Source organism: Enterocloster aldenensis, assembly GCF_003434055.1.
Classification (GTDB): domain Bacteria; phylum Bacillota; class Clostridia; order Lachnospirales; family Lachnospiraceae; genus Enterocloster; species Enterocloster aldenensis.
Map to the genome: position 1 here is coordinate 1 of NZ_QVEX01000023.1, position 57,671 is coordinate 57,671.

A 57,671-nucleotide genomic window follows, 5' to 3' on the forward strand; every position below is an offset into this window, starting at 1 on the left:
TAGATTATAAAAGCACAATGTAACTATGTCAAGGTACTAGCGGTTGGGAAATCCTTACCGATTGATATATTCCTTTACAACTGCATTGGCTTTCTCTACAATCCTGTGCTCATCCACACAGGCCAGCCGTCCATCCCTGACCACGATCCTGCCGTCCACCACCGTATAATCCACGCTGCCCTTAAGGCCAACGGTTGAGAGCACGGACGCCGGGTCAAACTGGGCGCCAACCATCTCGATGCGTTCCATATCCACCAGGAAAAAGTCAGCTGCCATTCCCACTGCAATCTGCCCCAGTTCATCCCGACCAAGAATCCTGGCGCTTCCCCTGGTTGCCAGCTTAAGGATTTCATAGCCAGAAGGCGCCTTCTGGCTCCAGGTTAAGCGGTGCAAAAGATAAGCCACCCGCATCTCTTCCAGCAGGTTGGAACCGTCATTGCTGGCGGAACCGTCCACGGCCAGCCCCGTGGGAACCCCCAGTTCCAGCATCCTTGGAATGGATGCAACGCCGGATGACAGCTTCATGTTGGAAACAGGGCAATGGGCAACCCCGGTTCCCGTGCTGGCAAGGAACTTTAACTCCTCGTCATTAAAATGGATTCCATGGGCATACCATACATCCGGTCCAATCCAGCCAAGGCTCTCCATATAAGCCAATGGCCGCATCCCAAAATGGGACACTGTAAACTGCTCCTCATCCTTTGTCTCCGCCAGATGGGTGTGGAGCCGTACCTTAAGCTTCCTTGCCAGTACAGCGGACTCCCTGAGAAGTTCGCCAGTCACACTGAAGGGGGAACAGGGAGCAAGGGCCACCTGGCGCATGGAATACCGGCTGCTGTCATGGTACTTCCTCACCGCTTCTTCCGAATCCCTTAATATCTCATCCACGGTCTGGACCACGGTGTCCGGAGGAAGCCCGCCGTCCTTCACGCTCAGGTCCATGCTTCCCCTGGTGGCGTGAAAACGCATGCCCAGGGCATCAGCCGCCCCAAACTGGGCGTCCAAAAGAGACATTCCCGTGTCCTTTGGGAACACATAGTGATGGTCCAGACAGGTGGTACACCCGGTTTTTAACAGTTCACCCATTCCTGTAAGCGAACTGTAATAAACCACGTCCTCATCCACGTGTTTCCAAATCTCATATAAAGTTTTCAGCCATGGAAATAATTCCATGTTCTGTACCTGCGGTAAATTGCGGCTGAAGGTCTGATATAAATGATGGTGTGTATTGATAAGACCCGGATACATCACCATGTTAGATGCGTCAATCACATCCTCTGCTGTTTCTTCCACCGGGCCGATTGCCTCAATCACTCCGTCCCGGATGAATACATCCACTCCGTCAAGCAGTCTGTCATTTGCGTCACATGTCACAAGATGCTTAACGTTTTTTACTAACAGGGTTCCTTTCATACTTACCTCCTGATGTAAATTTCTAAACAATCTTTGCTTCATAGACTATATGACTGGTATACTGCCGGCGGCACGGGTGTCCACGATGCACCCTCATACACATGACGGTATATATGATACCGCCGGCGCAGCCCGGCAATCATACGCCTGACAGGCACCGTACTATGTCAATCAACGTAGTACTCGTATGCCGCGTGGTCCCAGCTATGTTTTAAACAGCTATATAGATATGATTTTTCAAAGAACAATAGATACTTTAACAATATAACAATGATTGCCCTGAAAATCAATGTTAATATTATCACATATTGATGCAAATTTCTTGTACAATACTAACAGTTTTTGTTCTGCGGATTATCTATTTCCCCTATCCTGGAAAATGCAGGGTTCCCCACACAGGGGGCGTGATGGTGGAAAGCACCTCCACATAATCCGCGGTATCATTGATGCATGTATGGGGTAAGTCTTCCTCAATGATGGTTGTATCACCTTGGTTGAGCACAATGGTCACATCACCTGCCACAACGGTCAGGGTTCCTTTCAGCACAAGGAGGGTCTCCTCGCTGTGATGGACAATGGGGATTTCCGTGTCCCTGGAACATGGCTCAAGGATGGCCTTAATCATCAGGGTTTTAGGCGAAAAATTCGGTGAAGGAAGCGGCGTCAGGAATTCATATTCCACGCTGCTTTTTTTAATGCGCACAGACAGCCTTTCTTCCCTGCGTATGGTCAGGTTATGTGCATTCTTATGGTCATCCATCAGCACATAGACAGGGACATCGAACTCCCTGGCAATCTTGCGCAGGGAAGACAGGGACGGCTCCGCCTCCTCCCGCTCCACCTGGGAAATGTATCCGATGGACAGTCCTGTGCGCTCTGACAGTTCCTTAATGGTAAGTTTCTTATTTTTACGGTATTCTCTGATATTCGTACCCAGCATATCCGGCTCCTTCTTTCTCATTATCCTCTATTTTAACGGATCTTCTGCACTTGCGCAAGAATATTCATGGCGGTTTTTGATTTTTCATGTATGTTTTGGCGTATTTCAACTGGAAACAGTTGACCCATTTTTCAACCTATAGTAAAATTATAAGAAAATATTTTAGTTTTTTATGATATAACCATAATTCAGGAGGATAAAGATGAAGATTACAGGTATGAAAATCGAGAAAGTGCAGATTCCCTTAAAAGAACCTGTGAAAGTAGCATTTGCAACGGTCAGCTATCTGGAAAGCGTGCTGGTCCAGGTAACTGTGGACGAAGGCCTGGTGGGATATGGCGAAGCCTCCCCATTTGCCCCGGTCACCGGTGAGACCGTGGACGGTGTCATTGCCGTGCTGGAGCTGTTCAGGCAAGGACTGATGGGAATGAATCCCATGGATATCGAAGCCGTACACGCAATGATGGATGGCCTGATTGTTGGAAATGGCGCTGCAAAATGTGCCGTGGACCTGGCCATGTACGATCTGATGGGAAAGGCCCTGGGACAGCCGGTATACAAACTCCTGGGCGGTTACAGCAATATGATACAGAACGACATAACCATCGGCATCAGCACGCCGGAAGCCATGGCGGCCGAGGCCCGCAGGCTGGTGACGGAGGAAGGCTGGCATATTCTGAAAATCAAGGCCGGCATTGACTATAAAGAGGATATCCGCACCATGAAGCTGATCCGGGAGGCAGTGGGCATGGATGTCCGCCTGCGGGTGGATGCCAATCAGGGTTACCGTGTATCCGATGCAATCTGCGCCCTTGAAGGATTCAAGGAATACGGAATAGAGGCAGTGGAACAGTGCCTGCCCCACTGGGATATGGAAGGGTCGGCATTCATCCGCAGGAAGATCAATGGAATCCAGATCATGCTGGATGAATCCATCCATGAGCCTGTGGACGCTGCCAGGGCCTGCCGCCTTCAGGCCGCCGACATACTCAACATCAAGCTGATGAAATGCGGAGGCCTGTATCCGGCTGCCAAGATCAATGCCATTGCCGAGGCAAACGGGGTCACCTGCATGGTGGGCTGCATGCTTGAGACAAAACTGGCCATAACTGCCGGGCTGAGCCTGGTGGCTGCCAAGAAAAACGTGACCGAAGCAGACTGCGACAGTTTCCTGTACTACAGTGCAAATCCGGTGGAAGGCGGCTTTGTCCGGGACAAAGATACTTTCACACTGCTTGATGAGCCTGGATTTGGCGTAACCCTTAACCTGTAGGATCCGGGAAATGAAATGCCGGTATAGCAAATAACGAAAGAGGTACAATTATGCAATTCCCCATGTTCCAGACAACTGATGAATTATTGACAGTAATCTTAGTAATAGTGGCATTTTCCCTGTGGGTACAGCGGTTCAGGGTATTCAAATATGTGGGTCCGGCCCTAACGGTCATCCTGATTGGCCTGACGCTGGTAAACCTGCGCATTGTACCAGGTTACCAGGATGTATACGGTGTTGTGATAACATACTGTGTCCCCATGTCCATTTCCATATATCTGCTGAATATCAACCTTAAGGAACTGGCAAAACTTTCAGGCAAAGCCCTGGTGGCACTGGTATGCGCCGTATTCAGCGTCTGCCTGGTGGCCACGGCCTTCGGCGTTGTATTTGGCAGCAGGATGTTTGAGGGCTGGAAAATCGCCGGCATGTTCGTGGGGACCTATACTGGCGGCAGTGCCAATCTCACCGCCATTGCAGTTGGCCTTAACGCTGCCAATGAAACCATTGCTGCTGCCAACGCAGCGGATTATGTCATCGGCATGCCCACCCTGTTCCTGATGTTCGCGGCCCCGGCCCTGTTCCAGAATGTAAAATTCCTGAAAAAGTTCTGGCCTTACCACCTGTCTGATGAGGAACGCATTGGCGATAATGAAGAACCCGTACTCATGGCCGAACAGAAATGGAGTATCCAGGATATTGCATGTCTTCTGGCAGTCTCGGTTACCGTTGTCACCATTTCCACCAAACTGGCATCCTTCCTGCCCCCGGACTTTGCCAGCGCGGGCAGAATCCTCCTGATATCCACCATCTCCATTGCAGCCGCACAGATACCGGCTGTGGGAAGGCTGAGAGGGAATTTGAACCTTGGCCTGTTCTTTGGCCTTATGTATCTGACCATTATAGGTTTCAGCGTGGACCTGGCTTCCTTCTTCGGTTCCACCATGACCATTACCCTTTTCTGCTTCTGTGTCATCGTGGGAAGCATCGGGCTCCACCTGTTCCTTTCCAGGATGTTCAAGGTCCCGTATGAGTATGTGATCCTTGGCATTACCGGAGCCATTGCAGACGGAACCACCGCATCCCTGGTGGCATCCAGCGCCAGATGGAACCGCCTGGTCAGCGTGGGATTGCTCATGGGGGTTCTTGGCGGTGTCTGCGGAAATTATGTAGGTATCATGGTTGCTTATCTGATCCGGTTCATCATCGGCGCGTAAGGAGTGTGCATATGGAGCAATGGAATTTTTATCTTTCCGGAATATTATATGGAGTATTGGAAAAAAGAAACAGCCGCGTCTATCACCGGCCCCTGGATGTCTATACCGGCCGGCTGGAGGACTGGCAGGAACTTAAAAGCGGGGATGGCTGGTACAGGGAGCTGGGTAAGATGGATGTCCTGGAAGCGCTTCTCGGCCTGGAGGACTATGAGTCCGGGGTGCGGGGATGCGCTGGCGGCACAGATGGCTGTAAGCGGTTCATGACCCCGCGGGGTGAACTATATGAAAAAAAAGATACGGATGCATATGTACAGCGTAATATAAAATTCCCAAAAGACTTGATACTTGAATCCGGAACCATCGCTGCTTTCGTAACCCCCTACCGCGACCAATGCGCGGTGCTGGTAAGGGACGGACTGGAGGACAGGACCATCCTTAAACAGTGGGCAGACATGAACCAATCACCCCTATATGCGGTAAAACCACCAATAACGGTCATGATTCCCATGCGGGACCAAGTCCGTCTGGCGGCAGACATCTATCTGCCTGCACCAGCCGCAACAGCAGGAAACAGTGGGAATCCGGCACCTGAGAAGATGCCCGAAAGAATCCCGGCAGTATTAATCCGCACCCCCTACGGAAAAAGCGCCGGGGCATCCTCTTATTTCCGTTTCGTGCAGCGCGGTTATGCCGTGATAATCCAGGATGTGAGGGGGCGGGAGGACAGTGAGGGCGAATGGCTTCCCATGTATTATGAAGTGGAGGACGGCGACGATACCCTGACCTGGATTGGAGCCCAGACCTGGAGCGACGGAAATGTGGGAATGACCGGAGGCTCTTATCTTGGATATGTCCAGTGGGCCGCGGCAGCCAGCGGGAACCCACATTTAAAGGCCATGCTCAGCAATGTCTGTGCCGGAAGCCCGTTCATCGATGTCCCACGAAGGGGAGGCTGCTTTAATTCAGGCATGCTGGCCTGGGCCTTCATGGTTTCGGGCCAGCGCGCCAATCCCCTGCTGATGGCCCGGGAGGACTGGGATGAGGTCCTCAATATCCGCCCCCTGGAGGAACTGGCGCCAAAAGCCCTGGGATACGATATACCGTTTCTGAAAAAATGGTTTCAGCACATGGACTATGATGAACTGTGGCAGCGCGGGAACTGGAAGGAGCGCACCAAATCCCACCGTGTACCGGCCCTGATCATGTCCGGATGGTTTGATGATAATGGGATGGGAACAACTGAGGCACTGGATTTGTACCATGATTACCATGAGAAAAAGGTAATCCTGGGCCCCTGGATGCACTCCGGCAATGCCAGCTACGATATCCACGGCTTCTCCCTCGGAAACAACGCGCTGCGCTATGATATGGACCTGATATGCCTGTCCTGGCTGGAACATTACCTGAGGGGTGTGGAAAATGGAATTAACCGCACACCAGCCGTGGAGTATTACACCATGGGCACCAACCAGTGGAAAACCGCAGAGAACTGGCCTGTTCCCGGTACACAGGAACTAAGCCTGTATCTGGACGGCAATCATGAAAATGCCGGTACAGAAAACAAAGGCCGCCTGTCCCCGGACGCGCCCTCTGCCTCTTCCCTGGATTCCTATGTCTACGACCCGAAAAACCCGGCAGTCCATCTGGTTGACATGTCAGAAAACGAACTGGAGGTGCCAGGCGATTATACGGCCGAAGAACAGCGCCCTGACATACTGTGCTATTCCACTGACCTATTATCCCAGGACCTGACCATAACAGGAGATGCCTGGGCTGAGCTTTACATTTCATCTGACTGCGTGGATACGGACCTTGTGGTGCGCATCACGGATGTGGATGAGGACGGCCGTTCCATGAAACTGGCCGATGGCGTCATCAGCGTACGCTACCGCAACCAGTTCCAATTTCCTGAGTTCATGGAACCCGGAACCATTTATCCGGTCCGTATCCAAACCACCAAACTATCACACACGTTTTTAAAAGGACACCGGCTCCGGGTTACCATAACCTCCAGCGCCAGCAATTTCATCTTTCCCAACCGGAATACGAAGGATGGGTTTAACAGCGTGGAAATGCGGGTTGCACACAACTGTATCCACAGGGGCGGGGAGCATGCATCACGGGTGGTTTTTATGCAGGAACAGGAATAGGATCTGTTTTTGCCCATTGCCTTTGACTCTTTGACTGGCAGGTGTAAACCCGGAAAGGATGGAGGGATTTAGCAATCCTCCATCCTTTCTGCTTTCCTGGGGAAAGGAATCCAATACACCTTGCATCTTTTCTTTGCTGATATCATGATACACCATGATTGGCATCAATTTAAGTCTGACCCTTGTTTTTACACCGGAAATGGTATTGTCCGTTTGACTATCTGACTATTTACTGTATCCAGGCCCCGTCGTCCCCCACATAATACCCATCCGGCGTTGTGGCATTATAATACATTGCTCCGTCCTCCCCACAATAATACCACCTGCCGTTCCATGGAATCCATCCAGTCACCATATATCCGGCCGCATTGAAGAAATACCATCTGTCATTGATATACTGCCAGTTATTAGTTGTATAGCTTTTATCCGCATTGCAGTACCACCAGCCAACATCATCCCTAAGCCATGCGCCGCTGTAGCCCTGGGCCGCTGAGCCGTAGGTCTTTCTGTCAGCGCTCAGTTCATCGGCTTCCTCGGAAGATACATACCAGGAATCAGATTCTTCCCAACTTCCCTTATCAGACGAATTATACACGGCGCGGACCTTGAACATATAATCCCCGCTTCTGGTTATGTATCCAGCAAAATCATAGCTTGTATCTGATGTGGTGATGACAGATGTTACAGAACTGTCATTGCGGTACAGACGCACCTCATATTTCCTGGCGTCCCCGCTGTCCTCCCACATTGCCATGCCATCTGATTCATCCCATTCCAGACCATATACATCCAGATTGCGGTCACTGCTGCCCTCATCCAGCGCATCCAATGTTATATTGACAATCAGTGTGCTGGATTTCCTTGTAACAGAAGTAACATTTCCATCTGCCCCGCTTAAATCCACATCGCTTTTTGAAAAGCCGGATGGAAAATAATAATCATCCTCTGCTTCCAGCGTAACCTTGAGTTTTGGTTTGTCATTCTCATCCCATTCATTCTTAGGCTCATTGGTCACTTCCACATCATCCACCGTGTATCTGCTGGAATCAGAGGTCACATCCACATCACTGGAACTGTCACCTGCCTCAATATCAGATTCCACCCACAGGGATACACTGTTAATCTCTGTACGTGAAGCCGCCGCCGCTGTACCGCACATGATTACTGCCAATCCAGTTGCCATCCATATGGCTGCCAATTGTCTCGTTCTTCCCATATTCCCCTCTCCTTTGGAACAATCTGCCTGCAGTTGCCGATTGTGATTACCTGTCCATCACAATACCTGACTCCTATAGATATAATTATAATGGAAAATTTGGGAAATGACAGCCCTTTTATTTTACTTCATGTTCTTTTATTTTAATATCTGTTTGTTACAATTGTTCTAAGCGAATACCAGCTTTCATCTATACTTATTCCGCCCCACTTCCCACATTCGCTGCCCTGATACCGGATTTTGCCTGCCGGGCATCCTGGTAGCGGGAATATTTCTAATACGCACAGCCCTTGCAGGCTGTGACCATTAGCCTAGCAGCGAATCGGAAGCCTTGTACATTTCAATCCACACAGCCCTCTCAGGCTGTGACTACCATCGGAATATCCGCCAATCCGGTTATCGAGATTTCAATCCACACAGCCCTCGCAGGCTGTGACGCCATCGTCAGGTGACCCTGCCTGCTTATCCTGGGGATTTCAATCCACACAGCCCTCGCAGGCTGTGACGGTGTGATGCCACAGGCTATGCCAATCGATGTAGTATTTCAATCCACACAGCCCTCGCAGGCTGTGACTTTATATTATGATCTCTCGGAATCTTGATTGATCATGCCAGAGAATCTGGCAACTGAACATTGAAAAGCAAATATTATCCATAATGGAATAAAATTCAGAAAAAAGTGTACGAGAAACAGACATGACTGTCGCTATGCCTTGAAAATAGTGTATAATAATCTAAGGATTATGCTGCTTGTAGAATCAACTTTCTCAGGGCGGATTCAAAAGGCATATCCCAGGCATCCAGATGTTGTAACATCAGGATGTGATAGAGGCGGCAGTACCACATCTTAGTTGAGCGGTGCCTGCCGTCTTCTAGTTTAAAGTCTAGTTTCTCACGTTTATTGGAGCGTTCCGCAGAAGTTCTTGCATTATACTCAAGTTTCCATGCATCACTGTCACGTGGCGGCAGGTTGAACAGCCGTGGATTATCTTTCATTGCCACATGTACGGTTCTCCCGTATTTAGAGCCGGAGCACGGGTGCTCGCAGGAGCAGCCATATTTCCTACTGGCAAGGGAGCATCTGTATTTTATGCGGTGTTTCGATGGTTCCGAACCGTCATGGTTCATGCGTCTGCCTTCCCTGCACACAGGTACCCCATCTTTGCCAATAATAAAGTCGTTCTTGTAGGGCAGTTTGATTCCTCGTTTTTCATTTAGGTCAATAAAAGGAGTGATATGTGCACGTCTGCAGTATTCGTAGTAGGGCATTGCGTCATGTGCAGAATCAAGGGTCAGAGCAGGTCAGGTATCCTATATCACAACGGTAGGGCATTGCGTCATGTGCAGAATCAAGGAGCAGCTTTGTGACGTGATAGTCAGAGAGAAAGCATTTCATCCGAAAAAAGCAATGCAGGAACCCGTGGGAGTCATGAGTGGAAGCCGGTGAGAGCAGCGGGAAAACAGGCAGGTCGCTCTCAGAATCGGAAGCGACGGGCATATATAGGTCATAGCCGTGATACCAGCAGTCTCTGGAAGAATCCCAGCCAATATCGCAGTCAGGCTGTGAGAAGTAGCGGTCACATTTGCAGTCCAAAATCCCTTTTGAAGCACAATCGCAGATGCGGTGCTTACGTTCCCTGTGTGAAGTGACAACCGGAGTTCCGTCCCCGGCCAATGCAAGGGAGTCAGGAGTAATGAGCCCTTTGGAGACGGACTGGTCGAGGAACTCGCTTTTATATAACTGAAAAAGGGAGCCATAGGGCTGATTTCCAATGCGGAAAATGGTGTTTTCAAGTCCCGGCAGAAGCTGTCCGACAGAGACCTTCTCCACAGGAGCAGCCTTGGAGCCTTTAGTTTTTGGCTTTTTGGCCTTGGCTTTAGACAGATGGATATGTGGGGAGAGATTGTCGGAATCAGAATCCCATAAGCGGTTAAGGAAGTCATAAAAAGTACCGACGCCAGGGGTATCCCCAAACGCAAAGCCACTGAGTATGGCATAAAGTGGATTGATCTTAAGCTGTGCAACCCAATCTGTGAGTGAGGAAACCTTGAAATCAATAGACAGCAGGAAGGAACGCTGCATACAGGAAGGGGTTCTTGGCTTAGGGCCGAAGACAGAGTATTTGTCCCGCATGAATTCATCCGTGAAGGAAAGGTCAAGATTCCAAAAACGATCAATGATATCCCAGGTAGAAGGAGAAATAGAGTCAGGTACAGGATAATATTTACGAAGATTATCAAGAAGAAAGTCTTGATAGGCGGTATGGCCGCCAGAGTTAACAGGTAACATAAAAATCGCCTCCAATCGAAAAATGTACGTTTGATGAAGGGTGCGAAGCACCGCATTTTTCGATGGATTTGTCAAGTGTTTTGGCAAAAAAAGTGGGGGATTTTAATAAAAAAGGAGTCTGAAAGCCTTGATTTTACTGGCTTAGAGATTCCGAGAGACTATTATTATATTAGGAGGTTGATACTATGGCAATTTCAATCCACACAGCCCTCGCAGGCTGTGACTATAACCCGGTGTTGGTTTTTCCGGCTCTACAGATTTCAATCCACACAGCCCTCGCAGGCTGTGACTTTTATTGACTTTCCCCTGGTCATGACTTAATATAATTTCAATCCACACAGCCCTCGCAGGCTGTGACTGCATCTTGCCTACTATTTGCCTACTACGGTTTTTATTTCAATCCACACAGCCCTCGCAGGCTGTGACCACCGCCTCCACCTCCGCCGCCTCCGCCGACACAATTTCAATCCACACAGCCCTCGCAGGCTGTGACGATTAATCTTAGGACTTAGGAATGCCGGGTGGGATATTTCAATCCACACAGCCCTCGCAGGCTGTGACTGGTGGAACTGATTGGGGAAGTCAAACACACAAATATTTCAATCCACACAGCCCTCGCAGGCTGTGACTATACATCGAAAAGTGTGAAGAAATAAATCAACTATTTCAATCCACACAGCCCTCGCAGGCTGTGACGCAGAGTGGACTTTGGGAACTGTTTGTTATGTGATTTCAATCCACACAGCCCTCGCAGGCTGTGACCAGGAGCAGATGATGGCGCTGACAGAGCAGTATAATTTCAATCCACACAGCCCTCGCAGGCTGTGACGGTGAGCCAGCATATATCCCATATGGATACCCAAAATTTCAATCCACACAGCCCTCGCAGGCTGTGACAACCTAACAGCGGGAAATACACCGATGTGAAGGGATTTCAATCCACACAGCCCTCGCAGGCTGTGACTTCGGTTAGGTACGGGGGTGTTGGGATGTACAGATTTCAATCCACACAGCCCTCGCAGGCTGTGACCATGGTGTGACAAGGAACATCATCAACATGTTGGTATTTCAATCCACACAGCCCTCGCAGGCTGTGACTTCAGAAATCGTTGCGGTTGCATTGTTTGAAGATATTTCAATCCACACAGCCCTCGCAGGCTGTGACTAAAAGTACACAACTGTTATCATTGTATGGAAAATTTCAATCCACACAGCCCTCGCAGGCTGTGACTACGACTGCATCCTGATTTTGTCAGCCAGATGCATATTTCAATCCACACAGCCCTCGCAGGCTGTGACAGCAATAATACCCAACAAAAACCACATTCTAACAGACATAATCATATACAATGCATATATATTTAATTAACAAACTCTAGTTCCAAGAAGGCTCCCCTGACTTCCACCCTGCTTTTTAGGTGCGAATCCCCTAGGAATTTTATGTGTGCTCATGATCCGCACCATCATTTGCCCCTAGGGTATGTTTGAAAATTCATTTCCGCCATCTGCACGCCCCAACTCTTCTATCCCCAATAAAACAATAACTCCATCCTGTATATTATTATATAAAACTTTTTCGCAAAATAAAAGCCAATCCAGCATCTTCCCGTCTATTTTATGCGTCTGCACTCCAGTATGATTTCCAAATCCATCTCTCTTTATGGAACCGTTACATCCTCCATGATACCCGCCAATTCACCCTCCTTTTTCACATGCACTGCATATCAGATATAACCCGCCCTATTTTCAAAATTTTATTCTCTGTATCAAAATGGATATACGCCTAATGTCCCTAAAGGCTGAAACCACTGATACCACTGATACCTCCGCAATTCCCAAGATTTCCATCCACCCTTTCCCCATTCAGATAATCTCATCCAACACACTTTTGAAATCCTGTATTCTTTTCATATACTTATAATCCAATTTACACCGTGAAAGACAGGAACACAATACATTCCTGACTAAAATATAGGCTCAGACCAGGGTTGTCACAAAAAACATCCTGTCACATAAAATGATATTGGGAATAAATATTGAAAGGAGTGTCTATCTATGGATTTATGCACTGATATAAGCAGAGAATGCTGCAATTGTGACCAGGGACAGGCTTCTGGCTGTCCTTGTGGCCAATCCGGCTGCCCCTCCTGCTGCCAATCCCATTGTACGGATATGATTCATTATCCGGTTGCAATGGCATTCGTGCCCTGGCAGCAGTGGCAGCCCACTTATGTCCCGGAACAGGGTCTGGTACAGGGAACCATTTTCCCTGAACTGGATCTTCCATTTCATTGCGGGAGGTGTGGCATATGATGAATTACGATTTTAACAATTTACGGGAAATGATGCTGAAGCAGGTAAATGAAACAGGATTTGCCGTTGTTGATTCCAACCTTTATCTTGATACCCATCCCTGTGATGCGGCTGCAATCAACTACCACAACCAGATGGCTGAGGCATACCGCCGGGCCTTAGCTGATTACGAAGCACAATTTGGCCCTCTAAGGGCTTCTGACAGCAGGGATACACAATATTGGACCTGGGTCAATGGTCCATGGCCATGGGAAGGGGGATGCTGATACATGTGGATATATGAAAAAAGACTGGAGTTTCCTGTTAATATCAAGGAACCAAACGCAAGGCTGGCCAAGTTCATCATGAGCCAATATGGAGGACCTGACGGTGAAATCAGCGCATCCATGCGTTATCTCTCCCAACGATATACAATGCCATATAAAGAATGCAAGGCCGCCTTAACGGATATCGGTACCGAAGAACTGGCACACATGGAAATCATTGCAGCCATCGTGCATCAGCTAACTAAGAACCTGACCGCCGACCAGCTGGTAGAGCAGGGATTCGGGCCTTATTATATTGACCACGGCACAGGTATCTGGCCGCAGGCAGCCGCAGGCATACCCTTTAATGCCTGTGAATTCCAATCCAAAGGAGATGTAATCACCGACCTTCACGAGGATCTGGCCGCAGAGCAGAAAGCCAGAAGCACTTATGACAACATCCTGAGGGTTGTTAAGGATTATGATGTATGTGAGCCAATTAAGTTCCTGAGGGAACGTGAAGTGGTCCATTACCAGCGTTTTGGCGAATGCCTGAGAATTACCCAGGAAAAACTGGACAGCCGGAATTTCTATGCGTTTAATCCGGAGTTTGATATGCAGCCAGGGCCGTACCAGCAGTGAGGATATGACAGGAAAATGTACGCCGCCGGGCGTATCCGGATAAGAATGGGGCGCTGCAGGCCATGGTATGCGGCGCCCTTTCCCCATATGCATGTGTTAGGGTGTGTTTGAAAATTGCTTTCCGTCAGCTGTGCGTCCCACTTTGTGGGAGATTTGGTCCCAATGAGGGAGGCGTAGCGGGCTACGTTGACCGAATTGGGACCAAATATGCCGCGAAGTAGGGCGTACAGATGGAATGATCCATCCAGTCCCTTTATTCCTGTTCCGATTCCAAATGCGGAACCAGCAAGTCTATCTCTGCAATTTCATTGTCAGTTGCAACCCGCAGGGGAGGCCCCCATGTTCCTGCGCCAGAGGTGACAATTACCTGGGGTGCTGTTGCATTGGCCCTGTAATACCCATAGTCCACATCGAAAACAGCATTTGTAATAAGGTTAAACGGGAACATCTGGCCCTGGTGGGTGTGACCGCATAGAATCAGGTCTGTTTCACTGCCATACTCATCCAGATTACCTGGTTGGTGGTCCAATACAATTACAGGAAGGGGTCCGGCATCAGGCAGTACTTCCAGCTTCCTGCGGTTATCACCGTGGGCACCGATGGGAGATGAATCCCTTCGCCCGGCCAGCACAAACCTCCGGTCAATCACCACCGCCTCATCCATCAGCACGCGGACGCCCGCCCCATCCAGAAAATCCAGCATCTGCTGGTAACCATCTCCCGCATCATGATTGCCAAGACATGCGTACACGCCGTATTCTGATTCCATTTTCCCGAACAATCCCATCAGTTTTCCAGGATTCGCCAATGAAGTGATATCGCCGTCAAAAATATCTCCGGCAATGCAGATAATATCTGGTTTAAGTGCATTGACAGCCGAAACTATCTTGGCAAGATGCTTTTCCTCAATCACATAGCCCAGATGTATATCACTGAGTAAGACAAGACGTATTGTCTCCATGCCAGCCTGTTCCTGCCCAAGCCGGACATGATACCGGCGTATCTGGATATTGGCAGCATGAACCGCACCAAAGACCGTAAGTCCTACTGCCAGCAGCATGGACAGTGCTGCGGACACAAGACGTACACTGCGGGATACCGGGAATTGAATCAGATGGGTAAGCCTTAGGGCAAATAGGAGAAGGCTTACTGCATTGGTAATGATTACCACATAGGCCAAAAAACCCAGTGCATAATGGTCAATCAGGAACAAGGTCCCATAGGCCCCCATGCCTGGTATCCGGCTGACAACAAACACCGCCAGAATTGTCAAGACCAGCAGACCAAAAACCATGCCGGATACGGGCCGGTTCAAACCTTGAAAAATCATCGCAAGCCATTTATAAATCTGTCTTTCCGCATTGATGAATAAACCAACCAGTATAATCAGCATGAAAACCATTGCCGCAATCCGCATCGTATCCCTTACCTCCATGTTATCACATTTGCTCTGATGAACAGCATTGATGACAGTCCGGCAAATTCCCTTCATATCATGCAGTCGTCCCAATAAGCCTCTTATAATGCGCTTTAAAACCGCCTGGATACTTTGAATTCAACTCTCCATTTTGCTTTCAGCGTCCTCCAATCTGGCGTTTTGTCATCATACATAATGCCGTCTCCTATTTTCCTAATGGAACTTCCATCACAAAGGGCTGGTTCCAGTAAAATGCCGCCCCATTGAATTTGAGGGTAACTGAGCTGTCCCCATCCTCGTAAAAGATGCGGAAACCGCTCAGGCTGCCATTTCCATCAAAGTCATACCGCTCATGCTCCCACCCGGACCATTTTAACTTCCTCTGGCAGATCAGCCCCCTTAATGCAAGCTCCTTATCTTCATGCACTGCTTCCACATCAATATATACTGCCGGCCGCTCCTTTACTGTTTCTTTCCCTTTCCCATCTGTTATTGACACTGGCTGCGGCTCCATCCTGGTAATGCCCAATATACGTACGGAGCCTTCTTTCCACGGGATATCAACGTTCAATGTTTCATGATCATCCGGGATATCCAGCGTAACATGAGGGGATTCTTCGCGGTTCAAAAATGTGATTCCAGGAATATTTATGCGATAAGACCCACTCGGTTCATTCCGGGGAACATCAAACAGGCATGAGTAACGCCGCCCATGCCGTTGTACATCCGACAGCCTGTACCGCCCTATATTATCCCAATAGGGATTGGCAGGTAATTGCTTTATTGGATATTCTCCCTCTTTATCGGAGATGGTTGGCAAATCTATCTCCTGGTATGGCGGCTTGTAAGTAATGCTTACCTGCCTTTCTTCTCTTTCACTGTACACATACCAGGATATCAAAATCCCTTCGTTAACCTTTTCACCTATGCTTATAATGGAAATACCGTCATGGGTATCCATACTTCCACGCTCCTCCGACACTAATTCTTCCAACGTCCCATATTCAGACGCACGCTTCATGGCAAATTCCAGCGGCTCTTCAAAATCGAGAATCCGGAGCGCATATCCGGCCAATGCATTTTCATGTCCTGAAACAGATGGAATCTCAAACCTGGCTTCAATGAAATAACGCATATGTCCATATGCATCTAAATAGTCGGGATAGGAAGCATACACCGATTCCTGGGGCTTTATTCCAGATTCCGGAATGCCAGGTCCTGTCAAAAACAAGCCATCCCCCGACACCCAAAGCTGGTTCTGATACCGCCCGGAAACAGCCATGTCCTCATCCCCCGGCGTTTGGTATACACTGTCCCCTGATACATCCCCGCCAGCCGCGTTTTTCCGGACCTGGGAATAATCATCCATGACAATATTTACTATCAGCTCCTGATTTTGACAGATAACAGATGTCAAAGCCAATGACTTTTCTTTCTGGGGTATCTTAGATTCAATGACAGATTCCAATTCATAGACCGGATGTTCCGATTGAATGATTCCATATGTCCTGACAAATTGATATGGAAGAGCGGAAATCCGTTTGTCCATTTCTGTTTCAACCTGCTTGCCTGCATTCGGATTCTCTGTTTCAGTCCGTGCCATTCCGGTATTTTCTTCCGCCTTGCCATCATTCTCTTCTTCGGTATGTTTTCCCTCCATACTGATGACCGGCTTTGATGTATCCTCCAAAACTCCTCCCCCAGCTTCCTCCTTCCCCTGGCAGCCGGACAATAGAACAGACAGCAGACCTGTTATCACAAAAGCAGATATTGATTTTTTCTTCATGGCAGCCCCTCCTCTTTTCAACGGAATTCCTATATGTTTATCTACATTTATCATAACAGGACTGTTCCTTTTGTTCTTTTCTTATTCCTTAAATCTTCCAGACGTAAAGATTAATTCCATGTAGTTAATCATGCCGGTATTTATATAAAATGCTGCACCTTCACTTTCCATCCCGCATAAACAGGAGTCACATATTCTGCCGAAATAAAAAGAACTACTAAACCCATATTTGATAGATAGCAGTTCTCCCTATTCACAATAAACCGGAATTTAATCCGATACCTGCTTATAACAGATTGGCTCATCATAGCCAAATGTCCTCTTTCCGTTTACTTCCATTGTTTCGGATACTTCCAGACATTCCTTTGAAAAACGTTCAAACAGCTGAAACCTCATCACGGGGGTAAACATACTGGTACTGCCTCCCTCCCAGACACCAGCCTTTTCCTGGAACAGCGCGGGCCTAAACTTCTCCGAAATCTTTAAGCATTGAAAATCCGCCGTCTTCATATTTTTATAAGAAAATGTGGTTTTCTCATTGCCGTCCGGAATCTCATAAGAAGTCAGCAAAATCCCTTCCGGTTCCTCTGTGAACAGGAACAGATGGGAGGAGCAATGCCGTTTTCCATTTACTTCGTAAATGCTCTCCTCAACCATGAACTTCCCTTGAAATTCTGGCGGCAGATTGCTGATTTTATCGTTACAAACCGTATTCATGTGCTCCGCATAGGGAAATTCCTTTCCCTCTTTCTGTAATGCATCATACTGTTCCCTGTTATTGAAACTCCCGGTCAGTAATGCCATAAATCCGTCTAGTTTTGCCATATATACTCCTCCTAATATATAAGTGTAGGGTTTTCTGGAAACCGATGGCTATCTTTAGATACCATCACATAATAATACTTCATATGCACATATTTTCTTCCATTCATTATACAGGAAAATCCAGTAAAAGAAAAGGCATGGCGAATCATACGCCATACCATTCCTATATACTGAATGTCAAATTAAACCTTTCATAAGCCTACTGCACACAGGCCCCGCTCCCGTCCACCTTAAACCCATCCGGCGTGGTGGTATCCGTAAGCATAGCCCCATCTGCCCCCAGATAAAACCACAGGCCGTTCTCCTCAACCTTTTCCCACTGATTCCTGGCCATGGCGCCATTGGAACGCAGGAAATACCATTTCCCGTCAATCTGACGCCATCCCTTTGCCATGTATGTATTGGAATCAAACCAGTAGGTTACGCCGTCCACGGTAATCCATTCATTGGATGCCTTTGCACCGTTATCTTTTACATAATACCAGCCATTGCTGTCCTGTATCCAGCCCTTTCCGGCCGTGGTCCCAGGACCTGCATTTCCCGAACCGGAAGGAGACGCCGTACCGCCTGTGCCGCTTCCTCCCAGCGCGCCGGCCTTAGCAAGTTCAAACCCGTAATCAAACATTGCTTTTGTATCTGTATAATGGGTGGATTTGCTCTTCATCACCACTGCGATGAGCCTTACGCCGTCCTTTTCCACAGCGGTCACCAGCGTATTCCCAGCCTTGGAGGTATAGCCTGTCTTACCGCCTATGACGCCCGGATAATATCTCGAATCACTGGGATTAAGCATCTTATGTCCCATGGTCACCGTCAGACCTGAAGGGTTCTTAATTGTTGGGGGCAGTGTATACGTCCTTGTGGAAGCCACGGTCTTAACAGTATCATTCTGGAATGCCGCCCTGGCAATCAGCGCCATATCATGGGGTGTCGTATAATGGTTGGTGTCATTCAGCCCGTGGGGATTGGTAAAATGGGTATTGGTGCATCCAAGTGCGGCTGCCTTGGCATTCATCATCTCCGCAAACTTGGCATTGCTGCCGGCCACATGCTCTGCCAGGGCATTGCCCACTTCATTGGCAGACTTTAACAGCAGGGCGTACAGACACTGCCGGACAGTCATCACATCCCCCTCAACCATGTTGATGGAGACAGCGCCTGATTCCAGATTGGTGGTGGCTGTGGCTGAAAATGTAACCTTGTCGTCCAGGCCGCAGTTTTCAGCTACCAGCAGGGCTGTCATCAGTTTGGTGATGCTGGCCGGGTAAAACTTTGTATCCCCATTCTTGGAAAACAGCACATTGCCTGTGGCTGCATCCATAAGGACTGCGCCTTCCGCCTCAACGGCCGGCTGCTGAATTGAGGCCGTGTCCACTGTCCCTTGATTGGTCCCTTGATTTACCCCTGTGCCGTTACCCGGGTTCACACCGGTACTGCTTCCTGCCCCCTCTGGTCCGGCAGCCGTCCCATCCGCTGTCTGGGATGGCCCTGAGGGGCTGCTTGGGTTATTTGTATTGTTTGTATTGTCAGCAGAAGGCCCGGTGGAGGATACCACCCCTGCGCTGTCCGCGCCACCCCCCACACTGCCTGTCCCACTGCTGCCGTAACTGCCGTCCGGCCCCTGTCCCTGTGCAGGACTGCCGGACTGGAAGGACGCCACCTGGCTTTCTTCCAATGGTGTGATGACAACCGGGTTGCCGTATGCGGCCGTGCTCATCATAAGGGCGCTGGCCATGAATATGCTTAAAAATGATTTCCATTTTTTCAATCTCATCCTGATACCTCTCCTGCATGTCTTATAAAAACAGTCCAGCATCAGTATATCATATTTCATGGTTACAAAAAACATCTAATTCTGACGATAAACTTACGATTTTTATAAGTTAATCCCCCTGCCCGGCGCCCAGATACTGCTTTAAAAGTTCCAGTTCATCCATGTACAGGCAATTGGGAAGCGTCCCCTGTCCCACTGCTTCCATACACGCGTCAAGTTCCATCCACATCACGCTTTCCACTTCCTCTTCCTGAAGCTTCAGTCCCTGTATGTCAACAGGTTCCCGGTACACATATACATGGCTGTACTCGCTGTCCCTGAACATTTTCCCATAAAACTCCTCTTCCATGTAACCTTTGTGGATTCCTGCGAATTCCAACTGCCCTGCCTCTGCCGAAATCCCCAGTTCTTCCTTCAGTTCCCTGAGCGCCGTGGTCAGGAAATCATCCCCGGCCTGCACATGCCCGGCCGAAGAAATATCGAAACACCCCGGATAGGAATCCTTCCCCTGGCTCCTTTTCTGAAGGAGGATTTCAAATCCTCCCTCCCCGCAGGCCCTGACGATCCAGATATGGGCCGTGCCATGGGTATCACCGTCCATATGGACCATGGTGCGCTCCCGCACCGTTCCTGTCCTATGTCCTTCCCCATCCCTTATATCAAACAGCTCCAGCGCCTTCCCGTCCAGGGCTGCCTCCACCAGCCGGTCACCGCGGTAGGACAGCTTCAGGGAAAAGAAGGGGGCGTCCTCATTTATCAGGCGGTGGAAAATCTTATCCCCTTCCCAGATATTTAATTTCAGCACATCTTCCTTTTTCACCCACTCCAGCACGCCTTCATTGCAGGGAAGTATCTGGCCTTCATGACTGTCCGCAGTATACAGACACATATACTCTGTATCCCAGCCTTCCGCCACAAAGGTTACAAGCCCTCTGAACCGCCAGGAAGTAAGGGTCAGTCCTGTCTCCTCCTTCACCTCCCGCAAAAGGCATTCCTCCGGGCTCTCGCTTATCTCAAAATGCCCGCCCACCCCTATCCATTTATCCTTGCATACATCGTGTTTCTTGCTGACACGGTGGAGCATCAGATATGCCCCATCCTTTTCTATATAACACAGCGTTGTCATTTTTGCTTCTATGCCCATCCCGCGCCTCCTCTTACCAAAAATAAAAGGGTACCCGCCGGATCATCCTAACGGGTACCATTATTAACCAACCTTAATGCTGTCTGGGGTCTGTTTGGAATTTCCAGACACGCCCTTGCGCAAATACCGCGAAAGCCCCTGCCAATGCGGTACGGCACCCCTTATTCTTCAATCGAATAGTTGGGAGCCTCTTTTGTGATATGGATATCATGAGGATGGCTCTCTTTTAAGGATGCGGCGGAAATCTTGATGAACCTTGCTGTCTCCTGAAGGGTCGGGATATCCTTTGCGCCGCAGTATCCCATACCGGAACGCAGCCCGCCCAGCAGCTGGAATACGGTGTCCTCCACCATGCCCTTGTATGCCACCCGGCCTTCCACGCCTTCCGGCACCAGCTTCTTGGCATCGGTCTGGAAGTAGCGGTCCTTACTGCCGTTCTCCATGGCTGATATAGAGCCCATGCCGCGGTATACTTTATATTTACGTCCCTGATACAGTTCAAATGTCCCCGGGCTCTCGTCACATCCGGCAAAGATACTTCCCATCATACAAACGCTTCCGCCTGCCGCAATGGCCTTGGTCACATCGCCTGAATACTTGATTCCGCCGTCAGCAATGATCGGCACTCCGTACTCCTTGGCAACGCGGTAGCAGTCCATGACAGCGGTGACCTGGGGAACACCGATGCCAGCAACCACGCGGGTGGTGCAGATGGAACCAGGCCCGATGCCGACCTTGACACAGTCAGCGCCCGCTTCAATCAGATCCCTGGTGGCCTCTGCCGTGGCCACGTTGCCCGCCACTACCTGAAGCTCAGGAAATGCTTCCTTGATCATCCTGACGCAGCGTACCACATTGGCGGAATGGCCATGGGCGGAATCCAGTACGACCACATCCACCTTTGATTTAACCAGGGCTTCCACACGCTCCAGCACATTGGCCGTGATACCCACGGCAGCACCGCACAGAAGGCGTCCCTGTTCGTCCTTTGCGGACAGCGGGTACTTAATCTGCTTCTCAATATCCTTGATGGTGATGAGTCCTTTCAGGTTAAAGTCAGCATCCACAATCGGCAGCTTCTCTACCTTTGCCTTGGCCAGGATGGCCTTGGCTTCCTTCATGGTTACGCCCTCCCTGGCCGTGACCAGGTTCTCGGATGTCATGCACTCCCTGATTGGGCGGTCAAAATCCTCTTCAAACTTTAAATCACGGTTGGTGATGATACCAACCAGCTTCCTGCCCTCGGTAATGGGCACGCCGGAGATGCGGAACTTAGCCATCAGGTCATTGGCATCCCTTAATGTATGGTCCGCTGAAAGGAAAAATGGGTCTGTGATGACTCCGTTCTCAGAACGCTTTACCCGGTCCACTTCCTCTGCCTGCTCTGCAATTGACATATTTTTGTGTATCACGCCGATACCGCCCTGTCTGGCCATGGCAATCGCCATGCGGTGCTCTGTAACCGTATCCATGCCGGCGCTCATCATTGGGATGTTCAGTCTAATCTTCCTGGTCAGATTGGTAGTCAGGTCCACCTGGTTGGGAATTACTTCTGAATAAGATGGTACCAGAAGTACATCATCAAAGGTTATGCCTTCGCCGATAATTGTACCCATTTCGAATTTCCTCTCTTTCTGTGTGTTTGCTTTGACATTTGTTTTCAGGGGCACGGGGCCTGTCTGGAACGGGCCCCATGCCCCGGAATATATCTGCTGGATATTGTTTGAACTGCCTGTCTGCTTCTTATTAGTATCTAATACTAGCAAATTTTATGTGGCTTGTCAAATCAAATTGAAAGGAAAAATTCATTCATTTTACTTATAGGTATCAATCAGCCCATCTAATAGACTTCAGCAATAATTTTCCAGTTTACGGATGGCCTCACACATCATTTCTTCTGTAATGACATCAAAGGGTCTGGCGCGCATCAGTACGTCATTCACTGCCTTGCGGGCCACCTTTTTTATATTCCCATCGTTAAATTCCAGGTTCAGTCCCTTAAAGGAAGGCACAAGTTCCAGGCTGCGGTAAAATCCAAATAACTCCTCCAGTTCTTCCTCCGGGCTCTCAAGCACCATCAGCTGTACACCGATCCCATATGCCACTTTTTCCCCGTGGGTGACGTCGTGGCTTCCCTCCAAAAGAGTGAGGCCGTTCTGTACCGAGTGGGCAATGCCGTTCCTCACAGCCTTGATTCCCAGGGCCTGCACCGTGGATGCTGTATAAATATTCAAATTTACAACATCAATAAAATCCGGTGACACGGTCTTTGCCTTCATAGACCTGACAGCGGATACAGCCTTTTCATACATCTGCGCCTTTAACATCCCGGCCACGGCCAGCGCCATATGGTCAAATATATCGCTGTTGTCCGAGCCCGGCAAGGAAGCGCTCCCCTCATACCACTTTGCCAGCGAATCATAGATGCCTGAAATAAAATACCCATATGGGGAACCCACGATCACTTCCGGGTCCACCAGCACAAGCGGGGGGTTGGTTTTAGGATAGATATTCTCCAGATACTCCCCTTCATCGGAATACACGATTATCTGGTTGCTGGACGCCGCGCAGGTGGCTGCAATGGTAGGCACGGTGACAATGGGGACATTATACAGTTCAGCTGCATATTTAGCCGTATCAATGGATTTTCCCCCGCCTGTGCCAATGATGAAATCCGGTTGGAATCCCTCACACAGGTCTAATATTTTTTTTACATTACCCATGCTGCTCTCGCCGGAGAATTCATTGACCACATACTGGATTCCCGCTGCCTTAAGGGCCGGGAACAGTTTCTCCCTGACAGAAGCCCTGGACCTGGCCCCGCCGCTGACCACTGCCCGTTTTCCAAAGGAAGGCAGGACCATGGCGGCCTCCTTCCACACATCTGTCCGGCAGCAGTATCTTGCCGGACCTGACTTATTATATTTAACCGTCTCTTCAAGACTGAATTTTCCCATAGCAATCTCCTTTTATCCGCCCAGATATGATTTGTTGACCTCTTCATTGCCCATAAGCTCCGTGCTGTCACCGCTAAGCTTGATGGCGCCGTTCTGCATGATGTAGCACCGGTCAGAAATACTCAGCGCCATATACGCGTTCTGCTCCACCAGGAGCACCGGTATCTTTTTTTCCTGATTGATCCTTGTGATGACCCGGAACATATCTTCCACGATTACAGGCGCCAGCCCCAGGGACGGCTCGTCAAACATAATCAGCCTGGGATCGCTCATAAGCCCCCTGGAGATTGCCAGCATCTGCTGCTCTCCTCCGCTCAGGGAGCCTGCCAATTGTTTCTGCCGCTCCTTAAGACGCGGGAAAATATCGTACATCTCCTCTATCTTCCGGTTCATTTCCTTTTGGGAATATTTCCTGCAGTAAGCCCCCATTTCCAGATTGTCCCTTACCGTCATTTCAGGAAACACCTCACGGCCTTCCGGCACATAGACAATCCCCCTGGATACAATCCTGGTATTCCTGATTTTAGTCAGGTCCTCCCCGTCAAACAGGACTTCTCCCCGGGCTGGTCTTAACAGTCCCATGACTGTTTTCATCAGGGTGCTTTTACCTGCCCCGTTGGCACCTATGAGGGAAATGATCTCATTGTCCCCCACCTCCAGGCTGACGTCGTACAGCGCCTGGACTTTCCCATAAAATGCGTCAATATGTTTAATCTCCAGCATTGGATTGTCCCCCTTCTGCCTGCGCCGCTTTCTTCCTGTACCCTTCGCCCAGATATGCCCGGATAACCTCCTCATTCTTCTGTATTTCCCTGGGGCCGCCCTCTGCGATCTTGCACCCGAAGTTCAGCACCGTGATGTCGTGGCTCAGGTTCATGACCACGTCCATGTTGTGCTCAATCATGAAAATGTCCACGCCGCTTTCATATACCCGCCTTATGATATCGATGAATTCCCTGCGCTCCGACGGGTTCAGCCCTGCAGCCGGTTCATCCAGCAGGATCAGCCTGGGTTCCATCATCAGGGTCCGCCCCAGCTCTGTCATCTTCTGCCGTCCATACGCCAGATTGCTTACCACCTCGTCCCGGTAACGGCTCATGCCGATAAATGCAAGTATGGACTCCGCCTTTTCCCTAAGTTCCCGCTCCTCCCGTGCGGACCTTACCACGTTTACCAGATAGCTTAACAGGTTCTGGTTGGTGTTGTACTGAGCGCCTATCATCAGGTTCTCCAGGACCGTCATGGTGGAGAACAGCTTTATGTTCTGGAAGGTGCGCCCAATGCCCCTCTGGGCCCGCATATAAACAGGCAGCCTGGATATGGACTCCCCAAACAGCAGCACATCCCCTTCTGTCTGCGGACCGTCGCCCGTAATCATGTTGACCGTAGTGGTCTTACCGGCCCCGTTGGGTCCAATCAGGGCGTGGATCCTGCGCTTTTTCACCTGAAAGCTTAAATCACTTACAGCCACCAGTCCTGAAAACCGTTTTACCAGATTCCTTACCTCCAGAACCGTCTCTGCCTCACTTCCCAAACCGTTCACCGCCCTTTCCTGTTTTCTTCACCAGATGCCTGAACCTCCCCGGCAGCGAGACCAGCCCGTTGGGCAGGAACACAGCGCAGAGCAGGACCATGGTGCAAAAAGTAATCTGATAGTAATCCCCCAGGAAACGGAGCATTTCCGGAAGGATCGTGATGACAATGGCGCCGATCATATTGCCCAGGATATTGCCGATTCCCCCTATCATCAGCATGATGACATAGGAGATGGACAGGTCGGTGGTAAACGACAGGGATGTTACAAACTGGTTAAAATGGGCGTACAGCGCCCCGCCCAGGGCCCCATATACCGCGGCCAGGGTAAATGCGCGGATCTTAATCTTTTTGATATCCAGACCAAGGGATTCGATTGCCTCCGCGTTGTCCTTTACCGCCTTAAATTCCCTGCCCCATTTGGAATGGGCAATCCGCATGGACAGAAGACACAGCAGCACGGCCACGGTCCATACAAAGTAAAAGTATTTCACATTGGTATCCAGGTTCCAGAACAGCACACAAAACCTGGGTATGTTCTTGATTCCCTGGGTTCCTCCTGTAATATCCATCAGGTTGGTGGCCAGGATCCGGATGATTTCAGAAAATGCCAGGGTTGTAAGGGAAAGATACACCCCTTTCATCTTAAGGCTGGGATATCCCAGCCCCCTGCCGATAAGGAACCCAACCACCAGGGCCGCCACCATGGTGAGCCAGGGCGACAGCCCAAAGTTCCTGGAAAGCAGGGCCGAGGTATAGGCGCCCAGGGCATAGATTCCCGCTGTCCCCAGGTTCATCTGCCCGGCCAGGCCCGTAATGAAATTCAGTCCGAACACCACAATCATGTTGATAACCATCTGGTTCAGGATCGTTATATAGTAATTATTGGACATAAATAACGGAACCAGTGCTAATATGAGAAAGGCTGATGCCATCATTGCATACTGCCAGTTTATTTTCTTATTCACGTTTTCCACCTCTGTTCCTTCCATCCGATTTCCAATGGGTCAGCGCGTCTTCCCGGTAATTCCTGCGGGCCTGATTAACAGGAAACCCACAAGCAGGACAAAGGCTACAATATCCTTATAAACAGATGGCAGTACCATGGAAGCAATATTTTCCACAATCCCAATGCACAGTCCTCCAAGAATGGCTCCGGGCAGGTACCCGAACCCTCCGATGACTCCGGCTGCAAACCCTTTAAGTCCAATCATGTTGGACATGGTGGTGGTGATATTCAGCAGCGGGGATACCAAAAGCCCAATCAGGCAGCATATCATCATACTGATCATGACCGTTACCGTCATGACCGTCCTCACATCAATCCCCATAAGCTGGGCCGCTTTCCGGTTCTGCGCCACACACCGCATGGCCTTTCCCGGTTTTGTCTTATATAAGAAAAGCTGCAGCGCCAGCACACAGAATGCAGCAGCCGCGATAATTGCAATATTGGCAATGGAAATGACCACATCCCCCGCCTTCACGGTGCCGATTAGGAAACCCGGGACGGAAAACGGCACAGGCCCCCACAGCAGGCGGATGGCCTCCACAATGATCTTTCCCAGCATGACAGTGGCCATTATGGTATATATCATGGTCATATTCCTCAGCGGTATGAAGATGACCCTGGCCACCACAATACCCAGAAGGGCCACGGTTATAAGGCTGAGCAGGATACCTGGTATGAAATCCATTCCCAGGCCCAGAATATAGGTTCCGCCGAAAATATAAGCGCCTGTTGTAATCATCTTGTCATGGCTGAAATTAAGGACGCCGGACGCGTTCCATATCAACGTGTACTCAATCCCCACCAGCGCATAGATGAACCCCATGGCAATCCCGCTTACAATCAGCTGTATCAAAATCCCAAACATAGGCATACCTCCACATTTTATTGCAGGGATGCAAAAACCTGCTTTTCGCATCCCTGAACCGTACAACTGATTAATCCTCTACCGTAATGGAATCCAGGTAAACCGCGGTGCCGTCCTCCAGTTTGCAGATGATTCCTTCATGGACCATTTCCCGCATGGAGTTAGGTTTGTATTTTCCCACCACGCCCTGAAGGTTGTCTGTCTCATTGAGCGCTTTTAACAGGGCGTCGCTTTCCGTGGTCCCGGCCCGCTCAATGGCATCCTTGAGGATATAGATGGAGCCATAGTAGGTGGCCGCGTACAACTCCGGCGTTTCATTGTATTTAGCCTCAAAATCCTTCACAAACCTTGTCACATGGTCACTGGTATTGGAAGCGGTAAAGTCCGTCACGCAGTACCAGTTATCCAGCCATTGGGGCTGGCAGAGCCCGGATACCTGGGGAGTGGAAATGGAGGGTGAACCGATGATCGGCACATCCAGCCCCAGATCGTGGAACTGCCTTGCGGCCAGGGCTGTCTCTGCATCATCCGTCCATATGATGACCCCGTCCACCCCGGCGTCCTTTAACTTAAGGATCTGGCTGGTCATATCCGTATCCCCTGTATTATGGGCTTCCGCCACATATTCGGTTCCGATTCCGTCCAGATATTCCTGTATGACGTTTAAGGCTCCTGAACCATAATCATTGCTGTTGGTAAACAGCCCCAGCTTTTTGCACCCCAGGTTCTGGGTGGCATAGGTTGCTGCCAGCTTTGCCTGCACCGTATCAGCCGCGCGGATCCGGAACAGATATGGATTGTCAATGGTGGTAACCAGCTTGGGGCTGGTGGCGCCTGTGAGCATGGGAACCCTGGCCTGTGACAGCAGGCCTTCCACTGCCAGCGCCATACCGGACAGGTTTGGCCCTACCTGTGCCGCCACGTCCTGGCTGATAATCAGGTTGGCCGCATTGATGGCCGTATCCTGGGCGCCTCCGTCATCCGCGACAAAAAGTTCAATCTGCCTTCCCAGCACGCCGCCGGCCGCATTGATTTCATCTGCCGCCATCTGTGCCCCTTGCTTGGTCCTCAGGCCATTGATGGGCGCTGCTCCGGTGATGGACCCTGATACCCCAATCAGGATTGTATCCCCGGAAGCCTGGTTTGCCGTATCCTCCGGGGATTCCCCCGCGGTCCCGTCCTGCCGGCTTTCCTCCTTTGCATCACCGGCAGCCTGTGTCTGCGGGGACTGTGCCGCCTGGCCGCCGCATCCTGACAGGATGGAGAACACCAGACACATTGCCAGGGTTATACTAAGATACCGTTTCTTCTCCATTATGTAACCTCCCTTTATCCAATTTAATGAGAACAATGCCACACACCCTACAGGATATCCCCCATATCTGCCAGCAGCGCATCTACTTTCTTCTTTTCCTCGGGAAGCAGGTCCCCTAAAGGCATCCTTGGAAGGCCTGCGTCAAATCCCTGGCACTTAAGCACATATTTGAATACCTCATGCCAGTGCGGGTCATTGGTGTTGTATGTAATGAAGTAATCCACAAAAGGCTGGATCCTGGTCCAGTATTCATTGGCCTTGTCAATATCCTTTTCAATGGTGCAGATATCGAACAGGGTGCGTGCGAATTTTGGGAAAATGGCCGGCATTCCGCTAAGCCATCCGTCTGCCTTTGCAAAGAAACCTTCCATAGGGGCGTAGTCATGGCCATACATCACGGTCAGCTTATCGCCGCAGTGGTATTTCAGTTCATGGATCCGGTTGGCATCCCCGTGCGCGGCCTTGATGCCATTGATTAAGCCTTCATCCACCATGGCCTTAATCTCAACCGGTGTCATCTCATACCCGCAGAACCTGGGATTATTATAGAGGATGATATCAATGTCAATGGCTTCCCTCAGCTTCCTGAAGTGGTTCACCACCGCCCGTTTGTGCGGCTGCAGATAATACGGCATGATGACCAGGACCCCTTCTGCCCCGCACTTCTGCGCGTACTGGCTCAGCTCTATGGTCTGCGCCGTGGAGTACCTGCCGGTACCCGGGTACACAGGTACCTTGTGGTCCACGGATTTGATGATGCTTTCCATGATATACTTCTGCTCCCTGGTGGACATGGAAATATTGTCGCCGGTGCTGCCCACACAGGAAATACTGTGCGCCCCCTTATCCAGCACCCACTGGACATACCTTAATGTCTCCTTCTCATTGTAGGATTCATCTGCATTCCACATTGTCATTACTGCCGGCATAACGCCCTTTCCCACTGTTCCCATAAGTTCTTTCCTCCTTAATTGATAAAATAAAAGTTTCTTATAATAAACACATATGTGCTATTATCCTCTCCCGAAATATTTAATTAAAAATTAAAAATTTTTTAAAAAAGAGCATACGTTACCCTTACCAACGTTAAATTAACGTTCCTTATGCATCCCTCCTTCCCTTCACCCAGAACAGGCCTGGCACGGCCATATCATTCGACCTTGCTTTTAATCCGTTCCTCCATATTCATGATATGGGTCTGAATCAGGCCGCGCACGGCCTGTACATCCCTTTCCTTTAACGCCTCCACCATCTTAAGGTGTTCATTGCACGCCACCCGCTCATGAAACAGGGACGTGCCCGTGGTGGTCCGGATGACCATATACCGGTTGCTGAGCACCATATACAAATCCAGCAGGCATTGGTTTCCCGCCATCTCCACTAACTTTTTGTGGAACGCCATATCCGCCAGAAAATAATCATCGAATTTTCCCTCTTCAAAGTATACCCGGCTCTTTTCCACCATGAATTCCAGTTCCTTAAGCTGCATGGATGTAATGTCGCTGCCAAGCTTCACAAGGGCCTGCTCCTCAAACAGCAGCCTGGCCTCACAGACATCCGCAATGTCCTCCCTGGTGGCAACCGGGATTTCATATTTACCACCCGGCATCAATTCTACAATATGCTCATGGGCCATCCGCTTAAGGGCCTGGATAATCGGTGTCTTGCTGATCTGGTAACGCTCTGCCAGCTCGGTGGGGTCCAGCCTTGTCCCGGCTACGTAATCCCCGCTGACAAATCCCATACAGATTGTTTCATATACAATATCATCTAAGTTCTTTTTAAGTGACATATGCTACTGGTACATCCCCTCTGTTTTTTTTAATGGTATCATTTTAAACCCGCATATGCAATCGGTAAAGTATCTAATTTCCCCTATTTACCGTGCAGGGCCACGATTTTACCCGGATTTAAAATGCAATGAGGGTCAAATGCCTTCTTGATTCCTTCCATCAGCCTCATCTGGCACGGACCGCACTGTTCATCCAGATACATGCGCTTGGCATACCCAATCCCATGCTCGCCGGACACAAGTCCTCCGAAGTCCCTGGCCTTTGCGTACATTTTTTCAAACACATCCTGCTTTTTATATTCCCAGGCCTCCTGGTCCATATCATCCCTGCACAGATAAATATGCAGGTTTCCATCGCCCGCATGGCCAAAGCTGGGTATACGCATCCCGGATGTCCCGGCCAGCTCATGGGTATATTTGATGAATTCCGCCACATGGCTTCTGGGAACCACCACGTCACATTCATCCATCTCCGTGGTGGAGGCCTTGATTGCCTCTAAAAAGGCTCCCCTGGCGTTCCACACGCTCTGCCTGCGCTCCTCGGTATCCACCAGGAACACATCCTTTGCCCCCAGCTCCAGGCATAAATCCGCTGCCCGCCCGTAATTGCGTTCCACCTCTTCCCTGCTGTTTCCGTCAAATGTCATCAATATATATGCATCACTTCCCGTATCCGGGAACCGCTTCCCAAGGTAATCCTCTGCAAACATGATTGTATTGCGCTCCATGAACTCAATGGCCGTGGCCTGGACCTGTGCCTCTATGATCCGCGGCACGGATTCAATGGCTGATTCCATGGTCCCAAAGGGCACCAGAAGGCTCACGGTCCTGGACGGAAGGGGAAGGAGTTTCAGGATTGCCTCCGTGATGATGCCCAGCGTGCCCTCCGAACCGATCATAAGGTTCAGCAGGCTGTAGCCTGAACTGTTTTTTACCACCTTGCCGCCCAGCCTCATCACCTCGCCGGAAGGAGACACCACCGTAAGACCCCTGACATAATCCCTGGTAACCCCATACTTGACCGCGCGCATCCCTCCGGCATTGGTACTGATATTCCCGCCAATGGTAGCTGACTTTTCCCCGGGGTCCGGTGGATAAAACAGGTTGTTTTCCTCCACGTAGGCTGCCAGGTCCATAAGGAGCACACCCGGCTCCACGGTGACGGTCAGGTTTTCCCTGTCCAGTTCCAGAATATGGTTCATGGCGGTCGTATCCAGCATGATTCCTCCATGTACGGCCACGGCGCCTCCCACCAGGCCGGTACCGGCTCCGCGCACAACCACCGGGATTGTTTTTTCCGATGCATAGGACATGACAGCCGCCACTTCCCCTGTGTCCATGACCTTTATAAGGACCTCCGGCATGGAGAATACTCCCCCCAGTTCGTCGTGTCCGTAATCCTCGCTGATTTCTTCCCCTGTAAACACACGGTCCGGGGAAACAGCTGTTTTTAAATAGGAAATGTCCTGTGAATCTATTTTCTTATAGTTCATTCCAGTTCCCCCTTCAACTGTCTGATTAATTCCGGAATGATTTCGTATAAATCCCCCACGATTCCATAATGGGCCACATCAAAAATAGATGCCTTCTTATCCCTGTTCACCGCAATGATACAGTCCGCGCCCTTCATACCCGCGGCAAACTGGACAGAACCTGATATCCCGGCTGTTATGATCAGCTTTGGTTTTACCGTCCTTCCGCTTAAACCGATCTGCTGCCTGGGGTCGAACCAGCCATTTTCAACCAAAGGCCTGGTACAGGCCATCTGGGCTCCCAGCTGCTGCGCCAGCTGTTCCATCAGTTCCAGGTCTGCCTGCGATTTAACACCCCTGCCCACCGCGACAATCACGTCTGCCTCGGATATATCCACCTGCTTTTCCTTTGGCGTGCATCCCAGGACCTGTATCCTGTTATCCAGGAATCCTTCCTTTACATCCATATGTACCAGGGTTCCTGTGGGATGTTCCTTTTGTCCTGCCATGGAACAGATCTTATACCTGACCGTACAGAACTGGGGCCTGTGCCTGGGCGTCACAATCTGCGCCATGATGTTGCCGCCAAAGGCAGGGCGGATCTGAACCAGGTCCGTATCCTCCTTCATCTGCAGCACGGTGCAGTCAGCCGTAAGGCCGGTCCTGAACCTGGCCGCTGTCCTGGGCGCCAGGGAGCGCCCGGTATTGGTGGCTCCCACCAGCACGGAGGAAGGTTTTATCTTCCGGATAAAATCCTCAAACACATTGGTATAGGAAAGCACGTTAAAATCAGCCAGGCCCGGATGGTCATAAAGGAATACCCGGTCCGCGCCGTATCCCAGAAGCGTTTCCGCCTGTTTTTCCATCCCGCTTCCCATTACAAGGACATAAACAGGATGTCCAATCTGTTCTGCCAGCTCCCTTGCCTTTCCCAGAAGTTCCAATGTAACAGGGTGGATGGACTCCCCGTCATGCTCCGCATAAACAGCAATCCCCCGCCATTCCTTTTTATCCACGGATGCGGGCGCCTCTTCCTCCACCCACCGCACAACGCCCTCCGGTCCCTTCTTTACACACAGGCGGCACATCCTGCAGGCAGCCGTAATGGACAGGCTTTTCCCCTGCCCTGTAATTGCACCAAAGGGACAGAGCGCCTGAAGCTGCTTTGCGGATTCCGTTGTCACCTTATCCTGGTTTATCTCTAAATATGCCATGGTATACCTCACTTCAAACAGCTTATATGAACTTATGTTTCCTCAGGACTGCAGCCATTGCCTGGGCCAGCTCCCGGCCGGTCCCTTCCATGATTTCCTTATCCGTCTTCTTATCAGGCGGGAAAATGCGTTCCACCTGGGTAGGCGATCCCTTAAGGCCATAGTGGCCGGGATCCCTGTCCTCCAGGTCATCCAGACCCATAACCTTGATACAGCCCGGGTCCATCCCAATCCTTCTCTTATAGGAAGGAAGCCTGGGCGTGTTCACATCCTTGTCCACGGTTAACAGACATGGCAGTTCCATCTTCTGTGTCTGTATCTTATTCTCCAGGTTCATCCTCACCGTCACGAAGGTATCCCCTGTTTCCAGGACCTCCAGTATATTGGCGCCGTGGGCAATCCCCAGGAACTCGGCTGTTTCCGCCCCTACCTGGGCCGTGTCCCCGTCCGTGGTCTGCTTCCCGCACAGGATCAGGTCATAGGTTCCTGATTGACGGATGCCCTGGGATAAGGTATGGCTTGTGGCGCACACATCCGCGCCCGCAAAGCATCGGTCCGAGATCAGGTATCCTCTCTCCGCCCCCATGCATACGGCTTCCAAAAGCACTTCCCTGGCCTGGTCCGGCCCCATGGTAATGACAGAAACATGTCCATCTGTCCTTGCCCCAAGCTCCAGCCCCAATTCCAGCGCATATAAATCATATGGATTCATCTTAGCCTCAATACCATCCCGCTTCAGTACGCCTGTAACCGGATCCACCTCCACGCTGGTGGTTCCCGGCACCTGCTTGATGCATACCAGAATCTCCATTGCTTCCTCCTGTTGTGTTGAACTTCTTTTCAGAATTAAAAATTTAAAATTTTGTATACACTGTTTATGATTAAATCATAGCATATGACTACATCCAACACAATGCCTATAATATCCAAATTAAAAATATTTTTTTGTGCATTTTATACATCAACCAGCGCCGCTCTCCTTCCAGCCCCCACAATATAAAACTTACCCTAAAAATCCACCCTTGACAGCTCCTGGATTGCATGTTATATTGTGTATATACGATATGCACAATATAATCATCCAAACAATCATGATTGCCACAAATACAACAACCCCATACCACGGAGGCAGCGCAGTGAATATCATTATCAGCAATTCCAGCGGAAAACCAATCTATGAACAGATAACATCCCAGATAAAGAACATGATCATGACAGGCCAGCTGGATGCAGGCGATTCCCTGCCAAGCATGAGGACACTTGCAAAGGAACTGAGGATCAGCGTCATTACCACCAAGCGCGCTTATCATGACCTGGAGCAGGAAGGATTCATTGAAACCATAACCGGAAAAGGAAGCTTTGTGGCTGCAAAGGATACCGAGGTCATCCGGGAGGGGAACCTGCGGATTGCGGAGGAATATCTGACAAAAGCAGCTGACCTGGCTAAAAAGAGCGGCATTTCGTTAAAGGAACTGATGGAAGTGCTGGAACTTATATATAACGGAGAGTGAGGAGATGTCCATGGAGTACGCAGTGAACATAAGAGGGCTTTCTAAAGCCTACAAGGATTTTTCCCTGAAGGATGTTGACATCTTACTTCCAAAGGGAGCCATCATGGGGCTGATAGGGGAAAACGGGGCCGGCAAATCCACCACCCTTAAGGCCATGCTGGATATTGTCCGGCGTGACAGCGGCGGGGTTGAGATACTGGGCCTGGACCTGGACACGGACCAGCAGCGTATCAAGGAACAGATTGGGGTTGTGTGGGGCGAAAGTCATTTCCATGAATTCCTGGACGGGATACAGGTATCCCATATGCTGGGCAGGATTTACAGAAACTGGGACCAGGAACTGTTCCTGGATTACATGGGCCGTTTTGCCCTGCCCGGGAAGAAGAAGATAAAGGATTATTCCAAGGGAATGCAGATGAAGCTGTCCATTGCGGCTGCTTTGAGCCACCATCCCAGTCTGCTGATCCTGGATGAGGCAACCAGCGGCCTGGACCCGGTTGTCAGGGATGAAATCCTGGATATATTATTTGGATTCATTGAGGACGGCGAGCATTCCGTGCTGATTTCCTCCCACATCACCAGTGACCTGGATAAGGTGGCCGACTATATCACCATGATCCACAACGGTTCCATCCTGTTTTCAGAAGAAAAAGATGCCTTAATCGAGGACATGGGAATCATCAAATGCAGCCAGGAGGAACTTCAAAGCCTTAAAGAACTGGAAAGCCGCGGCGGGATTACCATCGTGGGCGTCCGCCAAAGCGCATACCAGTCAGAGTGCCTGGTGCGCAGCAGCCGGGAAGTAATGGAGCGCTATCCAGCCCTGGTCATGGACCGCACCAATATTGAGGAAATCATGCTGTTTTATGTAAGGGGGCAGATGCGATGAAAGGATTACTATTAAAAGATCTTTATTGTTTAGGACAGAACGTCAAGAGCCTGTTATTCATCATTGTCATATGGGGTCTTGTCTTCCTTCCGCAAAAGGATGGCGGACTGCTGCTCATATCCCTGTCCATGATGGTAAGCGCAATGTTTACCTTCACCCTTTCTTCCTATGACAGACAGGTGAAGTGGGATACCTATGCGCTGAGCATGCCCCTTTCAAGGACCGCCATGGTCCAGGAAAAATACATCGTTTCCATACTGATGCTTATGGCCGCGGCCGCCATATCCTTTCCCCTGACAGGCCTTGCCTGGCTGATCCGTACCGGGGGAATCGATGCGGAGTTTCTGTATGCAATGTATACAACCCTTCTGACAGGTACGGCCATATCGCTAATCTACACAGCCCTGGCCCTTCCCTGTTCCCTGTGGCTTGGCGCTGAAAAGGGCCGTTACATCCCCAGCGTGCTGTTTGCAGCCATCTTCTTTGCAGGTATCGCCATGGCCCGGGGCGGCAGGCTTAAGGCCATGAGCCCGGACCTCCTGTCCAATTTCGCCATACTGCTGCTGGGTCTGTCACTGCTGGTTTTTGCAGGATCCTATTTTATAAGCATTTCCATTTACAGGAAGAAAGAATTTTAAACCATCCGGGCAGGAGGCCAAAAAAACTGGGCACTTGCCTGGAACCGTCCAGAAAGGGGCAGCTGTTCCTGGAGGGAATCCCCATATCCCCCAGGTCCGGCTGCCCCTTTCTCCTTATCATATCATGCCGTGGTTCCCAATCCGGCTACATCACAAGCTTTCTGGGAAATGTCCTCCTCATGGCGCCAATCATCTTCTCATTGGGCTCAATCAGGACCTTGAAGCTGTCTGCCCCCTTCTGGTACATAAGTGCATATACCTTGGCTTCCTTCCTGCCGGATGAAAAATCCTTTATCCTGGCGCCCTGACGCTCATAATCCTTTAACACAAAGGAATCAGCCGGAGCCACCACCTGCACATCCTCTTTGTCACAGTCAAATACCCGCTTCCTCCTGGCCTTGCCCAGGATGCGGTCCACGCTGAGCCCGCCTTCTGCAAACAGGTATTCATATTCCACGCTCATGTTCAGGAAAACAAAATAAGTACCTGCCGCCGCTGCCAGGAGGAATATGATCCCAAATATGGTCTGCATGGCCAGGAAGGCTGCAAGGACACACAGGACAATCATCAATATCTTAAGGGGAATGGCATAGGCCGGGTCTTTCCTTTTCACAAGCCACTCTACGTAATTATCATCGTTCATCATGGTCTCTCCTTTTATCATGTGGTAAATGTTCTGATTTGCATATTTCCCATTATACAATAGTTTGCCCCATATTTCCAGTCATACCTTACAGGCTTTTAAGGAAAGGCAGCATCCGCTCCATATTCTCCACGGTCCTCCGGTTGATATAATGCTCAATCTTCTCCACCTGTTCCAGTTCACTGTCCGTATGGTTCAGGGCGCAGAAGAATTCCTGCAGCACCCGGTGCCTGTGCAGCAGATACCGTCCCTGCGCATGCCCCTTGTCCGTAACCATGACGGCGCCGTATTTCCTAAAATCAATATAGCCCGCTGCCTTCAGGTTATCCAACATCTTGGATGCGGAGGAAGGGCGCACATGCAGGTTGGCGGCCAGAAGGCTTACCCGCACCGGATATCCCTCCGCTTCCATGCGGCAGACCATTTCCAGATAATCTTCCATGGAAGACGTCAGCTCATCCACATTTGCCCGCTCATATCCTTTCATGGTATAGAACCCTTCATTATCCATGGCAGATCTGTTTTTTTCATGATTTCCACCCATACCAGTAACCAAAGCATACCTCCTGCAATATTATAAGAGTAAGAAAATGTTTCCCTATCCTAAATCTATTGCGAGGTATTGTAATTATGAAAGAAAATCATTGTCTGAATGATATAAAGCCCGGACAGCGGGCACACGTGAAAGAACTGACTGCCTGCGGCAGCATCCGCAGACGCCTTTTGGATATCGGCCTGGTTGAGGACACGGAAGTGGAATGTCTGGGCCAGAGCCCTCTTGGCGACCCATGCGCCTACCTGATACGGGGCGCTGTCATCGCCATACGTTCCGAGGACTGCAGGGGTATCCTGATTCATGAATGATGCTTAACGATGAAAATTCAAGTTTGATAATCCAAAAATAATGATCCAAGAATGATGGTTCTTAAATATAAATCTAAAAATATTTAAAAGGAGTATTAAAATGGGGCTGACAAAACAATCAGTAGGAATGGGAGCTGTCGATTCCGGATTGGAGATAAAAAAACAGACACCCGAAGATAAGGTCATTGCCATAGCAGGTAACCCCAATGTAGGAAAAAGCACCCTCTTTAATAACCTGACCGGCATGAACCAGCATACCGGCAACTGGCCCGGAAAAACCGTGACCAATGCCCAGGGCTTTTGTAAAACCAGGAATCACGGATACGTGCTGGTGGATATACCAGGCACCTATTCCCTCATGGCCCACTCTGCCGAGGAGGAGGTTGCCCGCAATTTTATCTGTTTTGGGGGCAGCGACAGTGTGGTGGTGGTCTGTGACGCCACCTGCCTGGAACGCAATATGAACCTGGTACTGCAGACCATGGAGATATCAGACCATGTGCTGGTATGCGTCAACCTTCTGGATGAAGCTGCGCGCAAAAACATTTCCATTGACCTGGAAATGCTCTCTGAAAAGCTGGGGGTACCGGTTGTGGGCACCATTGCCAGGAAAAAGAAAAGCCTGGAGCAGTTCCTTAAGCAGCTGGACGCATTGGTGGATGATAAGAAGGACCTTCATCCCTACCAGGTTCAGTATTCCCCCATCATTGAGCAGGCCATTGCCATGGCAGAACCCTTGGTAAAAGCCAGGGTGGAGGGAAAAATCAATTCCAGGTGGCTGACACTTAAGCTTCTTGACAGCGACCCTTCCCTTATGAAGGAACTGAAGGCCTATCTGGGAGAAGATATACTTGACATACCGGAACTGACACAGGCCCTGGATGAAGCCAGGGAACACCTGTCCAAATACGGTGTCACCAGGGAAATCATGGGGGACCGGGTGGTGGCTGCGCTGGTGGCTTCTGCAGAAAAAATATGCCGGGATACCGTACATTTTAATCAAAGTGAATACAATGAAGGGGACCGGCGCCTGGATAAGATACTGACCAGCCGTTTCACAGGTTATCCTGTGATGATTGGAATGCTGGCCGTGGTGTTCTGGCTGACCATCACCGGGGCCAACTATCCTTCCCAGATGCTGGCGGACGCCTTCTTCAGGCTCCAGGACCAGCTGACCAGGGGATTCATGGCCATGGGCGCGCCGGATTGGCTCCACGGCATCCTTATCCTGGGTGTCTACCGCGTATTGGCATGGGTTGTATCTGTGATGCTGCCGCCCATGGCCATCTTCTTCCCCCTGTTCACCCTGCTGGAGGATTCCGGATACCTTCCCAGGATTGCCTACAACCTGGATAAACCATTTAAAAGCTGCCATGCCTGCGGCAAACAGGCCCTTACCATGTGCATGGGCTTTGGATGCAATGCAGCCGGCATCGTGGGCTGCCGCATCATCGACTCCCCAAGGGAGCGGCTGATTGCCATGATTACCAATAACTTCGTGCCCTGCAACGGAAGGTTCCCCACCCTGATTGCCATCATCACCATGTTTTTTGTGGGTGTTTCCGGAGGCGCCTTTGATTCCTTTTTGTCCGCACTGCTTTTAACGGTCTTCATTGTGCTGGGTGTGTTCATGACCTTTGCTGCGTCCAAGTTCCTGTCCATGACCGTATTAAAGGGCATACCCTCTTCCTTTACCCTGGAGCTGCCGCCTTACCGCCGTCCCCAGATTGGGAAGGTCATTGTCCGCTCCATCTTTGACCGTACCCTGTTCGTGCTGGGAAGGGCCATTGTGGTGGCTGCCCCGGCCGGACTTCTTATCTGGGTCATGGCAAACGTACAGGTGGGCGGTCTTACGCTGCTGGCCCACTGTTCCGGCTTCCTGGACCCATTTGCCAGGCTGCTGGGCATGGACGGGGTCATACTCATGGCCTTTATACTGGGGCTTCCTGCCAATGAAATCGTCATACCCATCATCATCATGGCTTACATGGCCCAGGGCAGTATCCTGGAGTTTGACAGCCTGGCCCAGTTAAAGGAACTTCTTGTGAACAATGGATGGACCTGGATTACCGCTGTCAGCACCATGCTGTTTTCCCTGATGCACTGGCCCTGTACCACCACCCTTCTCACCATACGCAAGGAATCCGGCAGTTTTAAATGGACCCTTGTATCCTTCCTGGTGCCTACTGTGTGCGGTATCGTCATCTGTTTTGCATTTACCTGCGTGGCAGGGATGTTTGTGTAGCTGTCCCGTCAAAGGACCCCGGACTTTTAATACCCCGGACATGAAAACAGCCTGGAACAGTTGGGTTCATCCCAACCTTCCAGGCTGTGTGTGGTTATATCATGCTGCGGATTAGTACATTCCGCCCATGTCAGGTGCTGGCGGCATTGCCGGAGCCGGCTCCTTGATATTTGCAACAACGGACTCGGTTGTCAGCAGGGTGGAAGCAACGCTGGTTGCGTTCTGCAGTGCGCTTCTTGTTACCTTAACAGGATCCAGGATCCCTGCTTCAATCATGTCAACAAACTCTTCCTTGTATGCGTCAAATCCGCTTCCTACCTTGGACTCCTTAACCTTGTTCACGATTACGGAACCTTCCAGTCCTGCGTTTGCAACAATGTGGAACAGTGGGGATTCCAGTGCCTTTAAGATAATCTTGGCGCCAGTCTTCTCATCGCCTTCCAGGCTGTCAACAATCTTCTGCACATCAGCTGCAGCGTGTACGTATGCGGAACCGCCGCCTGCGATGATGCCTTCCTCAACAGCTGCCCTTGTAGCGTTCAGGGCGTCTTCCATACGAAGCTTAGCTTCCTTCATCTCTGTCTCGGTAGCAGCGCCTACACGGATGACAGCCACGCCGCCGGCCAGCTTAGCCAGACGCTCCTGTAATTTCTCCCTGTCAAAATCAGAGGTGGTTTCCTCAATCTGCTTGCGGATCTGGGCAACCCTTGCAGCGATGGTATCCTTATCGCCCATACCGTCTACAATGATGGTATTTTCCTTCTGGACCTTAACGGATTTTGCACGGCCTAACTGATCCATGGTTGCATCCTTTAAGTCCAGACCAACTTCCTCAGAGATAACGGTGCCGCCTGTTAGGATAGCGATATCCTGCAGCATTTCCTTCCTTCTGTCGCCATAGCCGGGAGCCTTGACGGCAACTACGTTAAAGGTTCCTCTTAACTTGTTGACAATCAGGGTTGTCAGTGCTTCGCCTTCCACATCCTCAGCGATGATGAGCAGTCTTGCACCCATCTTAACAACCTGCTCTAACAGAGGCAGTAACTCCTGGATGTTGGAAATCTTCTTGTCGGTAATCAGCACATACGGATCGTCCAGGTTTGCTTCCATCTTATCCATATCAGTGCACATATATGCGGACAGGTAACCTCTGTCGAACTGCATGCCTTCAACCAGGTCAAGCTCTGTCATCATTGTCTTGGATTCCTCAATGGTGATGACGCCGTCCTTGGAAACCTTCTCCATGGCGTCTGCTACCATTGTGCCAACCTCATCATCGGATGCGGAGATAGCTGCAACTCTTGCAATCTGAGCCTTGCCGTTGATTGGTTTGCTCATAGCCTTGATGGCGTCAACTGCTGCGTCCGTGGCTTTCTTCATACCCTTTCTTAAAACGATTGGGTTAGCGCCGGCTGCCAGGTTCTTCATACCTTCATTTACCATTGCCTGTGCCAGGACGGTTGCGGTTGTGGTGCCGTCACCAGCCACGTCGTTGGTCTTGGAAGCAACCTCCTTAATTAACTGTGCGCCCATATTCTCGTATGAATCCTGCAGTTCAATCTCTTTTGCAATGGTAACACCGTCGTTGGTGATTAACGGAGCGCCGAAGGACTTATCCAGGACAACGTTGCGTCCTTTGGGTCCTAATGTCACACGTACTGTATCTGCTAACTGGTTCACACCTGCTTCCAGGGCCTTGCGGGCTTCTACTCCATACTTAATCTGCTTTGCCATGATGATCAACCTCCAAATTATGTTCTATTCATTATTTTGTAAAATGGTTTCAATTATTCAACTACAGCCAGGATATCGCTCTGCTTAACAATCACATACTTCTCATCTTCTACTTCCACTTCGGTGCCTGAGTACTTGGAGTAGATAACCTTGTCGCCGGCCTTAACCTGCATGGTGATCTCCTTGCCGTCCACAACGCCGCCAGGACCAACTGCAATAACCTCTGCCTGCTGTGGTTTTTCCTTTGCCGCACCTGGAAGGACAATACCGGACTTTGTGGTTTCTTCTGCCACTAACTGCTTTAATACTACCTTGTCAAACAATGGTACCAACTTCATAATTGAATTCCTCCTTACAAACTGTTCTGCTTTTTCTTTCTTGTGTTATCTTTCTAAGCATCTTTATTTTGCTCACATGATAAGTTATATCACCAGTTGTTAGCACTGTCAAGACTTGAGTGCTAATTTCTTTTAATTTTATTTTTTTTTTACAAATTCATGTTTCTTTTTTTTTCCATTCGTATTACAATAGTAACAATAAGGAATACTATGAATTGTATCGTACTTTTATGCGTTTTATGCGTAATCACTACTAAAAGGTAAGAAGGGGGTTTTTGCATGGCTAAGAAAGGTTGGGGTAAGTTCGTAGCATTCGCGGCTGTCACAGGCGCTGTTGCTGCCGGCGTTTCTTATGTACTCCAGTATAAGACATACCACAAAGAACTGGAAAAGGATTTCCGCGAATTTGAGGACAGCGGCGACGAGGACAGACCGGACGGAGAGGAAGACCGCACCATTGATTCCCGCAAGCTGGACCGCAATTATATTTCCCTTACTTCCAGTAAGGATGAACTGAAGGTGGCTGCCAAGGATATGGCCCATGCCACTAAGAATGTATTGAAGGATGCCGGAAGCCTGCTTTCAGACACAGCCCATGAGGTTGCCTCCGCGGCCGTGGATACCGCCCACATCGCCCTCCACACCATGAAGACCAAGAAGGATGATTTCATGGATGAGCGTGCCCAGAAAAAGGAGGATGATTCCGACCTGTTTGAGGACGAGGGCTTCCTGGATGATGATTATGTGGACGAGGACGACCTGTATGACTACGGCCGCATGGACGGAGACAGCAGTCCTTCCTATGTCTCCCATCATTATCCGGCAGACTACAGTGACGACCTGATGGATGAGGAGGAGGTGTCCGGGCAGGAAGGCAGTTCCCTGCATACGCCCCAGGAACCTACCGCTACCATTGAGGAAGACACACTGGATTAAGCTGTTAACCGTACGTTTTTCGGACCATATGTTCAGAAGGAATGAACCTCCGGGGATGCATAAGCATCTGCCCGGAGGTTTTTTATGGTAATCCCTGCCATGGTCCGCTGGTAAGGTCCGCTGGTATGACCCGCATGGGGCCATGCTACTCCTCCCATATAAGCAGGTTCACCCACATGGGCATGGCGGCCTGGTCCTCCTCAACCACGTATGCATGGTTATCATTGTCCTCAGACAGCAGCTGGTATTCCCCAGTGGATTCCACATAATCCCACCTGTCATCCATGATTGCAATGCCATGCTCCACCCTCAGTTTCCAGGTGGAAACCTGGTCCTCCTCATTCATACTGGTATAGACCACATCACCTTCCATAAGGTCCTGGGAGAATGTTCCTGTCTTGCAGATATCCCTTGCCTCCCCTTCCGGGCTTCTCTCAAAATAGCAGTAACCCGTATGGCCTTTGCCCTCCATCCTGCCGTCTTTCCAGATTCCCTGGGAATAATCATACCGGGGCGCGTCCAGATCCACTACCTGCAGGGCCGTGCACTGTCCTTCCGGCTTCCCGGCTTTAAATGTACCGTAGTACACGGTGCCCGCCTTGGTAAACACCATCCCCCTGCCATCTATGTCAGCCTGGAAGGAACTGCCGTCAAAAAGGTAACGCACGCCGTCCATGGCAGTATAGAACATATCTGCCAGCATATCCGCCTCACATTCCATCACGGAGGCAGCCTCCTTAAGGTTTCCCTTTTCAAGCGCAGCCATGATGTCTGACACGGTTTCCATCTGCTTTTCATCCAGGACCACGGCCGCGGATTCACGGGAAGCCCTGCCGGCTGCATTTTGCTCTGCCCCGCTTTCCTCTGCGCTGTCCGCTGCCATGTCCGCCGGGTCCGCTGCTTCCCGGACCATGGCCGCCCTGTTTTTCCCCGGGGCATTTTCCTGTTCCTTAAGTCCCCAGATACCGCTGATTCCCAGCACGATGGCAAATGCCGCTGCCGCCGTTCTGTCCATGACACTGTATTTCCTGTCCTTCACTCTATCCTCATTCCTTTCATCACAGGTTCAGGACCAGGCCTGATCCAACAGCCTGGCGCCCTTTTCAATCTCAGCTTCGCTCAGTTTCGCATATCCCAGCATGACCGTGGACGGATAAATGTTCTGCTCGGAATGGATGAAGCAGTCCGACATGCCATAGACCTTTACGCGGGCTGCAGCGGCCTGTTCTGTCAGCTGTTGCTCACTGCCTCCCCAGCGGCAGGTCAAAAGTACATGAAGTCCTGCGTATTCCCCGCGTATGACAAACCGGTCCTCCAGCTTACGAAGGCCGTTTAACAGCACATCATGCTTTGCCTTGTATACGGCCCTCATACGGTTTAAATGGCGTTCATAATGGCCCTGGGTGATGAACTGATAAAGGATATTCTGGTCAATCCTGGACACCGTGGACGCATAAAAACCAGCCTTTTCCCTGTACACCTTCACGAGATGCTCCGGAAGCACCATGAATCCCACACGGATAGCAGGCGCAATGGATTTTGAAAATGTCCCCATATAAATCACCCGGCCTCCCCGGTCCATGCCCTGCAGGGCCGGAATGGGCTTGCCCTTGTACCGGAATTCGCTGTCATAATCATCCTCAATCAGGTACCTGCCCTGACCGCTGTAAGCCCAGGCCAGCAGTTCCTGGCGCCGTTTCACCGGCATGACGATTCCAGTGGGATACTGATGGGACGGCATCACATAGGCAATCATTGCCCCGCTGGCCTGCAGACGCTCCACATCCATGCCATAACGGTCCATGCCCACAGGAACCACATGATATCCCTCCCCCTTCAGCACACGGTAGGCCTGTTTGTAGGTAGGGTTCTCCATGGCTATCCCCATATCGGTCCCAAGTATCTGGGCCAGCAGCATCAGCAGGTACTCGCTTCCGGCGCCGATAAGGATCTGGTCCGGGCTGCAGTCCACCCCCCTGGCCGAGTGGAGATATTCCCCCACCGCAGTCCGCAGGGACAGCTCTCCCTGGGGATTTCCGGTCGAGAACATTTCCTTATTGTCATCCACCAGGGTGTTGCGGCTCAGCTTGCGCCATGTATTAAAGGGGAAACTCTCCAAATCAATGCCCCTTGGTGAGAAATCCACCTCAAACCTATGTTCATCCTGATTCTTTTCCAGCACAAAGGAACCGGCTGTCTTGTGACGGACCTCCACCAGCTCATCTATCTTTGAGACATAATATCCCCTGTAGGGCAGGGCCTCTATATAACCTTCCGATACCAGCTGGTCATACGCCATCTGTGTGGTGCTCCTGCTTACCTTCAGGTTCTGTGCCAGGATCCTGGTGGATGGCAGCCTGCTTCCCGCCCCCAGCCTTTTGCCGCGTATCTCGTCCTTGATATACTGATAAATCTGTTCGTAAAGCGGACTGCCGGACTGGCTGTCAAATGGTACGATCAGCTCCATGATACCGCCTTTCTGCCGCAAACTGGCATTGTTATTATGCAATAATTCAGTCCGGTTCATCATACCAGAATCAAATGCCGCTGTCAATGTGGGATGCATTTCCTGTGCATTTCACTGTACATTTCACTGTACTGCATGAAAAGCAGATTCCGTAAAAAGCAGATCCCGGATTTCCAATACAGAATGGCTGCCATACCCAATATAAAATGGCCGCCATACCCAATAAAAGGCACGGCAGCCATGATATCACGGTCATGATCCAGCCAATCCGTCCATATAGGGGATTGGCACGCCCTGACCTTACTTTGGCAGCTTAAAGGAACTTTTAAGTGATACAATCCGGTTGAACACAGGATGCTCGGGCGTGCTGTCCTTACAGTCCACGCAGAAGAAACCGTTGCGCACAAACTGATAGCTGTCCAAAGCCCTGCCCTCTGCCAGGGCGGGTTCCACATAACATTCATGTAAAACAGTCAGGGAGTTGGGATTCAGGTTCAGGCTTCCGTCCTCATTCAGTTTGCCCTTTTCCTCATCCACGATATTCTCATAAAGGCGGCATTCCACCTGTCTTGCCGTAGGTATGTTGACCCAGTGGATAGTGCCTTTTACCTTACGTCCCTCAAAGCCGGAACCGCTCTTTGTCTCCGGGTCATAAGTCCCGTGGACAACGGTCACATTGCCATCCGCATCCTTCTCACAGCCAGTACATCTAACAAAGTAAGCGCCCATGAGACGCACTTCATTGCCAGGGAACATGCGGAAATACTTCTTGGGCGGCTCCTCCATGAAGTCATCCCTCTCAATATAGAGTTCACGGCCAAAGGGCACCTTCCTGTCCCCCAGCTCCGGATTCTCCAGATTGTTGGGAACGTCCAGCATCTCTGTCTGTCCCTCCGGATAGTTGTCAATCACCAGCTTGACCGGATTGAGCACAGCCATCATACGCGGTTTCTTGAGCTTTAAATCCTCACGGATACAGTACTCTAACATGGCATAATCCACGGAGCTGTTGGCCTTGGAAACGCCTACCAGTTCCACGAACATCTTGATGGCCTCAGGGGTATATCCCCTTCTGCGCAGGGCCGCAATGGACACCAGGCGCGGGTCTTCCCAGCCATCCACGATTTTGTCCTCCACCAGTTTCTTAATATAGCGCTTGCCCGTGACCACATTGGTCAGGTAGAGCTTGGCAAATTCAATCTGGCGGGGCGGATTCTCAAACCCGCACTCCTTTACCACCCAGTCATAAAGGGGCCTGTGGTCCTCAAACTCCAGGGTGCAGATGGAGTGGGTGATATGCTCAATGGCATCCTCAATCGGATGGGCGAAATCATACATGGGATAAATGCACCACCTGTCCCCGGTGTTGTGATGGGACATGCGGGCCACACGGTAGATGACAGGATCCCTCATGTTGATGTTGGGGGAAGCCATGTCAATCTTGGCGCGCAGGACCTTTTCCCCATCCTGGTACCTGCCGTCCTTCATCTCCTCAAACAGCTTCAGGTTCTCTTCAACGCTCCTGTTCCTGTATGGGCTTTCCTTGCCGGGAGTGGTAAAGTCGCCCCTGTATTCCCTGATCTGCTCCGCGGTCAGGTCACAGACAAATGCCTTCCCTTTCTTAATCAGGAGTACGGCGCACTCATACATCTGTTCGAAATAATCGGAGGCAAAAAACAGCCTGTCCTCAAAATCAGCGCCCAGCCACTTCACATCCGCCATAATGGATTCCACGAATTCCGTCTTCTCTTTTGTGGGGTTTGTATCGTCAAAACGCAGGTTGAACTTTCCACCGTACTTCTGTGCCAGACCGTAGTTGAGTAATATGGACTTGGCGTGCCCGATGTGTAAATAACCGTTTGGTTCCGGCGGGAAACGGGTCTGGACATGGCTGTACACGCCTTCTGCCAGGTCCTTGTCAATCTCCTGCTCAATAAAATTCTTGGAGATTACCTCCTTTTCCTCTGTTTCCATTACGGTGTCTTTCTCTGCCATAATTGTTCCTCCGTTATTGTTACTTTTAAAATCAAGTATAATAAATAATAACATATTTATCTGGTGTATGAAAGGGGAAAATACATTTTATAGTGGAAATCTTCCCTTGTGTCTGCTATACTATATTAATGTGCTAAAATGTGTACATTTATAAGGAGATTTTACATATCATGAAAAAAACAGCAAAGTTTGCCTTAGTCAAGACTATCCCTATCTTCCTGGGGTATATTTTTTTGGGGATTGCCTTCGGCCTCCTGCTTCAGAAATCCGGGCTTGGCGTCCTATGGGCCTTTCTCATCAGCGCCCTTGTCTACGCGGGCTCCATGCAGTTTGCCCTGGTAGGCATCCTCACCGGCGGCCTGAGTTACATCACCACCGCTGTCATGACCCTGTTCATCAACAGCCGCCATGCATTTTACGGCCTGACCTTCATTGAACGATTTAAGGAAATGAAAAAGGCGTACCCATATATGGTCTTCTCCCTGACGGACGAGACATACTCCCTACTCTGCTCCATGGCCCGCCCGGCGGATTTTACGGACAGGGAATGGAAGCAGGCCACCTTCTTTGTCTCCCTGTTTGACCAGTGTTACTGGGTCCTTGGCTCCGTACTGGGCGCGCTTATGGGGGAACTGATTAAGTTTGACACCACGGGCATTGATTTTGCCATGACCGCCCTGTTCGTGGTCATCTGTGTGGACCAGTGGAAGGCGGCAAGGACCCATATCCCGGCCATGACCGGATTCATCTGCGGCGCCCTGTTCCTGATGCTCATCCGCACATCCAATTTCATCCTGCCTGCCCTGGCAGCCACCGTAGCCATCCTGCTGTTCCTTCGCAGGACCGTGGAACAAAAGATGGAGGATAATAACCCATGATCCATACTCTGACCCATACATTGACAGATCCAGCCTATGTGCTGTCCACAATCCTGGTCTGCGCCCTGTGCACCCAGATTACCCGCTGGCTCCCCTTCCTTTTGTTCGGAGGGAAAAAAGAAGTCCCCCGTCTGGTCCGCTATCTGGGAACCATACTTCCTGCTGCCATCATGGCTGTGCTGGTGGTATACTGCCTGAAGGGAATCACTCCCCTGGCATATCCTTACGGACTGCCCGAACTTATCTCCGTGGCCGCGGTGGTGGTGCTCCATCTCTGGAAGGGAAATACACTGGCAAGCATTGCCCTGGGCACGGTTTGTTATATGGTGCTGGTGCAGATGGTATTCTGATCGTATTTTAGGGTCCACCCATAAGAATCCCGATTCCCAGGCAGACCAGAACGGCCGGGATCAGGATATGCCCGCTTTTCCGTATACATTCTTTGACCGGAGTGCAGCCAGCCAGCTTAACTCCTGCCAGGCACCAGACAGCTGTCATACATCCAAACACAACGGCCGCCTCCAGCTGTTCCCATATGGAGTATTGGCTGAAAACAGGTATATATACGCCCAGGTTATCCGCGCCATTGGCCGCGGTAAGCATCATGACGCCCATAACGCCGGATCCTTCCATTCCGCACCCGCCCCATCCCTGTATCTTCCGATACCCTGTCCAGGCCTTTATCCCCAGGAATATGGGCAATATCCCCAGAAACCTGATATACCCCTGAGGCAGGATACGCGCCCCGTAAGCCCCCGCAATACTAATCAGGGTCAGAAGCCCCATCCCCAGATACTGCCCGGCTGTAATACAAAGCCTTTCTTTCCTGCTTCCCGCCGCTGCAAATAGTATCATAAGGATGAGTATATCATCCATATTGGTGCCTGCAAATGCAAGGCCGGATGTAATTAGGATTTCAGCCATTTTATTTACCTCCTGAAGTCATTTTAAAGGAATGCGTTTCCAACACCGTGCAAAGAAAAAAGCCCATGCACACAAAGGATGTGTGTATAGGCTTACTTTTTCAGTTCAAACCACAGATATCCTGTGGCTGACTTCAATACCCATATGGTATGAACTGCCCCCGCCCTATACGGCTGGTATTTCTTCTGTCTGCATGATACCACAGACATCCTGGAATTTCAAGCATTTCCCCTTTCATCATGGACCAGCCTTCCCAATGTCCTCATTCCCGTTGTCCTCATTCACACCGCCCTCATCCAGTACCGGCATCACTGCGCCGGATGCAACCAGCTCCACGAATAAGGGCACCATCTCCGGGTCAAACTGGGTTCCGGCGCCTTTTTCCAGTTCATTGATGGCAAACTCCACGGACATGCTGGACTTATAGCTGCGCTTTGAAACCATGGCGTCAAAGGAATCTGCAATGCAGAGTATCCTGGCTGCCAGAGGGATGTCCTTCCCCCCAATACGGCGGGGATAGCCCTTTCCGTCATAACGCTCATGATGGCCGATGACGGCCGGGATGACATAGTCCATGGAGGGAAGGTGGCGGATGATTTCCACAGACGCTTCCACGTGGCGCTTCATGATTTCATATTCCTCTGCCGTAAGCTTTCCTGTCTTGTTCAGTATGTTCTCAGGAATCCCAATCTTGCCGATGTCATGGAGCAGCGCCGATTCCTTAAGTATTTCCCTGTATTCCTCGCTGGTGTGGAGGGCCCTTCCAATGGCCTCTGCGTAATATGCCACATTCTTGGAATGCTGGAATGTATAATGGTCCTTGGCGTCAATGGCAGCTGTCAGGGCATAGATGGTGGGAGCGTATTCTGAATACATGCTCTTGTGCTTTTTAGCCAGTCCCTCATCTGTTTCCCGTATGCCTATGATTCCGTCTGAATATACACGGATCCCGTTCTTGCCGGAGCGCTTTACATGGTACACGGCACAGTCCGCATTGGATACCAGTTCCTGGATGGACGCCGCCGCGTAAGGAATGGCGCAGATACCGCAGCTGACAGTCAGGGGCTTCAGATATGTCTCGGAACTGTCACGGTTCATGTTCTGTATCTGCCGTGAGATGTTCTCTGCCAGGTTCTGGGCGGAATAGATATCATATTCCGGCAAGATGACGGCAAACTCCTTGCCGCTGTACCTTGCGCAATAGCCATTATCCCCCACCGTGCCCTGGATGATGCGGGCAATATGTATCAGGGCCTGGTCCCCTTCCTGGTTGCCGTAGAGCTGGTTATACAGCTTAAAATCATCCACATTGAAAATGGCCAGGGCAAGGGAGGTACGGCTGCATTTTTCATATGCATCCTCCAGCATCCCATAAAAATACTTACGGTTTAACAGACCGGTCAGCTCATCTGTCCTTGCCTCCTCATAAGCCTTTTCATATAGCCTTGAGTTCTTCACCGCAATAGAACTTACCGACTCTATGGAATTGAGGAAGATGATATCTTCCTCCGAATACCCGGAACGCAGCTTCCCTTTGTGTTCCCTGCCGCCCAGCATCACAAGCCCGGCCAGGTCATCCCCATCCTTTAAAGGCAGGAGGCATTCTATCTTAAGCGTTTCCAGCTGCCGTTTTTCCTCTTCCCACATGGATTTGTAATCCACGGTCCGCCTGAAGTCGCGAAGGGTCAGGCAGGAATCGTGGGCCTTCAGCCAGTGGATCAACGGCGCGTCCCCATCCATCATGAAATTTTTATCATCCAGGGGGCTGCTGCTGAAAACCGCAGGGTAATTGCCCTGGTCATCCTTGATGCAGATATATATCTTTTTTGTATGCACCGTATCTGTAATAACGCTTACCAGCCCCTGAAGGATCTCGTTCAGACGCAGGGACTGGGACACCAGCAGTGTGTATTCGCTCAGACGCTCGGTCTGGCTTACTTCCTCACGTATGAACAGCTTGTCAAAAAAGCATTTTGCCAGCTTATAGATGACCAGGGTCACAATCATGGTCAGGGTAGCCACAATCATGACGCTGAAGGATGACAGCATGGGAACGCTGGTCCGTATCAGATACTCCAGTGTCTGGGCTATATTATAAAATGCCAGCGCGCTGATGCCCATGGCAATGATATAGCAGTTTCCCCTGGAGACCAGAAGCGTCATCTTAAACACATGCTTGGAATACAGTGTATAGAACATGACCCCGGCATTGACCGCGCCTGCCAGGATATCGATGGGGAACCCCTTAAAAACCGGCACCGCCATGTTGCCTGCAAACAGAAGCAGGATTCCGGACAGCAGTGGAACCACTTTTGAACAGACCGCCCGGTTCTTCCTGCTGCCAAAGATAATCACCGCGGAGTGGATGATGACAAGAAAACACAGTCCATACATGGCCGTCACACGCCAGGTCATATGGTAAACAAAAAATGCCTTGTCCCCGATTCCCGTAATGGCCGGCGCCCCCAGCAGGTTGCTGGTGGTCATGTTATACAGATTGACCAGCACAATCAGTACCAGCCATATCCGGTGGGACCCTTTGGCCGAATGTCCGCAAAAGTCCCTGATAAAGCAAAAAAACGCATATGGTACCAGGCAGATTCCTGCCAGCGAGACATGAAACCAAACCTGGTAGGATGGCCACGCCATAAGCCTCATGAGAAGCGAGCCGCCCGTCCATAAAATCATAGCACCCAATACAGCAATAAAATCCCTGACCAGCCTCGACTTTTTAGCCGACATGAAGGCCAGCATGAGGAACATATAGAAATATAGTGCTGTAATGGAAATAAAAACATAGCTTCTCATACAATCAGTATCTCCTCTGCCTGTCAAACAGCTCCTGCATCTTTACCAGATCCTGCACATCGTGTATGGATGGGTTAATATGCCGCAGCCTTTTTCCTGTCTTGTCCTTATATCCCTTAAATGTTCCGCACCTTAATATGGTAACCTCCAGTGGGTCCATGCCCAGGATACGTTTTAAATCATGGTAATCCTGGTCCACATACTTAAAATAAATGGTAAGATGCTCCTTCAGCAGTTCCCTGCTGACCGCCCGGTTCACCACTGAACCCGGGGACATTTCCACGTACATATGCAGAAAAGGACGTCCCTTATCAGCCGTAAACTCCTTAAGCGCCACCCAGCCCTCCACCTCCAGGCCGGATAGGCCGATGACGTTCTGGATAGAATTTTCTGATATCCTGGTAAATCCGGCAATATCAATGATATCCGGCACCCGGTCTATATACTCAAACCGTGGGATCCTTGTCTCGTCGTCCTTGCTGGCAAGCCCCAGGCACCGGTACATATCCCCCACCCGGTACCTGGCAAAGGCGCCGCCCCTCAGCACGGTAGGCACAAGTTCATAGACTTCTCCCGGAACCACCTCATCCATGCAGACCGTCCTTGGCACATAAGACGGGTCATCCATATTGCGGTACATTTCCTCTTCCGGAATGAATTCATAAAAGCATGCGTCCGGGAAAAAGTACAGACCGTTGCGGTTCCATGTCTCCGTGCCCACGAAGCTTGGCTCCGTGCCCGCAAACACCTCCACCGGCCTTACGCCCCACAGTTCCTCCAGGTCATCCTTGTAACACCGGTTATCCGTGCCGGCGCACAAAAAGCCCTTGAGTTTAAAAAGATCCTTTGGCATCAGGGTACGATCCTCTTTCCGGCACTGTCTTTTGGCCCTGATATACTTAAGGGCCATGGACGGGGACATGGAAAACAGCTTCTTAAGGCTGGATCCTCCCTTCCTGCCGCTCCCGGAAAGACTTGCAACACTCATACTCACATAGTATGCAACACTTCCCATTCCAAAAAAGAAATCAATCCCTTTACCCAGCCCCATCTTAAAGCCGCGTTTATTGCGCTCGGAAAAGGTCATGTCCACTGCCTCTTTTACAGGCGGAAGGAACTCCATATGGAACTGGTCGGACAGACCCAGGGGAATCAGGCCTGTGATATAAGGCAATGGCGCCAGGCCATAGAGGAACGTATCGCCGATGTCAATATCAAAACTCCCCCTCCCTTTGCTGGTGGCCATCATCAGACAGGTTATGATATTATTCTTAAACGTTTCAAGCATGCCCCTGGTATAGGGCGCCACTTTAATAGGATGTTTCCCGCCCTCCCATGTTGTCTGGATCCATATAATGGGCTTGTCCGGCAGCATATCTTCCTTTTTCAGGAGAAGCACGTCCGCATAGTCATCATAGGTGGTAAGGGGCACCATGGAACGGAACTCCTCAACGGTTCCCGGGTTCCTGCCCCTTAAAATCTTTTTTCCAATGGGACTGCTGCACCAGAGACGCATCTGCTCCGCCAGCAGTCTTTTCTGTATCTTCATATAGGAATCCATATCCAGGTCCAGGAACCCGCAGTATTCCTGCCATATCCTGTCATATTCCTGATTCACAAGCTTTTCCTCAAATGTCATAAACTCACCGCCCCTTTTTCATTTTCGGTAACAAAAATGGCACAGACCTCCGATAATCCTCATAATCAGAAAATTCCTTCACAAAAATATACCGGTCCTGATACCAGGCATACAACAGATTAAGAAATGACAAAACAAGGCAGAGCACCATGCGTTCCCCTGCCCCTGCCGACATTCCAAGACAGAAAAAACAGCCGAAAAACCACCAGATACCCGGATGGCGGCACCAGCCGTATATTCCGGTCCTGCACGCCTTATGCCGGTCAGCCTCCCTGCAATAGGTGCTGTCAAAGGGAAGGGCAAAATATAGGGTATAGATAAGGCCTGCCAGGCACACGGCGGCCAGACACAGCCATAATACCAGGGCCAGGCCTGTCCCTGCTTCCCCAAAAAGGAGGGATAATGCCTCAAGGATCAGCCGGACAGCCACCAGGGCCAGGCACACATTTCCCATTGCAAACAATGGATTCATCCACCTTTTTTTTACAAACACCCGGTTCCAGTCATATATAAAAAACATTACAAACGCCCCCAGGCCAAGTATCCAGTCTGACATCATTGCTCCCCCTGCCCAAACAAAAAACGGAAGCCAGTATTCATTAAGATATCTGACTTCCCAACGCAACCATCCACCTGTTTTCCCATAATCCCCTCCATATATGATACAGCCATGTAACCGGCACTGTTTCCTATAAACCGACACACAAATAGATTATATTTTACGTACAATATCCATCTTATCATAAATAGGCCAAAAACGGAAGAGATTACCACGGATATTATTTTTCTATTTCCGATTATTTTTGACTTATTTTGTAATTATGAGAAATTTTCTAGTAATTACGGACAATTTAAATGCCCCTCCCTGACATTCTTCCCTGGTAGTCCTACTTGATATTCCTGCCTGATACTCCTGCCTGATATTCCTGCCTGATACTCCTGCCCGGACAGCCGGCCAGACATTGGGACGGCACGGATTGCACTGCAGCACCCGAGGTATAAGAAATAAAATAAAGTACAGGAAAATAAATCAGATGGCGGCAAGATCCATGTCCGGACAACAAAAAATCCCTTGAATCATCAAGGGATTTACCGAGCTGCTGACGGGAATCGGACCCGTGACCTCCGCACTACCAATGCGACGCTCTACCGACTGAGCCACAGCAGCTTTTATTTCGTTCCGCTCACGCGAACCTTGTATATATTATCATGAGGGGAGAAATTTGTCAACAATAAATTTCAAAAAGTTTTTATTAAACTTAATTAACTTAAAGCGGACTCAAACCATGCTGCTGCATTACTGCCATATAAGAAGGGATAATCAGGTCAGCGGCCTGTGGATCTGTATGGCGCCTTCTGCCTTCAGGGCTTCCACAATGGAGGAAACCTTATCCTGGGGCATATATAATTCATTTGATACCTGATATGTTGTGGGTGTGTACCCATGTCTCTTTGTAAATTCTTTTATATAAAAAAGAACTTTATCCTTATTGTCATTCATAGCATACTACCTCTTAATTACGTGATATATGGGATAGTATGCCCCAGAAACAGGATTAATATACATATCTTTTTTATACTTATCCACATTTTTGATCCTACCAGATATAGATAAACACAATATCAACACCAAATATCTTGTACTTCCGGTGGATAATGTGGATAAATATGTGGATATCCTGTTAATTGGATGTGGATTGCAGGAACCAAAATCCCTGCGGGATCTAAGCCAATCCTTCCGGTCCCTTTCACAAGGTCCGCCAGATTCCCACTCCGGAATACCGACAGAATTTATGCGGCTGATAACAATAAAACCGTAAAGTATTTCACATTTAATTTATAGTCTGCTCAAACTTTGGTCACAAACGTCCTGTATACTGTAGTCATAAACGAGGAAACACTCCTTTTGATATAGATTTTCCATACCAAGCCGGTACGTTGTCCCCCATCGTACCGGCTCCTCTCATTTATGACCTGATCAGGTCCCATGTCTTATTGACTCCCAAGCCTTGTCAACTCCCATGTCTTATTACACCCACGCTTCAGTCAGCCCGGGACCCGGACATTCCTCCGCTTCACCACCCTTATCCTCAAAAGATTCCGTCAAAGCTCTCCCTCAGCGTATCACAGGACCTGCCCAGCTTATCCAGCTCATCCTCTGTCAGGGACAACGGAAGCACGCGCTGGATCCCGTTCTGGTTGATGATGCAGGGCACGCCCACATATACGTCCCGCTGTCCATATTCCCCCCTGAGCATGGCTGACACGGTAAGCACGCTGTGTTCATCCCCAAGGATTGCTTTTGTAATCCTGGTCAGGGCCATCCCAATTCCATAATAGGTGGCGTTCTTGGCTTCAATTATCTTATAGGCAGCGGTGCGCACCTCTTCTTCTATCTCCTCAAACCTTCCCCTGCATGCCTCATCCCCGGACTCATTGCAGAGTTCCAGTATGGGTTTGGTGGCCAGCAGGGCCTGGCTCCACGGCACAAACTCACTGTCCCCGTGCTCGCCCATGACATAGGCGTGGACATTCCTTGGGTCCGCTTTCAGGTAATCCCCCAGAAGGTAACGCAGTCTGGCTGTGTCCAGGGCGGTTCCGCTGCCCAGCACGCGCCTTGGATTAAAACCGGAAAGGGTGCATGTTATCCTTGTCATGATGTCCACCGGATTGGTCGCAACCAGGAAAATTCCGTTAAAGCCAGATGATGTCACAGGGTCTATGATGGAACGGAACACCTCCGCATTCCGCTTAAGCAGATTCAGCCTGGTCTCTCCCGGCTTCTGGGCCACACCTGCGCAAATCACCACAATATCCGCATCCGAACAGTCCCCGTACTCACCGGCATATATGGTCATGCTGGCATTGGCGAAAGCAAGGCCGTGGTTTAAATCCATTGCCTCCCCCTCCGCCCTCTTCTTATTCACATCTATCAGCACCATTTCATCGCACACAGACTGGTTGAGCAGGCTGTATGCATAACTCATGCCTACCATTCCTGTTCCCACAATTACTACTTTCCGTTTATCAACTTTCATTTAAGACTCCTTTCCCCGGATATCTGCTTCCTCTGCCATGTACATGACAGAATGTATGTTCCAGACATGCTCTGGATATAGTATATCTGGAAAGGCTTATCCTTATTCCACGAATCAGCCGGCCCGGCACATCAGTCAGACACGTGAGCCTGGTACATCAGCCCGGCGCATCAGCCTGATACGTCAGTCTGGTACATCAGCCTGATACGTCAATCTGGTACATCAGCCCGGAACCTGCCCGTGAATCCCTGCTGTTACCTGGACAGCTTCTTTTCCATCAGCTCACTGTTGCTGCTGTAAGCCACTGCATTCTCACGGGATATGACGCCGTCCCGGTAAAGCCGGATCAGGCTGTTGTCCATGGATACCATGCCTTCCTCCTGGGAAGTGGCGATGATGCCGTCAATCTGATGGATTTTGGACTCACGTATCATGTTGCGGATTGCATTGTTCAGGAACATGATTTCAAACGCAGGCTGCACGCCTCCGTCCAATGTGGGTATCAGCTGCTGTGAAATGACCGCGTCCAGCACCATGGCCAGCTGGGTCCGTATCTGCTGCTGCTGGTTTGGGGGGAACGCGTCAATGACACGGTCAATGGTATTGGCCGCGCCCACCGTGTGCAGGGTGGACAGGATCAGGTGACCGGTTTCAGCCGCTGTCATGGCAATGCTGATGGTCTCATAATCCCTCATCTCACCTAAAAGGATCACGTCCGGTGCCTGCCTTAAGGATGCCCTGAGGCCGCTTACATAACTGTCCGTATCCGTTACGATCTCCCTTTGGGTAACAACACTCATCTTATGCCTGTGAAGATACTCAATGGGATCTTCCAGGGTAATGACATGGGCATTCCTTGTCCGGTTGATTTCATCTATGATACACGCAAGGGTGGTACTTTTCCCGCTGCCCGCAGGTCCTGTCACAAGCACCATTCCCTTGGTCAGCCTGGACACATCGATAATGCTCTTTGGCAGATGAAGCTGTCCGGCATCCGGAAGTTCAAACCGTACCACCCTGATGATGCCGGCCAGGGACCCCCTCTGGCGGAATACGCTGGCACGGAACCTGGATACGCCTGGAATGGCAAAGGAAAAATCATCATCCCCATGGCTCTGCACCTTTTCCATGCTCCGGTTCTTGGCCAGTTCATAAATCTGTTTAATCATCTCATTCATCTCGTCAGGCATGATCCTGTCATCTCCCTGATAGATGATCCGGCCCCCAATCTTATAGGAAAAAGGCATGCCGGGAATCAGGAAAATGTCCGCCGCATCCTTTTCCACTGCCGATGTAAGTAATTCCATAACATTCATAAATCT

The 57,671-nt window shown here is 50.2% G+C and carries 50 protein-coding genes, 1 tRNA gene, 3 pseudogenes and 1 CRISPR repeat array; of the genes and pseudogenes, 15 read left to right on the plus strand and 39 right to left on the minus strand.

The window, feature by feature from the left end:
- Positions 1-54: 54 nt before the first annotated feature.
- A complete protein-coding gene (locus DWX59_RS25835) occupies positions 55-1,413 on the minus strand; it encodes an 8-oxoguanine deaminase (RefSeq protein WP_117563034.1) in 1,359 nt (452 codons plus the stop codon).
- A 367-nt stretch (positions 1,414-1,780) separates the two neighbouring features.
- On the minus strand, positions 1,781-2,374 hold the full coding sequence (locus DWX59_RS25840; protein WP_235845190.1) for a helix-turn-helix domain-containing protein: 594 nt from the start codon (positions 2,372-2,374) through the stop codon (positions 1,781-1,783).
- Between the two features lie 181 nt (positions 2,375-2,555).
- Here DWX59_RS25840 and DWX59_RS25845 point away from each other — a divergent pair, with 181 nt between their 5' ends.
- The 3 genes from DWX59_RS25845 to DWX59_RS25855 are packed head-to-tail and all read left to right on the plus strand — an operon-like array spanning position 2,556 to position 6,993.
- Positions 2,556-3,626 (plus strand): mandelate racemase/muconate lactonizing enzyme family protein, encoded by a 1,071-nt coding sequence (locus DWX59_RS25845; protein WP_117563035.1) that lies wholly within the window; start codon positions 2,556-2,558, stop codon positions 3,624-3,626.
- A 50-nt stretch (positions 3,627-3,676) separates the two neighbouring features.
- The gene (locus DWX59_RS25850) at positions 3,677-4,843 is read left to right on the plus strand and encodes a DUF819 family protein (RefSeq protein ID WP_117563036.1); all 1,167 of its coding nucleotides are present in this window, start codon (positions 3,677-3,679) and stop codon (positions 4,841-4,843) included.
- An 11-nt stretch (positions 4,844-4,854) separates the two neighbouring features.
- The gene (locus DWX59_RS25855; protein WP_117563037.1) at positions 4,855-6,993 is read left to right on the plus strand and encodes a CocE/NonD family hydrolase; all 2,139 of its coding nucleotides are present in this window, start codon (positions 4,855-4,857) and stop codon (positions 6,991-6,993) included.
- 229 nt (positions 6,994-7,222) lie between these two features.
- Here DWX59_RS25855 and DWX59_RS25860 read toward each other — a convergent pair whose 3' ends face one another.
- From DWX59_RS25860 to DWX59_RS30170, 4 genes and pseudogenes are all read right to left on the minus strand, one after another.
- The gene (locus DWX59_RS25860) at positions 7,223-8,209 is read right to left on the minus strand and encodes a hypothetical protein (protein WP_117563038.1); all 987 of its coding nucleotides are present in this window, start codon (positions 8,207-8,209) and stop codon (positions 7,223-7,225) included.
- A gap of 741 nt (positions 8,210-8,950) precedes the next feature.
- Positions 8,951-9,211 carry a hypothetical protein gene (locus DWX59_RS29510; protein ID WP_235845191.1) on the minus strand — a complete coding sequence of 87 codons (261 nt, stop codon included), beginning with the start codon at positions 9,209-9,211 and terminating at the stop codon, positions 8,951-8,953.
- A 283-nt stretch (positions 9,212-9,494) separates the two neighbouring features.
- Complete coding sequence (locus tag DWX59_RS29515) at positions 9,495-10,499, minus strand: hypothetical protein (RefSeq protein ID WP_235845192.1); 1,005 nt, start codon at positions 10,497-10,499, stop codon at positions 9,495-9,497.
- Between the two features lie 191 nt (positions 10,500-10,690).
- Positions 10,691-11,798: direct repeats of the CRISPR family, unit length 33 nt; unit sequence ATTTCAATCCACACAGCCCTCGCAGGCTGTGAC.
- Positions 11,799-11,962: 164 nt separating this feature from the next.
- Positions 11,963-12,016, minus strand: a pseudogene (locus DWX59_RS30170) (DUF6783 domain-containing protein); the annotation flags it as partial.
- Between the two features lie 676 nt (positions 12,017-12,692).
- Between DWX59_RS30170 and DWX59_RS29520 the strand changes: the two are divergent.
- From DWX59_RS29520 to DWX59_RS30175, 4 genes and pseudogenes are all read left to right on the plus strand, one after another.
- Positions 12,693-12,812, plus strand: a complete 120-nt coding sequence (locus tag DWX59_RS29520; RefSeq protein ID WP_227116198.1) for a spore coat associated protein CotJA — start codon at positions 12,693-12,695, stop codon at positions 12,810-12,812.
- A complete protein-coding gene (locus DWX59_RS25875) occupies positions 12,809-13,078 on the plus strand; it encodes a spore coat protein CotJB (RefSeq protein ID WP_117563040.1) in 270 nt (89 codons plus the stop codon). Before DWX59_RS29520 ends, DWX59_RS25875 begins: the two co-directional genes overlap by 4 nt.
- A gap of 3 nt (positions 13,079-13,081) precedes the next feature.
- Entirely contained in the window at positions 13,082-13,699 is a 618-nt protein-coding gene (locus DWX59_RS25880) for a manganese catalase family protein (protein WP_117563041.1), read from the plus strand.
- Between the two features lie 62 nt (positions 13,700-13,761).
- A pseudogene (locus tag DWX59_RS30175) lies at positions 13,762-13,905 on the plus strand (DUF6783 domain-containing protein); the annotation flags it as partial.
- Here DWX59_RS30175 and DWX59_RS30180 read toward each other — a convergent pair.
- The 18 genes and pseudogenes from DWX59_RS30180 to DWX59_RS25965 form a co-directional block, all read right to left on the minus strand.
- Positions 13,846-13,968 (minus strand): annotated as a pseudogene (locus DWX59_RS30180) (DUF6783 domain-containing protein); the annotation flags it as partial. The pseudogenes DWX59_RS30175 and DWX59_RS30180 sit on opposite strands and share 60 nt — an antisense overlap.
- Positions 13,953-15,191, minus strand: coding sequence for a metallophosphoesterase (locus DWX59_RS25885; RefSeq protein ID WP_235845193.1), 1,239 nt, complete (start codon positions 15,189-15,191; stop codon positions 13,953-13,955). The pseudogene DWX59_RS30180 and the gene DWX59_RS25885, both read right to left, overlap by 16 nt.
- Positions 15,192-15,321: 130 nt before the next feature.
- Positions 15,322-16,902, minus strand: coding sequence for a hypothetical protein (locus DWX59_RS25890; RefSeq protein WP_117563043.1), 1,581 nt, complete (start codon positions 16,900-16,902; stop codon positions 15,322-15,324).
- A 270-nt stretch (positions 16,903-17,172) separates the two neighbouring features.
- Positions 17,173-17,727: a hypothetical protein gene (locus DWX59_RS25895; protein WP_117563044.1), complete on the minus strand. Its 555-nt coding sequence runs from the start codon at positions 17,725-17,727 to the stop codon at positions 17,173-17,175.
- A gap of 199 nt (positions 17,728-17,926) precedes the next feature.
- Positions 17,927-19,501: a serine hydrolase gene (locus DWX59_RS25900; RefSeq protein WP_117563045.1), complete on the minus strand. Its 1,575-nt coding sequence runs from the start codon at positions 19,499-19,501 to the stop codon at positions 17,927-17,929.
- 109 nt (positions 19,502-19,610) lie between these two features.
- On the minus strand, positions 19,611-20,645 hold the full coding sequence (locus DWX59_RS25905; RefSeq protein WP_117563046.1) for an NUDIX domain-containing protein: 1,035 nt from the start codon (positions 20,643-20,645) through the stop codon (positions 19,611-19,613).
- A 161-nt stretch (positions 20,646-20,806) separates the two neighbouring features.
- Positions 20,807-22,261, minus strand: coding sequence for an IMP dehydrogenase (guaB, locus tag DWX59_RS25910; protein WP_117563047.1), 1,455 nt, complete (start codon positions 22,259-22,261; stop codon positions 20,807-20,809).
- 234 nt (positions 22,262-22,495) lie between these two features.
- Positions 22,496-23,602 (minus strand): iron-containing alcohol dehydrogenase family protein, encoded by a 1,107-nt coding sequence (locus DWX59_RS25915; protein WP_117563048.1) that lies wholly within the window; start codon positions 23,600-23,602, stop codon positions 22,496-22,498.
- 12 nt (positions 23,603-23,614) lie between these two features.
- Positions 23,615-24,325: an ABC transporter ATP-binding protein gene (locus DWX59_RS25920; RefSeq protein WP_117563049.1), complete on the minus strand. Its 711-nt coding sequence runs from the start codon at positions 24,323-24,325 to the stop codon at positions 23,615-23,617.
- Positions 24,312-25,145, minus strand: a complete 834-nt coding sequence (locus DWX59_RS25925) for an ABC transporter ATP-binding protein (protein WP_117563050.1) — start codon at positions 25,143-25,145, stop codon at positions 24,312-24,314. The genes DWX59_RS25920 and DWX59_RS25925 overlap by 14 nt, the downstream gene beginning before the upstream one ends.
- Positions 25,126-26,103: a branched-chain amino acid ABC transporter permease gene (locus DWX59_RS25930; protein WP_227116178.1), complete on the minus strand. Its 978-nt coding sequence runs from the start codon at positions 26,101-26,103 to the stop codon at positions 25,126-25,128. The genes DWX59_RS25925 and DWX59_RS25930 overlap by 20 nt, the downstream gene beginning before the upstream one ends.
- Before the next feature lie 39 nt (positions 26,104-26,142).
- Positions 26,143-27,009 carry a branched-chain amino acid ABC transporter permease gene (locus tag DWX59_RS25935; protein ID WP_330665830.1) on the minus strand — a complete coding sequence of 289 codons (867 nt, stop codon included), beginning with the start codon at positions 27,007-27,009 and terminating at the stop codon, positions 26,143-26,145.
- A gap of 70 nt (positions 27,010-27,079) precedes the next feature.
- On the minus strand, positions 27,080-28,324 hold the full coding sequence (locus tag DWX59_RS25940) for an ABC transporter substrate-binding protein (RefSeq protein WP_117563052.1): 1,245 nt from the start codon (positions 28,322-28,324) through the stop codon (positions 27,080-27,082).
- A gap of 47 nt (positions 28,325-28,371) precedes the next feature.
- On the minus strand, positions 28,372-29,277 hold the full coding sequence (locus DWX59_RS25945) for a dihydrodipicolinate synthase family protein (RefSeq protein ID WP_117563053.1): 906 nt from the start codon (positions 29,275-29,277) through the stop codon (positions 28,372-28,374).
- A gap of 197 nt (positions 29,278-29,474) precedes the next feature.
- On the minus strand, positions 29,475-30,116 hold the full coding sequence (locus DWX59_RS25950) for a GntR family transcriptional regulator (RefSeq protein ID WP_117563054.1): 642 nt from the start codon (positions 30,114-30,116) through the stop codon (positions 29,475-29,477).
- An 83-nt stretch (positions 30,117-30,199) separates the two neighbouring features.
- A complete protein-coding gene (locus DWX59_RS25955; protein WP_117563055.1) occupies positions 30,200-31,609 on the minus strand; it encodes an FAD-binding oxidoreductase in 1,410 nt (469 codons plus the stop codon).
- The gene (locus DWX59_RS25960) at positions 31,606-32,802 is read right to left on the minus strand and encodes an electron transfer flavoprotein subunit alpha/FixB family protein (RefSeq protein WP_117563056.1); all 1,197 of its coding nucleotides are present in this window, start codon (positions 32,800-32,802) and stop codon (positions 31,606-31,608) included. The genes DWX59_RS25955 and DWX59_RS25960 overlap by 4 nt, the downstream gene beginning before the upstream one ends.
- A gap of 22 nt (positions 32,803-32,824) precedes the next feature.
- On the minus strand, positions 32,825-33,613 hold the full coding sequence (locus tag DWX59_RS25965; protein ID WP_117563057.1) for an electron transfer flavoprotein subunit beta/FixA family protein: 789 nt from the start codon (positions 33,611-33,613) through the stop codon (positions 32,825-32,827).
- A 325-nt stretch (positions 33,614-33,938) separates the two neighbouring features.
- Here DWX59_RS25965 and DWX59_RS25970 point away from each other — a divergent pair, with 325 nt between their 5' ends.
- The 3 genes from DWX59_RS25970 to DWX59_RS25980 are packed head-to-tail and all read left to right on the plus strand — an operon-like array spanning position 33,939 to position 35,840.
- Positions 33,939-34,313, plus strand: coding sequence for a GntR family transcriptional regulator (locus tag DWX59_RS25970; protein WP_117563058.1), 375 nt, complete (start codon positions 33,939-33,941; stop codon positions 34,311-34,313).
- A gap of 10 nt (positions 34,314-34,323) precedes the next feature.
- Positions 34,324-35,202, plus strand: coding sequence for an ABC transporter ATP-binding protein (locus DWX59_RS25975; protein WP_117563080.1), 879 nt, complete (start codon positions 34,324-34,326; stop codon positions 35,200-35,202).
- Positions 35,199-35,840, plus strand: coding sequence for an ABC-2 transporter permease (locus DWX59_RS25980; protein WP_117563059.1), 642 nt, complete (start codon positions 35,199-35,201; stop codon positions 35,838-35,840). Before DWX59_RS25975 ends, DWX59_RS25980 begins: the two co-directional genes overlap by 4 nt.
- A 145-nt stretch (positions 35,841-35,985) precedes the next feature.
- Here DWX59_RS25980 and DWX59_RS25985 read toward each other — a convergent pair whose 3' ends face one another.
- Together DWX59_RS25985 and DWX59_RS25990 are read right to left on the minus strand one after the other, a co-directional pair.
- Positions 35,986-36,483 (minus strand): DUF6106 family protein, encoded by a 498-nt coding sequence (locus DWX59_RS25985; protein ID WP_117563060.1) that lies wholly within the window; start codon positions 36,481-36,483, stop codon positions 35,986-35,988.
- 88 nt (positions 36,484-36,571) lie between these two features.
- Positions 36,572-36,994, minus strand: a complete 423-nt coding sequence (locus tag DWX59_RS25990; RefSeq protein WP_235845195.1) for a metal-dependent transcriptional regulator — start codon at positions 36,992-36,994, stop codon at positions 36,572-36,574.
- Positions 36,995-37,113: 119 nt separating this feature from the next.
- Between DWX59_RS25990 and DWX59_RS25995 the strand changes: the two genes are divergently transcribed.
- Together DWX59_RS25995 and feoB are read left to right on the plus strand one after the other, a co-directional pair.
- Positions 37,114-37,347 carry a FeoA family protein gene (locus DWX59_RS25995; protein ID WP_117563061.1) on the plus strand — a complete coding sequence of 78 codons (234 nt, stop codon included), beginning with the start codon at positions 37,114-37,116 and terminating at the stop codon, positions 37,345-37,347.
- Between the two features lie 100 nt (positions 37,348-37,447).
- Positions 37,448-39,592 (plus strand): ferrous iron transport protein B, encoded by a 2,145-nt coding sequence (feoB, locus tag DWX59_RS26000; protein ID WP_117563062.1) that lies wholly within the window; start codon positions 37,448-37,450, stop codon positions 39,590-39,592.
- Positions 39,593-39,703: 111 nt separating this feature from the next.
- Here the strand turns inward: feoB and groL are convergent, their stop codons facing one another.
- Positions 39,704-41,326 (minus strand): chaperonin GroEL, encoded by a 1,623-nt coding sequence (groL, locus tag DWX59_RS26005; protein WP_117563063.1) that lies wholly within the window; start codon positions 41,324-41,326, stop codon positions 39,704-39,706.
- 53 nt (positions 41,327-41,379) lie between these two features.
- Positions 41,380-41,664 carry a co-chaperone GroES gene (locus DWX59_RS26010; RefSeq protein WP_008721713.1) on the minus strand — a complete coding sequence of 95 codons (285 nt, stop codon included), beginning with the start codon at positions 41,662-41,664 and terminating at the stop codon, positions 41,380-41,382.
- 279 nt (positions 41,665-41,943) lie between these two features.
- Between DWX59_RS26010 and DWX59_RS26015 the strand changes: the two genes are divergently transcribed.
- Positions 41,944-42,600 carry a hypothetical protein gene (locus DWX59_RS26015; protein WP_117563064.1) on the plus strand — a complete coding sequence of 219 codons (657 nt, stop codon included), beginning with the start codon at positions 41,944-41,946 and terminating at the stop codon, positions 42,598-42,600.
- 145 nt (positions 42,601-42,745) lie between these two features.
- Here DWX59_RS26015 and DWX59_RS26020 read toward each other — a convergent pair whose 3' ends face one another.
- The 3 genes from DWX59_RS26020 to DWX59_RS26035 all read right to left on the minus strand — a co-directional run bounded on the left by DWX59_RS26020 (position 42,746) and on the right by DWX59_RS26035 (position 47,062).
- Positions 42,746-43,639 (minus strand): MORN repeat-containing protein, encoded by an 894-nt coding sequence (locus DWX59_RS26020; RefSeq protein ID WP_235845196.1) that lies wholly within the window; start codon positions 43,637-43,639, stop codon positions 42,746-42,748.
- 27 nt (positions 43,640-43,666) lie between these two features.
- Positions 43,667-45,067: a MocR-like pyridoxine biosynthesis transcription factor PdxR gene (gene pdxR / locus DWX59_RS26025; RefSeq protein WP_117563082.1), complete on the minus strand. Its 1,401-nt coding sequence runs from the start codon at positions 45,065-45,067 to the stop codon at positions 43,667-43,669.
- A gap of 300 nt (positions 45,068-45,367) precedes the next feature.
- The gene (locus DWX59_RS26035; RefSeq protein WP_117563067.1) at positions 45,368-47,062 is read right to left on the minus strand and encodes a glutamine--tRNA ligase/YqeY domain fusion protein; all 1,695 of its coding nucleotides are present in this window, start codon (positions 47,060-47,062) and stop codon (positions 45,368-45,370) included.
- Between the two features lie 170 nt (positions 47,063-47,232).
- Here DWX59_RS26035 and DWX59_RS26040 point away from each other — a divergent pair, with 170 nt between their 5' ends.
- Together DWX59_RS26040 and DWX59_RS26045 are read left to right on the plus strand one after the other, a co-directional pair.
- Positions 47,233-47,940, plus strand: a complete 708-nt coding sequence (locus DWX59_RS26040) for an AzlC family ABC transporter permease (RefSeq protein WP_117563068.1) — start codon at positions 47,233-47,235, stop codon at positions 47,938-47,940.
- A gap of 20 nt (positions 47,941-47,960) precedes the next feature.
- Complete coding sequence (locus tag DWX59_RS26045; RefSeq protein WP_117563083.1) at positions 47,961-48,290, plus strand: branched-chain amino acid transporter permease; 330 nt, start codon at positions 47,961-47,963, stop codon at positions 48,288-48,290.
- A 7-nt stretch (positions 48,291-48,297) separates the two neighbouring features.
- Here DWX59_RS26045 and DWX59_RS26050 read toward each other — a convergent pair whose 3' ends face one another.
- The 8 genes from DWX59_RS26050 to DWX59_RS26085 form a co-directional block, all read right to left on the minus strand.
- Entirely contained in the window at positions 48,298-48,864 is a 567-nt protein-coding gene (locus DWX59_RS26050) for a cadmium resistance transporter (RefSeq protein ID WP_117563069.1), read from the minus strand.
- A 237-nt stretch (positions 48,865-49,101) separates the two neighbouring features.
- The gene (locus DWX59_RS26055; RefSeq protein WP_117563070.1) at positions 49,102-51,672 is read right to left on the minus strand and encodes a histidine kinase N-terminal 7TM domain-containing diguanylate cyclase/phosphohydrolase; all 2,571 of its coding nucleotides are present in this window, start codon (positions 51,670-51,672) and stop codon (positions 49,102-49,104) included.
- Positions 51,673-51,676: 4 nt separating this feature from the next.
- Positions 51,677-53,311, minus strand: coding sequence for a GH3 domain-containing protein (locus tag DWX59_RS26060; RefSeq protein ID WP_117563071.1), 1,635 nt, complete (start codon positions 53,309-53,311; stop codon positions 51,677-51,679).
- A 4-nt stretch (positions 53,312-53,315) separates the two neighbouring features.
- A complete protein-coding gene (locus tag DWX59_RS26065) occupies positions 53,316-53,867 on the minus strand; it encodes a hypothetical protein (protein WP_117563072.1) in 552 nt (183 codons plus the stop codon).
- A gap of 539 nt (positions 53,868-54,406) precedes the next feature.
- Positions 54,407-54,479, minus strand: a tRNA-Thr gene (locus DWX59_RS26070).
- Between the two features lie 153 nt (positions 54,480-54,632).
- Positions 54,633-54,812: a LexA family transcriptional regulator gene (locus DWX59_RS26075; RefSeq protein WP_117563073.1), complete on the minus strand. Its 180-nt coding sequence runs from the start codon at positions 54,810-54,812 to the stop codon at positions 54,633-54,635.
- 589 nt (positions 54,813-55,401) lie between these two features.
- On the minus strand, positions 55,402-56,349 hold the full coding sequence (locus tag DWX59_RS26080) for an L-lactate dehydrogenase (protein WP_117563074.1): 948 nt from the start codon (positions 56,347-56,349) through the stop codon (positions 55,402-55,404).
- 254 nt (positions 56,350-56,603) lie between these two features.
- Entirely contained in the window at positions 56,604-57,665 is a 1,062-nt protein-coding gene (locus DWX59_RS26085; protein WP_117563075.1) for a type IV pilus twitching motility protein PilT, read from the minus strand.
- Positions 57,666-57,671 lie beyond the last annotated feature (6 nt).

Bases quoted from the DNA above. Each gene is read 5' to 3' on its own strand.
- DWX59_RS25835 (WP_117563034.1), bottom strand. From the start codon at position 1,413: ATGAAAGGAACCCTGTTAGTAAAAAACGTTAAGCATCTTGTGACATGT.
- DWX59_RS25840 (WP_235845190.1), bottom strand. From the start codon at position 2,374: ATGAGAAAGAAGGAGCCGGATATGCTGGGTACGAATATCAGAGAATAC.
- DWX59_RS25845 (WP_117563035.1), top strand. From the start codon at position 2,556: ATGAAGATTACAGGTATGAAAATCGAGAAAGTGCAGATTCCCTTAAAA.
- DWX59_RS25850 (WP_117563036.1), top strand. From the start codon at position 3,677: ATGCAATTCCCCATGTTCCAGACAACTGATGAATTATTGACAGTAATC.
- DWX59_RS25855 (WP_117563037.1), top strand. From the start codon at position 4,855: ATGGAGCAATGGAATTTTTATCTTTCCGGAATATTATATGGAGTATTG.
- DWX59_RS25860 (WP_117563038.1), bottom strand. From the start codon at position 8,209: ATGGGAAGAACGAGACAATTGGCAGCCATATGGATGGCAACTGGATTG.
- DWX59_RS29515 (WP_235845192.1), bottom strand. From the start codon at position 10,499: ATGTTACCTGTTAACTCTGGCGGCCATACCGCCTATCAAGACTTTCTT.
- DWX59_RS29520 (WP_227116198.1), top strand. From the start codon at position 12,693: ATGGCATTCGTGCCCTGGCAGCAGTGGCAGCCCACTTATGTCCCGGAA.
- DWX59_RS25875 (WP_117563040.1), top strand. From the start codon at position 12,809: ATGATGAATTACGATTTTAACAATTTACGGGAAATGATGCTGAAGCAG.
- DWX59_RS25880 (WP_117563041.1), top strand. From the start codon at position 13,082: ATGTGGATATATGAAAAAAGACTGGAGTTTCCTGTTAATATCAAGGAA.
- DWX59_RS25885 (WP_235845193.1), bottom strand. From the start codon at position 15,191: ATGAAGGGAATTTGCCGGACTGTCATCAATGCTGTTCATCAGAGCAAA.
- DWX59_RS25890 (WP_117563043.1), bottom strand. From the start codon at position 16,902: ATGAAGAAAAAATCAATATCTGCTTTTGTGATAACAGGTCTGCTGTCT.
- DWX59_RS25895 (WP_117563044.1), bottom strand. From the start codon at position 17,727: ATGGCAAAACTAGACGGATTTATGGCATTACTGACCGGGAGTTTCAAT.
- DWX59_RS25900 (WP_117563045.1), bottom strand. From the start codon at position 19,501: ATGAGATTGAAAAAATGGAAATCATTTTTAAGCATATTCATGGCCAGC.
- DWX59_RS25905 (WP_117563046.1), bottom strand. From the start codon at position 20,645: ATGGGCATAGAAGCAAAAATGACAACGCTGTGTTATATAGAAAAGGAT.
- guaB (WP_117563047.1), bottom strand. From the start codon at position 22,261: ATGGGTACAATTATCGGCGAAGGCATAACCTTTGATGATGTACTTCTG.
- DWX59_RS25915 (WP_117563048.1), bottom strand. From the start codon at position 23,602: ATGGGAAAATTCAGTCTTGAAGAGACGGTTAAATATAATAAGTCAGGT.
- DWX59_RS25920 (WP_117563049.1), bottom strand. From the start codon at position 24,325: ATGCTGGAGATTAAACATATTGACGCATTTTATGGGAAAGTCCAGGCG.
- DWX59_RS25935 (WP_330665830.1), bottom strand. From the start codon at position 27,009: ATGTTTGGGATTTTGATACAGCTGATTGTAAGCGGGATTGCCATGGGG.
- DWX59_RS25940 (WP_117563052.1), bottom strand. From the start codon at position 28,324: ATGGAGAAGAAACGGTATCTTAGTATAACCCTGGCAATGTGTCTGGTG.
- DWX59_RS25945 (WP_117563053.1), bottom strand. From the start codon at position 29,277: ATGGGAACAGTGGGAAAGGGCGTTATGCCGGCAGTAATGACAATGTGG.
- DWX59_RS25950 (WP_117563054.1), bottom strand. From the start codon at position 30,116: ATGTCACTTAAAAAGAACTTAGATGATATTGTATATGAAACAATCTGT.
- DWX59_RS25955 (WP_117563055.1), bottom strand. From the start codon at position 31,609: ATGAACTATAAGAAAATAGATTCACAGGACATTTCCTATTTAAAAACA.
- DWX59_RS25960 (WP_117563056.1), bottom strand. From the start codon at position 32,802: ATGGCATATTTAGAGATAAACCAGGATAAGGTGACAACGGAATCCGCA.
- DWX59_RS25965 (WP_117563057.1), bottom strand. From the start codon at position 33,613: ATGGAGATTCTGGTATGCATCAAGCAGGTGCCGGGAACCACCAGCGTG.
- DWX59_RS25975 (WP_117563080.1), top strand. From the start codon at position 34,324: ATGGAGTACGCAGTGAACATAAGAGGGCTTTCTAAAGCCTACAAGGAT.
- DWX59_RS25980 (WP_117563059.1), top strand. From the start codon at position 35,199: ATGAAAGGATTACTATTAAAAGATCTTTATTGTTTAGGACAGAACGTC.
- DWX59_RS25985 (WP_117563060.1), bottom strand. From the start codon at position 36,483: ATGAACGATGATAATTACGTAGAGTGGCTTGTGAAAAGGAAAGACCCG.
- DWX59_RS25990 (WP_235845195.1), bottom strand. From the start codon at position 36,994: ATGGATAATGAAGGGTTCTATACCATGAAAGGATATGAGCGGGCAAAT.
- DWX59_RS25995 (WP_117563061.1), top strand. From the start codon at position 37,114: ATGAAAGAAAATCATTGTCTGAATGATATAAAGCCCGGACAGCGGGCA.
- feoB (WP_117563062.1), top strand. From the start codon at position 37,448: ATGGGGCTGACAAAACAATCAGTAGGAATGGGAGCTGTCGATTCCGGA.
- groL (WP_117563063.1), bottom strand. From the start codon at position 41,326: ATGGCAAAGCAGATTAAGTATGGAGTAGAAGCCCGCAAGGCCCTGGAA.
- DWX59_RS26010 (WP_008721713.1), bottom strand. From the start codon at position 41,664: ATGAAGTTGGTACCATTGTTTGACAAGGTAGTATTAAAGCAGTTAGTG.
- DWX59_RS26015 (WP_117563064.1), top strand. From the start codon at position 41,944: ATGGCTAAGAAAGGTTGGGGTAAGTTCGTAGCATTCGCGGCTGTCACA.
- pdxR (WP_117563082.1), bottom strand. From the start codon at position 45,067: ATGGAGCTGATCGTACCATTTGACAGCCAGTCCGGCAGTCCGCTTTAC.
- DWX59_RS26035 (WP_117563067.1), bottom strand. From the start codon at position 47,062: ATGGCAGAGAAAGACACCGTAATGGAAACAGAGGAAAAGGAGGTAATC.
- DWX59_RS26040 (WP_117563068.1), top strand. From the start codon at position 47,233: ATGAAAAAAACAGCAAAGTTTGCCTTAGTCAAGACTATCCCTATCTTC.
- DWX59_RS26050 (WP_117563069.1), bottom strand. From the start codon at position 48,864: ATGGCTGAAATCCTAATTACATCCGGCCTTGCATTTGCAGGCACCAAT.
- DWX59_RS26055 (WP_117563070.1), bottom strand. From the start codon at position 51,672: ATGAGAAGCTATGTTTTTATTTCCATTACAGCACTATATTTCTATATG.
- DWX59_RS26060 (WP_117563071.1), bottom strand. From the start codon at position 53,311: ATGACATTTGAGGAAAAGCTTGTGAATCAGGAATATGACAGGATATGG.
- DWX59_RS26065 (WP_117563072.1), bottom strand. From the start codon at position 53,867: ATGTCAGACTGGATACTTGGCCTGGGGGCGTTTGTAATGTTTTTTATA.
- DWX59_RS26075 (WP_117563073.1), bottom strand. From the start codon at position 54,812: ATGAATGACAATAAGGATAAAGTTCTTTTTTATATAAAAGAATTTACA.
- DWX59_RS26080 (WP_117563074.1), bottom strand. From the start codon at position 56,349: ATGAAAGTTGATAAACGGAAAGTAGTAATTGTGGGAACAGGAATGGTA.
- DWX59_RS26085 (WP_117563075.1), bottom strand. From the start codon at position 57,665: ATGAATGTTATGGAATTACTTACATCGGCAGTGGAAAAGGATGCGGCG.